Source organism: Ruoffia sp. FAM 24228, from assembly GCF_045528575.1.
Taxonomy (GTDB): domain Bacteria; phylum Bacillota; class Bacilli; order Lactobacillales; family Aerococcaceae; genus Ruoffia; species Ruoffia halotolerans.
Genome location: NZ_JBGQQZ010000006.1, coordinates 1 through 57,671, shown reverse-complemented (window position 1 = coordinate 57,671; position 57,671 = coordinate 1). Strand labels below are relative to the sequence as shown.

Annotated in this window: 51 protein-coding genes and 1 other annotated feature; of the genes, 9 read left to right on the top strand and 42 right to left on the bottom strand. The window is 34.6% G+C overall.

What is annotated here, in order from left to right; genetic code table 11:
* Nucleotides 1-354: 354 nt before the first annotated feature.
* The 3 genes from ACEN33_RS01985 to ACEN33_RS01975 all read right to left on the bottom strand — a co-directional run bounded on the left by ACEN33_RS01985 (nt 355) and on the right by ACEN33_RS01975 (nt 4,504).
* Nucleotides 355-1,806 (bottom strand): TrkH family potassium uptake protein, encoded by a 1,452-nt coding sequence (locus ACEN33_RS01985; protein WP_407094447.1) that lies wholly within the window; start codon nt 1,804-1,806, stop codon nt 355-357.
* Nucleotides 1,807-1,816: 10 nt separating this feature from the next.
* Nucleotides 1,817-3,169, bottom strand: a complete 1,353-nt coding sequence (trkA, locus tag ACEN33_RS01980; protein ID WP_407094446.1) for a Trk system potassium transporter TrkA — start codon at nt 3,167-3,169, stop codon at nt 1,817-1,819.
* A gap of 411 nt (nt 3,170-3,580) precedes the next feature.
* Nucleotides 3,581-4,504, bottom strand: coding sequence for a LysR family transcriptional regulator (locus ACEN33_RS01975; RefSeq protein WP_407094445.1), 924 nt, complete (start codon nt 4,502-4,504; stop codon nt 3,581-3,583).
* Between the two features lie 205 nt (nt 4,505-4,709).
* Between ACEN33_RS01975 and ACEN33_RS01970 the strand changes: the two genes are divergently transcribed.
* The 4 genes from ACEN33_RS01970 (at nt 4,710) to ACEN33_RS01955 (ending at nt 7,823) form a co-directional block, all read left to right on the top strand.
* The gene (locus ACEN33_RS01970; RefSeq protein WP_407094444.1) at nt 4,710-5,378 is read left to right on the top strand and encodes a 4-carboxy-4-hydroxy-2-oxoadipate aldolase/oxaloacetate decarboxylase; all 669 of its coding nucleotides are present in this window, start codon (nt 4,710-4,712) and stop codon (nt 5,376-5,378) included.
* A 35-nt stretch (nt 5,379-5,413) separates the two neighbouring features.
* Nucleotides 5,414-6,589 (top strand): sodium/glutamate symporter, encoded by a 1,176-nt coding sequence (gene gltS, locus ACEN33_RS01965; protein WP_407094443.1) that lies wholly within the window; start codon nt 5,414-5,416, stop codon nt 6,587-6,589.
* A 392-nt stretch (nt 6,590-6,981) separates the two neighbouring features.
* Entirely contained in the window at nt 6,982-7,161 is a 180-nt protein-coding gene (locus ACEN33_RS01960; RefSeq protein ID WP_407090201.1) for a hypothetical protein, read from the top strand.
* Nucleotides 7,162-7,196: 35 nt separating this feature from the next.
* Nucleotides 7,197-7,823 (top strand): cytochrome b5 domain-containing protein, encoded by a 627-nt coding sequence (locus ACEN33_RS01955; protein WP_407090202.1) that lies wholly within the window; start codon nt 7,197-7,199, stop codon nt 7,821-7,823.
* A 52-nt stretch (nt 7,824-7,875) separates the two neighbouring features.
* On the opposite strand, the gene ACEN33_RS01950 is transcribed toward ACEN33_RS01955, so the two are convergent.
* The 6 genes from ACEN33_RS01950 to ACEN33_RS01925 all read right to left on the bottom strand — a co-directional run bounded on the left by ACEN33_RS01950 (nt 7,876) and on the right by ACEN33_RS01925 (nt 12,288).
* Nucleotides 7,876-8,496, bottom strand: coding sequence for a carbonic anhydrase (locus ACEN33_RS01950; protein ID WP_407090203.1), 621 nt, complete (start codon nt 8,494-8,496; stop codon nt 7,876-7,878).
* A 75-nt stretch (nt 8,497-8,571) separates the two neighbouring features.
* Nucleotides 8,572-9,063 (bottom strand): shikimate kinase, encoded by a 492-nt coding sequence (locus ACEN33_RS01945; protein WP_407090204.1) that lies wholly within the window; start codon nt 9,061-9,063, stop codon nt 8,572-8,574.
* A gap of 10 nt (nt 9,064-9,073) precedes the next feature.
* A complete protein-coding gene (aroA, locus tag ACEN33_RS01940; protein ID WP_407094442.1) occupies nt 9,074-10,381 on the bottom strand; it encodes a 3-phosphoshikimate 1-carboxyvinyltransferase in 1,308 nt (435 codons plus the stop codon).
* The gene (gene aroC, locus ACEN33_RS01935; protein ID WP_407090206.1) at nt 10,374-11,582 is read right to left on the bottom strand and encodes a chorismate synthase; all 1,209 of its coding nucleotides are present in this window, start codon (nt 11,580-11,582) and stop codon (nt 10,374-10,376) included. Before aroC ends, aroA begins: the two co-directional genes overlap by 8 nt.
* Nucleotides 11,583-11,606: 24 nt before the next feature.
* Nucleotides 11,607-11,762 (bottom strand): hypothetical protein, encoded by a 156-nt coding sequence (locus tag ACEN33_RS01930; protein WP_407090207.1) that lies wholly within the window; start codon nt 11,760-11,762, stop codon nt 11,607-11,609.
* On the bottom strand, nt 11,722-12,288 hold the full coding sequence (locus ACEN33_RS01925; protein ID WP_407094450.1) for a shikimate dehydrogenase family protein: 567 nt from the start codon (nt 12,286-12,288) through the stop codon (nt 11,722-11,724). Before ACEN33_RS01925 ends, ACEN33_RS01930 begins: the two co-directional genes overlap by 41 nt.
* A 918-nt stretch (nt 12,289-13,206) precedes the next feature.
* On the opposite strand from ACEN33_RS01925, the gene ACEN33_RS01920 reads away from it, so the two are divergent.
* Entirely contained in the window at nt 13,207-14,163 is a 957-nt protein-coding gene (locus ACEN33_RS01920; RefSeq protein ID WP_407090209.1) for a glutathione S-transferase family protein, read from the top strand.
* Between the two features lie 56 nt (nt 14,164-14,219).
* On the opposite strand, the gene ACEN33_RS01915 is transcribed toward ACEN33_RS01920, so the two are convergent.
* The 4 genes from ACEN33_RS01915 to ACEN33_RS01900 all read right to left on the bottom strand — a co-directional run bounded on the left by ACEN33_RS01915 (nt 14,220) and on the right by ACEN33_RS01900 (nt 17,890).
* Complete coding sequence (locus tag ACEN33_RS01915) at nt 14,220-15,215, bottom strand: ornithine cyclodeaminase family protein (RefSeq protein WP_407094441.1); 996 nt, start codon at nt 15,213-15,215, stop codon at nt 14,220-14,222.
* Nucleotides 15,216-15,617: 402 nt separating this feature from the next.
* Nucleotides 15,618-16,613: an NADPH:quinone reductase gene (locus tag ACEN33_RS01910; protein WP_407090212.1), complete on the bottom strand. Its 996-nt coding sequence runs from the start codon at nt 16,611-16,613 to the stop codon at nt 15,618-15,620.
* Between the two features lie 64 nt (nt 16,614-16,677).
* Entirely contained in the window at nt 16,678-17,145 is a 468-nt protein-coding gene (locus ACEN33_RS01905) for a hypothetical protein (protein WP_138403447.1), read from the bottom strand.
* Between the two features lie 70 nt (nt 17,146-17,215).
* Nucleotides 17,216-17,890 carry a uracil-DNA glycosylase gene (locus tag ACEN33_RS01900; RefSeq protein WP_407090213.1) on the bottom strand — a complete coding sequence of 225 codons (675 nt, stop codon included), beginning with the start codon at nt 17,888-17,890 and terminating at the stop codon, nt 17,216-17,218.
* A gap of 88 nt (nt 17,891-17,978) precedes the next feature.
* Between ACEN33_RS01900 and ACEN33_RS01895 the strand changes: the two genes are divergently transcribed.
* The gene (locus tag ACEN33_RS01895) at nt 17,979-18,488 is read left to right on the top strand and encodes a GNAT family N-acetyltransferase (RefSeq protein WP_407090214.1); all 510 of its coding nucleotides are present in this window, start codon (nt 17,979-17,981) and stop codon (nt 18,486-18,488) included.
* A 10-nt stretch (nt 18,489-18,498) separates the two neighbouring features.
* Here ACEN33_RS01895 and ACEN33_RS01890 read toward each other — a convergent pair whose 3' ends face one another.
* The 9 genes from ACEN33_RS01890 to ACEN33_RS01850 form a co-directional block, all read right to left on the bottom strand.
* Complete coding sequence (locus tag ACEN33_RS01890) at nt 18,499-19,095, bottom strand: hypothetical protein (protein WP_407090215.1); 597 nt, start codon at nt 19,093-19,095, stop codon at nt 18,499-18,501.
* Nucleotides 19,096-19,159: 64 nt separating this feature from the next.
* Complete coding sequence (locus ACEN33_RS01885; protein WP_407090216.1) at nt 19,160-21,880, bottom strand: LysM peptidoglycan-binding domain-containing protein; 2,721 nt, start codon at nt 21,878-21,880, stop codon at nt 19,160-19,162.
* A 92-nt stretch (nt 21,881-21,972) separates the two neighbouring features.
* Nucleotides 21,973-22,620, bottom strand: a complete 648-nt coding sequence (locus ACEN33_RS01880) for an amino acid ABC transporter permease (protein ID WP_407090217.1) — start codon at nt 22,618-22,620, stop codon at nt 21,973-21,975.
* Nucleotides 22,621-22,729: 109 nt separating this feature from the next.
* Nucleotides 22,730-22,936 (bottom strand) — a binding site (T-box leader).
* A 92-nt stretch (nt 22,937-23,028) separates the two neighbouring features.
* Nucleotides 23,029-23,388, bottom strand: a complete 360-nt coding sequence (locus tag ACEN33_RS01875; RefSeq protein WP_407090218.1) for a thioredoxin domain-containing protein — start codon at nt 23,386-23,388, stop codon at nt 23,029-23,031.
* Between the two features lie 65 nt (nt 23,389-23,453).
* Nucleotides 23,454-25,070 (bottom strand): LPXTG cell wall anchor domain-containing protein, encoded by a 1,617-nt coding sequence (locus ACEN33_RS01870; protein ID WP_407090219.1) that lies wholly within the window; start codon nt 25,068-25,070, stop codon nt 23,454-23,456.
* 154 nt (nt 25,071-25,224) lie between these two features.
* Nucleotides 25,225-26,400, bottom strand: a complete 1,176-nt coding sequence (locus ACEN33_RS01865; RefSeq protein ID WP_231606931.1) for a CapA family protein — start codon at nt 26,398-26,400, stop codon at nt 25,225-25,227.
* A 13-nt stretch (nt 26,401-26,413) separates the two neighbouring features.
* Complete coding sequence (locus ACEN33_RS01860; protein WP_407090223.1) at nt 26,414-29,902, bottom strand: pyruvate carboxylase; 3,489 nt, start codon at nt 29,900-29,902, stop codon at nt 26,414-26,416.
* Between the two features lie 35 nt (nt 29,903-29,937).
* Nucleotides 29,938-30,561 (bottom strand): thermonuclease family protein, encoded by a 624-nt coding sequence (locus ACEN33_RS01855; protein ID WP_407093650.1) that lies wholly within the window; start codon nt 30,559-30,561, stop codon nt 29,938-29,940.
* A gap of 159 nt (nt 30,562-30,720) precedes the next feature.
* Nucleotides 30,721-31,182 (bottom strand): PTS sugar transporter subunit IIB, encoded by a 462-nt coding sequence (locus ACEN33_RS01850; protein ID WP_407090221.1) that lies wholly within the window; start codon nt 31,180-31,182, stop codon nt 30,721-30,723.
* 216 nt (nt 31,183-31,398) lie between these two features.
* Here ACEN33_RS01850 and ACEN33_RS01845 point away from each other — a divergent pair, with 216 nt between their 5' ends.
* Nucleotides 31,399-32,562, top strand: coding sequence for an AraC family transcriptional regulator (locus tag ACEN33_RS01845; RefSeq protein WP_407093649.1), 1,164 nt, complete (start codon nt 31,399-31,401; stop codon nt 32,560-32,562).
* Between the two features lie 77 nt (nt 32,563-32,639).
* Here ACEN33_RS01845 and nrdH read toward each other — a convergent pair whose 3' ends face one another.
* The 5 genes from nrdH to ACEN33_RS01820 form a co-directional block, all read right to left on the bottom strand.
* Nucleotides 32,640-32,867 carry a glutaredoxin-like protein NrdH gene (nrdH, locus tag ACEN33_RS01840; RefSeq protein ID WP_407090153.1) on the bottom strand — a complete coding sequence of 76 codons (228 nt, stop codon included), beginning with the start codon at nt 32,865-32,867 and terminating at the stop codon, nt 32,640-32,642.
* 134 nt (nt 32,868-33,001) lie between these two features.
* Entirely contained in the window at nt 33,002-33,859 is an 858-nt protein-coding gene (locus tag ACEN33_RS01835) for an LD-carboxypeptidase (RefSeq protein WP_407090155.1), read from the bottom strand.
* Nucleotides 33,860-33,888: 29 nt separating this feature from the next.
* On the bottom strand, nt 33,889-34,680 hold the full coding sequence (locus tag ACEN33_RS01830) for an ABC transporter ATP-binding protein (RefSeq protein WP_407090157.1): 792 nt from the start codon (nt 34,678-34,680) through the stop codon (nt 33,889-33,891).
* 16 nt (nt 34,681-34,696) lie between these two features.
* A complete protein-coding gene (locus ACEN33_RS01825; protein ID WP_407090159.1) occupies nt 34,697-35,587 on the bottom strand; it encodes an ABC transporter permease in 891 nt (296 codons plus the stop codon).
* A gap of 8 nt (nt 35,588-35,595) precedes the next feature.
* On the bottom strand, nt 35,596-36,597 hold the full coding sequence (locus ACEN33_RS01820) for an ABC transporter substrate binding protein (RefSeq protein WP_407090161.1): 1,002 nt from the start codon (nt 36,595-36,597) through the stop codon (nt 35,596-35,598).
* A gap of 437 nt (nt 36,598-37,034) precedes the next feature.
* Here ACEN33_RS01820 and ACEN33_RS01815 point away from each other — a divergent pair, with 437 nt between their 5' ends.
* A complete protein-coding gene (locus ACEN33_RS01815) occupies nt 37,035-38,741 on the top strand; it encodes an NFACT family protein (protein ID WP_407090163.1) in 1,707 nt (568 codons plus the stop codon).
* 101 nt (nt 38,742-38,842) lie between these two features.
* Here the strand turns inward: ACEN33_RS01815 and ACEN33_RS01810 are convergent, their stop codons facing one another.
* The 3 genes from ACEN33_RS01810 to parE form a co-directional block, all read right to left on the bottom strand.
* A complete protein-coding gene (locus ACEN33_RS01810) occupies nt 38,843-39,772 on the bottom strand; it encodes a manganese-dependent inorganic pyrophosphatase (RefSeq protein WP_407090165.1) in 930 nt (309 codons plus the stop codon).
* Between the two features lie 75 nt (nt 39,773-39,847).
* Nucleotides 39,848-42,343: a DNA topoisomerase IV subunit A gene (parC, locus tag ACEN33_RS01805; RefSeq protein ID WP_407090167.1), complete on the bottom strand. Its 2,496-nt coding sequence runs from the start codon at nt 42,341-42,343 to the stop codon at nt 39,848-39,850.
* A complete protein-coding gene (parE, locus tag ACEN33_RS01800) occupies nt 42,333-44,432 on the bottom strand; it encodes a DNA topoisomerase IV subunit B (protein ID WP_407090168.1) in 2,100 nt (699 codons plus the stop codon). The genes parC and parE overlap by 11 nt, the downstream gene beginning before the upstream one ends.
* Nucleotides 44,433-44,697: 265 nt before the next feature.
* Between parE and plsY the strand changes: the two genes are divergently transcribed.
* On the top strand, nt 44,698-45,327 hold the full coding sequence (gene plsY, locus ACEN33_RS01795; RefSeq protein ID WP_407090169.1) for a glycerol-3-phosphate 1-O-acyltransferase PlsY: 630 nt from the start codon (nt 44,698-44,700) through the stop codon (nt 45,325-45,327).
* A 75-nt stretch (nt 45,328-45,402) separates the two neighbouring features.
* Here the strand turns inward: plsY and ACEN33_RS01790 are convergent, their stop codons facing one another.
* The 12 genes from ACEN33_RS01790 to ACEN33_RS01735 all read right to left on the bottom strand — a co-directional run bounded on the left by ACEN33_RS01790 (nt 45,403) and on the right by ACEN33_RS01735 (nt 57,407).
* Nucleotides 45,403-46,293, bottom strand: coding sequence for an aldose 1-epimerase family protein (locus tag ACEN33_RS01790; RefSeq protein WP_407090170.1), 891 nt, complete (start codon nt 46,291-46,293; stop codon nt 45,403-45,405).
* 21 nt (nt 46,294-46,314) lie between these two features.
* The gene (hslU, locus tag ACEN33_RS01785) at nt 46,315-47,736 is read right to left on the bottom strand and encodes an ATP-dependent protease ATPase subunit HslU (RefSeq protein ID WP_407090171.1); all 1,422 of its coding nucleotides are present in this window, start codon (nt 47,734-47,736) and stop codon (nt 46,315-46,317) included.
* Nucleotides 47,737-47,769: 33 nt separating this feature from the next.
* Complete coding sequence (gene hslV / locus ACEN33_RS01780; RefSeq protein ID WP_407090172.1) at nt 47,770-48,297, bottom strand: HslVU peptidase proteolytic subunit; 528 nt, start codon at nt 48,295-48,297, stop codon at nt 47,770-47,772.
* Between the two features lie 2 nt (nt 48,298-48,299).
* A complete protein-coding gene (xerC, locus tag ACEN33_RS01775; protein WP_407090173.1) occupies nt 48,300-49,220 on the bottom strand; it encodes a tyrosine recombinase XerC in 921 nt (306 codons plus the stop codon).
* A 274-nt stretch (nt 49,221-49,494) separates the two neighbouring features.
* Nucleotides 49,495-51,555: a type I DNA topoisomerase gene (gene topA, locus ACEN33_RS01770; RefSeq protein WP_407090174.1), complete on the bottom strand. Its 2,061-nt coding sequence runs from the start codon at nt 51,553-51,555 to the stop codon at nt 49,495-49,497.
* 187 nt (nt 51,556-51,742) lie between these two features.
* Nucleotides 51,743-52,648, bottom strand: a complete 906-nt coding sequence (gene dprA, locus ACEN33_RS01765; RefSeq protein ID WP_407090175.1) for a DNA-processing protein DprA — start codon at nt 52,646-52,648, stop codon at nt 51,743-51,745.
* Between the two features lie 68 nt (nt 52,649-52,716).
* Nucleotides 52,717-53,514, bottom strand: a complete 798-nt coding sequence (locus tag ACEN33_RS01760; RefSeq protein ID WP_407090176.1) for a ribonuclease HII — start codon at nt 53,512-53,514, stop codon at nt 52,717-52,719.
* A complete protein-coding gene (ylqF, locus tag ACEN33_RS01755) occupies nt 53,507-54,370 on the bottom strand; it encodes a ribosome biogenesis GTPase YlqF (protein ID WP_407090177.1) in 864 nt (287 codons plus the stop codon). Before ylqF ends, ACEN33_RS01760 begins: the two co-directional genes overlap by 8 nt.
* Nucleotides 54,371-54,383: 13 nt before the next feature.
* Nucleotides 54,384-54,977, bottom strand: a complete 594-nt coding sequence (gene lepB, locus ACEN33_RS01750) for a signal peptidase I (RefSeq protein ID WP_407090178.1) — start codon at nt 54,975-54,977, stop codon at nt 54,384-54,386.
* Nucleotides 54,974-56,431, bottom strand: a complete 1,458-nt coding sequence (locus ACEN33_RS01745; protein WP_407090179.1) for a S41 family peptidase — start codon at nt 56,429-56,431, stop codon at nt 54,974-54,976. Before ACEN33_RS01745 ends, lepB begins: the two co-directional genes overlap by 4 nt.
* Nucleotides 56,432-56,451: 20 nt before the next feature.
* Nucleotides 56,452-57,171, bottom strand: a complete 720-nt coding sequence (gene deoD, locus ACEN33_RS01740) for a purine-nucleoside phosphorylase (RefSeq protein WP_407090180.1) — start codon at nt 57,169-57,171, stop codon at nt 56,452-56,454.
* A 14-nt stretch (nt 57,172-57,185) separates the two neighbouring features.
* On the bottom strand, nt 57,186-57,407 hold the full coding sequence (locus ACEN33_RS01735; RefSeq protein ID WP_407090181.1) for a YozE family protein: 222 nt from the start codon (nt 57,405-57,407) through the stop codon (nt 57,186-57,188).
* Between the last annotated feature and the right edge of the window lie 264 nt (nt 57,408-57,671).

Sequence of the window (57,671 nt, the reverse complement as noted above, 5' to 3'; positions counted from 1 at the left end):
TAATGAGTAATAATCGAAATCTATTAATAATCCAATCGAGTGGTAGTATCTATACAAATAATGTTAGATACAAGCCATCGGAATTTAGTTATTATTATCAAAAAGAAATGTTTGAAAATATTACGGGGTTTAATGAAACAGATTGCACATGCACAAGGGATTACAATAAACCCCATTGATGAGTAGCAAATACTGAGCGATGCTGTTAATGATTTAGAAGAAGTATTTCCTAAGTTTTACAAATGATTTATAACACTTCCGTTTAAATATGAAAGTAACAAAAAACATAGTGAGACTCTTTCGAAATTAAGAGCACTCCCTATGTTTTTTATAATGCTAAAATTATATTGTTGATTAATAACGTTTTAGCCATGTATTCGGTGCAAACAAAATTATCATTGGAAATATTTCTAAACGTCCCATGATCATAATGAATGATAGGAATATTTTGATAAATGGACTAAAATGAGCAAAGTTTTGAGAGGGTCCCACAATGCCTAGACCAGGTCCAATGTTATTAAGGGTTGCTGCCACAGTACTAAAAGAGGATAGTAGGTTTGGTGTTTCTAAACTAATGACAAGCACCGCCACAATAAAAATAATAATATAGACCACCAAGTAGCTCAAGACTGTATTGGCTAATTTAGAGTCAATACGTCTACCTTCATAACCGATGGCAACGACACGATTAGGTCGTATTGTTTGTTTTATTTCTGCCCAACCTATTTTAACTAAAAGCAAAATACGTGAGACCTTCAAACCACCTGCTGTTGAGCCAGCCATTCCTCCAACAAACATCAAAAGAATGAGTATTAACTGAGAGAATAAAGGCCAATGATCAAAGAGGGCAGTTGAATAACCCGTAGTCGATATAATGGAAGCAACCGTAAAGAAACTATCACGAAATGCATTGCTAACACCATAAGATGTTGAGATTAAATTTATTGAGATTAAAAGCACAGCAATCGCGATAATTGCTAGAAACCAACGAAGTTCTTCACTTTTTAGAATTCGTTTCGCCTGATGAATATAGACTAGATAGAACAAATTGAAATTAATACTGAATATTATCATGCCGATACTTAATATCATCTCAACTGTAAAGCTATCATAAGGTGCGATACTCCCATTCAAGACACCGAAACCTCCAGTTCCTGCGGTCCCAAATGCAAGTAACAGCGCGTCGAAGAAGGGCACACCTGCAATATACAAACAAGCTAACGTGATCATCATAAAGGTGAAGTAAATAATATATAAAATCCGGGCCGTTGATGATAATTTAGAAACAAGTTTACCAAATGTAGGACCGGTCATTTCCGCCTTCATGATATGTACAGAGGAAGACTCAGCTTTCGGCAAAATAGCTAAAGCGAACACTAAAACTCCCATTCCTCCAACAAAGTGACTGAAGCTACGCCAAAACAACATTGAATGCGATAAAGCCTCCACATCAAGTAAAATACTGGCACCAGTTGTTGTAAAGCCACTCGCCATTTCAAAAAAGGCATCGATGAAGGAAGGAATCTGCTGACTAAGAACAAACGGAATCGCACTAAAAAAAGAAATTAAAATCCAAGATAGAGAAACTACCGTAAAGCCTTCTCGCGCATAAAAAGTACGTCGATGCAATTTTGTTCGAGATAGTGCAAAACCAATAACAAGAGTCACTAGAGAAGTACCAAGAAAACTTGCTATATTTACCCAGCTTTCTTGGTAGATTACACTGACGATCAAAGGTAATAACATCAGGCCAGCCAGAATCATTAAGATATTTCCGAGTGTATAGCGGATAAATTGTGTATTCATTATTGCCTCCTTACCTTAAGATATCATCAATGTCGTTAAACGCTTTATGTTTGGTCACGATTAGGACATGGTCATCAGCTAAAATAACATCCTCACCCGTAGGATAAATCAGTTGAGAACCCCGTATTATGTAGGCAATTAATAAATTGTCTTTTGTATTTAAATCTCTTAGCTTGATATTCACAACACGACTACTTTCTTTAACAAGAAATTGCAAGGTCTCAACTTGATTATCAGCAATTCGAATCAAAGCCTCTACATTAGATGCTGTTGCATTTCTTAATGAGCGAACGTAACGTAAAATCTTGTTTGTTATTAATCGTTTAGGTGTAACAATGGCTTGTAAGTCTGAATCACCTAATATTTTTAATAAGTCAGTTCGACTTACTTTTGTCATAACTTTTTTAATACCTAAAGATAGGGCGTACATTGAGTTGATAATGTTTTCCTCGTCGATACCCGTCAAACTTAAAACTGCGTCAAAGCTTTCAATACGTTCTTCTAATAACAATTCTTGCTCCATACCATCACCTTTAATTACTACTACTTGTGGGAAGCGGTGACTAAGATCTAAAGCTTTTTCTTCATTTAATTCGATGACTTTTATATCGATATCCATTTTACTTAACAGATGAAGCGTGTAATAGGTCACACGGCCACCGCCGATAATTAAAACCGACTTAGTTTTCTCTTCACGGTAACCAGCTTTGAAATAAAAGTTTGCTAAATCTTCTCGAGATCCCGTAACATAAACACGATCCCCAACTCTTAAGACTGATTGCCCACTGGGAATAATAGTTTGTTTATCATGGGTTAGGGCGCAAATTAATACTTCACCATATTCATTTCTAAACTGAGTTAAAGACTGATCGACCAGTGGACTGCCGGCTTTAATTTCTAGTTCAACTAAATTGACTCGACCTTTACCGAATTGTTCAATACTGAGTGAATGCGGAAATTCGATACTTTTGGTAATATAACGAGCTGCCACCATTTCTGGATTGATAACCAAGTCGATACCTAGGCTATCACGTACGAATTCAATATGATTCGTATACTTAGGATTTCTTACCCGGGCAATAGTATATTTGGCACCCAGTTGCTTAGCTATAATAGAACTTATAATATTTGTTTCATCTTCAGGAGTCACAGCTATAAACATATCGCACTGTTCAACGCCAGCTTCGACTAAGTTATCATAATCCGCTCCATCACCGACTAAGCCTGTAATATCATTTTTATTAATAATACGATTCAATCTTTCAGAATTAGCTTCGATGAGGACGACATTATTATTCTCCAATGCTAGTTCTTGGCAAAGAATTTCACCAACTTTACCTCCACCTATAATGACAATATCCATTTGACGATTCACCTTCGTTTTCATTTATTTTTAAAATTTAAATTAGTTGAATATTAGCACTTTGACCTGATCATTAATAAACATGCAATAAAAAACGTATAATTGCAAGGTTTATAAGGATAAATTCTAGAGCTAATAAGACAGTCATTTTAAACTATATAAAGCAATATTACAATAGTTTCATCAACTTATAAAGAAAATACAAGAGGCAATATCACAAATCATTATTCAGATAAAAGAAGGCGGTTACACGATTATGAAATCTTATCATGGATGTAAAAGTTGATATATTTGATGCATTAAAAATATAATATTAATTAATGATTTGTAACTAACATTATATTGGATTAAGACCATTTTTATAAGAAGAGACTTAGACTTTCAACAAATAATATAGTTATTTTTGTTATCTTAAATTTGCGTATCTTCGTACATCCAATCTTCAAATGCACATATTGATTCATCTTTTAATATATATTTCTCAACTAATTTCGTAAATTTATTAATTTTATTTATTTGGTTTGGTGTAGGGTATTGATTTGTTAATTCGTAACAAATTATCGGTGGAGGAGTTTCTTTAAGTGGATAAGACACAATTCTTTCATCAGAAATAAATTGATTAATTACTGACACAGGAGCAATAGCCCACCGAGATGAATTGGTTATATAATTTATTAACATAGACCCTGTATTTACTTTCACATGTGCATTATTTGCATTTGAAAGATGAAAATTATGCCAAATTTCATACTGATCATTCCACCTTAAATAGACTTCATCTTCGGCAGGTAAATCAATAATAGATATATTTTCATAATATGGACTATCTCTGTGGCAAACCAAATACATTAACTCTCTAAAAATTGGCTTTGATTTTATGTGGGGATATTTATATGTGCTGTATACATAACCGATATCAGCAGTTCGACTTTCTATAAATCCATGAATTTCTTTAGAGTGAAATGTATTTATACTTAGGTCATAATTATTCATATTTAAAACATCTTTATAAAATGGGAGAAAAGTATAATTATTAACGGCATCTACACTTACAATGTTGATCATTTCTTTTATAGTAGAATCTTTCAAATTTTCAGATTCTCTTCTCAGAGCGCGCATTTGTTCTGCAATAGACAAAAATTGTTCTCCAGCAGTAGTAAGTGTAATATGCGAAGTGCCTTTTTCTCGAATGATTAACTCTGTATCTAATTGATTTTCTAATTTCATCAATCTATTGCTAACACTGGATTGTGAAATATAAAGATGTTCTGATGCCTTCGAGATACTACCATACTTATAAATTGTTAAAAAAGTTTCTACATAATCCAGATTCATCGTTATCTCCTTGAATATCTATTTATTAGATATTATATAGAAGAAACATCTGTTTGACAAATATAAGGACCATTGATAATCTAGAACTACCAAAAGAATTAAAGCGCTTACAATGAATTGGGTGAAGTAGAAGTAAAGTCAAAAATGACATTACATTTGTAAATGATTATTAATCAAAAAAATATAGTTTTAAGAGGAGAATGGAATGGATATATACAAAAATCATACAGTTGATCAGGACTTGGTTGATGCTTTCAAAAAACAATCAACAGCAACTGTACACGAGGTAATGGGTAAAAAGGGAAATATGTTGTCTAATATAAAGCCTGTGGGAACTGGGATGAAGCTTTGTGGTCAAGCATTAACAGTGAAAGGTGGTCCCTCTGATAATTTAATGATAATTAAGGCAGTTAGTATGATTGAAAAGGGACATGTTCTGGTAATAAATAATGGAGAAAGTGATAATTCAGGACCTTTTGGTGAAGTATTAGCCGTTAATTCCATAACAAGAGGTGCAGCAGGAGTCGTTATTAATACTCCTATTCGTGATACAGAGGCGATTAGAGAACTAGGATTACCAGTGTTTAGTATTGGATCTAGTATAGTAGGTACTACAAAATCGGTTCTTGGATCAATAAATCAAACAATTAGTTGTGGGAATGTTGTTGTTAATCCCGGAGATATTATTTTAGGAGATGAAGATGGTGTAGTTGTTGTACCACTAGATATTGCAGAAGTGGTTTTAGAAAAAGCACTCGAAAGAGATGCAAATGAAATCGAAGTAATGGAACGAATAAAAAATGGAGAATCATTATTTGAAATTTATGAGTATCAAGAAACTTTAGACGGATTAGATGCAAGAGAAGAAATATAAAAAAATTAATATTGATATTAAAGGGAGAGTTGACAATGGAATTGAGTTTAGATTTATTACAAACTGTAGGATTAGCAATTGTCGTATATATAATTGGAGACTTAATAAAAAGTAAAATTAGAGTTCTACAAAAATACTTTATACCTGCTCCAGTTATTGGTGGGTTATTATTCAGTATAATTTTATTTTTTGGCTATCAAACTGGATTATTCTATATAGCAATGGATGTGACTTTACAAAACTTTTTTATGAATATATTTTTTACAACTGTGGGGTTTACAATTAGTGCAGCAATAATAAAGGAGAGTGGGAAACTCGGAGCAATCCTAGCATTAATAGCTGTATTCTTCTTAATTATACAAAATTTGATTGGTGTTGGAATTTCAGAGTTATTCGGGATACATAATTTACTTGGTGTTGCAATGGGATCAACTGCTATGTCAGGTGGTGTTGGTTCAGCAATGGCTTTTGGACCGACATTTGAATCGCTGGGAGCTGAAGGCGCTACAACAGTAGGAGCAGCAGCAGCAACTTTTGGATTGTTTATGGGGAGTATCATTGGAGGTCCAGTTGCAAAACGTTTAATTGATAAACACAATTTAAAAACTTCGATAAAAGAATCCACTACAAGTGGCTCACAAAGCACAAAGGAATTCGAATCGAATTTATTTAGATCAGTAATGCTAGTCATTTTAACAGCTGCTCTAGGATCATTGATTTCATATATGTTAAACCTCACAGGTTTAACATTCCCTTACTATGTCGGATGTTTGTTTGCAGGAGGTATAGTTCGAAATCTAGCTGATGCAGACATGATAAAAATTAATATTAACGAAATTGATAGCATAGGTAATATTTCATTAAATCTATTTTTATCAATGGCTTTAATGAATTTAAGTATTTGGACTTTACTAGATTTGGCGGGACCAATGATTGTTATTCTGGTTACACAGACAGTTGTTATTATGTTATATACCTATTTTGTAACATTTAGAGCAATGGGTAAAACTTACGATGCAGCAGTAATGGCTGCTGGACATTGTGGAGTAGGGCTCGGACAGACTCCAAATGCTATAGCAAATATGTCTTCTGTTATTGAAGAACATGGACCAGCTCCTACAGCATGGTTTGTGCTTCCAGTAATAACAGTAGTCTTTATCAACATTTTCAATCCAATCATTATTACGTTATTCATTAATTTGTTCTCTTAACTTGAAATATTTTTTGAAAATGATCAAAAAAAATGTGATGTAGATTGATAAAATGAAGTAAATTTAGTAGTACCATCCATCTAAAGACTTCCAATCACCAAAGCTACGTGGTTGGAAGTTTTTTATTTTTAAGTAAAAAAATCCAATAACTCATTTATTGAAATTTGAATAACTAAAATAGGGATGACGAGATAAAACATGGATATTGTGGAATATTACATTTTTAATTGAGTTTACATAATATATATTATCGAACTTATTTAACGAAGATTTCTATAGTACTAAATCTATTGGTTAATATCGTGGCATATGAATTGTATTATAACTCCAGTTATTTTATCATTACTATAATCACTTCGTTACTTTTATATTTTATAAAGGAGAAATTTGATATGAAGAGATCATTAAAAAAATTATTAACTGTTTCATTAGCCGCTAGCGTGTTATTTGGCGCAGACATACGTATGGTTATAGCTGAAAACACCTCTGAAGCCAGTTCAGAACAAGTTGAAAACTCTGAATCTGAAACAGATACACAAATGGATGGTTTACCATTAGTAAAGCTGATTTAAGTGAAGCCAATGGTCAAGATGGAAATCCAGCTTATGTGGCAGTATTTGGATATGTATATGACGTTACTGATATTGCTGAATGGGAAAATGGTAAACATAATGGTGCTCAAGGCGGTACCGATGCTTCGAGTTTTTTCATTGAATCACCTCATGCTATCGACACTTTAGAGGGATTAGATCAAGTTGGAGTTTATAATGACTGGGAAGTTTCTGATGATCTATTAGCTGAATTTAATAATGAAAATGAAGAATTACCTAATTTAGTTGCTGTCCGTGGTATTGTTTATGATGTTACTGATGAAGAAGCTTGGCCAAATGGTGAACATAACGGTATCAGCGCTGGAACTGACGCAACTGACAACTTTGAAAACGATTCACCGCATGAAGATGACCTGTTAAGTACTTTAAAAATTGTTGGAAAACATGTGGATTATGTCTTTTCTGAGGATGAATTAGCTAATTTTGATGGTAAAGATGGAAATCCAGCCTATATTGCTGTAAATGGTACGGTATACGATGTTACAAACTTTGGTGCATGGGCAGATGGTGAGCATCAAGATATGGTAACTGCTGGTACTGATGCAACCGATCTTTTTGAATCTGAATCCCCTCATGATTCAGAATTTTTAGATGCCTTACCACTAGCTGGTCGTTTTGAATAATATTAAGCCAAAGAAACCCCAGTCCGATTAAATTCAGACTGGGATTTTTTGTTTATAATTCTATAAAATCGTTTTCCTCATCATTGAATATTGATATCACTCCGTCACCAATACTATAATGCCAACCATTTAGCGTTAACTGATTTTTTTCAACCCGATCTCTGATATTCTCATAAGTCATTAGATTGCTTAATTGTTGAATTACATTTAACTTTTCAAGTCGATTAGCCTTAACTGTCATATCTTCATCTGGTAACTCTTTAGATACTTGTTGACGTAAGCTTTCTAATTGTGAGATCCAAATACTAGTATATGGCAACTCCTCAATATTTTCAGGAGGATTAATACTTGCTGCACACCCACCACAATTTGAATGACCACATATAATAATATTTTTTACATTTAAAACTTCGACCGCATATTCTATAGCAGATGTAGTGGAAGCATATTTCACGCTCTGCCCTGCTGGTGGGACAATATTAGCAATATTTCTAATATGAAAAATCTCACCTGGATATGCTTGCAACAAGCGTTCTGGACTCACTCTAGAGTCAGAACAGCCTACAAATAATGTATGGGGTGTCTGAATTTCACTGAGTGATTCATATAAATCCTTATTTTCTTTGTAATCTTGTTCTTTAAATTGTTTCAGTGCTTTATATAAGTTTTTCAATTAACAAAACATCCTATCTTATTAGAATAATATTAAGTTTACTCATCTTAAATTAGAGATGCAAATTTTATTTATTTATATCATAGCAATGATTCTATCAGAAACTTCTTGTGTGTTTAGTGTATCGGTATCAATCGTGTAAGTAGCACAAGTTTCATAATAAATTAAACGCTTCATATATAAAGCTTTTAGTTCCTCTGTTGTTCGCTTCTTAGCAATTGGTCTAAAATTCATTTTGTCATTATTTATCCGGTGGTGTAATGTTTCAAAATTTGCTTTTAAATAAATTACATTTGATGTCTCTTTTAGTATCGCCCTGTTTGCATAGTTTTCAATACAACCGCCTCCTGTAGATATGACTCCAGGAATTGAATAGTATTTTAATAAAAATTGATGCTCAAGTTGTCTGAATTGTGTTTCACCATACTTATCAAAATAGTCAGATAAAGGCATTTGTATCTTTTTGATAATTTCTTTATCTAAATCATAACATGGTATATTCAATGATTTGCTTAATGTTTGGGCAACAGTTGTCTTCCCTGCTCCCATAAAGCCAATTAGAATCATAGTTAACACCTCAATTTTTGTCTGTTTTTTCTGTTTGAGACATACGTTCAATTTCATCAAAGAATGTTGGATAGGTGATATTCACACAATCAGCATCCTCTAATTCAATAGTTTCATTTGCAGGAATTAGAAGTCCAGCTATTTGTAGCATCATACCAATTCTGTGATCACCATAACTGTTTACTTTTGCTCCTTTTAAAGGAGTTGGACCGTGAATAATTAAGCCATCATATGTTTCTTCAATGTTTGCATTCATTTTCCTTAATTCTTTCGCTACTGCTTGAATTCGATCTGTTTCTTTAACACGAAGTTCGTGAGCATCTTTTATTATTGTCGTCCCTTGAGCTTGTGTTGCTAAAAGTGCAATAACTGGGATTTCATCAATTAATCGCGGTATGATTGATCCAGAAATATTTGTAGAGAGTAATTGACTCGTTTCAATGCTGATGTCTGCACTGTAATGATTCGGCAGTATGTTTACAATTACTTTCCCACCCATAGCTTTAACAACATCTAAAATTCCTGAACGAGTATTGTTAATCCCTACATTTTTTATTTCGATGTTACTATTTGGTAATAGTAAACCAGCGGCAATAAAGTAAGCTGCCGATGATATATCACCAGGGACATCTATATCTTGCCCAATGAGTTGTTGCCCACCCTCTAACATGATTGTCTTACCTTTTATATTAAGAGATACACCAAATTGCTCAAGCATTTCTTCGGTATGATTTCGTGTTGTTTCCTTCTCTATAATAGTGGTCACACCTTCTGATAAGAGTCCTGCTAATAATATTGCTGATTTAACTTGAGCACTTGCGACGGGCATCTCATATTTGATGTCTTTTAATTTTTCAACGGGTTCAATAATCAAAGGAGGTAAAGTCGTATTTGCAAACCCTTGTATATTTGCACCCATACTTTTTAATGGATTGATAATTCTATCCATCGGTCTTTGACTTAGGGACTCATCACCAATAAGCGTGCTTTTAAAGTTTTGACCCGCTAATAGACCACTTAATAGTCTCATCGTAGTTCCAGAATTCCCTGCATATAATGGCTTACCCGACTCTTGTAATTGTTTAATTCCTTTTCCATGAATAATCACTGTGTCTCCATCATCATCAATTTCCACGCCAAGTTGTCGCATTATTTGAAGTGTATTTAAACAATCCTCTGATCTTAAAAAACCAGTAACTTTTGTCATACCTTCAGCAATGGAGCCCATGATTATTGCTCGGTGTGAGATGGATTTATCTCCAGGAACGGACAATTGAAACTGAATATTTTTTAATGAACCTTTTAATCTTTTAGCCATGATTGCCCACTCCGTTTTGCCACATTTCTGGATTTTTACTGTATTCTCTGTAAGAATTCACTGCTTCTTTAAGTTCTATGAAACTATCGTGAGGAAATTTTTCTAAGATTGCTTGTGTTAATTCAGTTGCAATTACCGCTTGAGCTACGACGCTTGCTGCTGGAACAGCAGTCGTATCACTTCTTTCAATATTCGCTTCGTAATTTTCCTTTGTATAGATATCCACACTTTGAAGGGGTTTATATAATGTAGGAATAGGTTTTTTCACACCACGTATTACGACAGGCATACCATTTGTTATTCCGCCTTCTAAGCCACCTAAATGATTACTCAATCTGTAGAAGCCTCTCTCTGGTGTATAAGCAATCTCATCCATCACTTCACTACCGAATCGTCTTGCTATTTCAAATCCATCTCCTATTTCTACACCTCTAAATGCATTAATACTCATCATAGCTTGTGCCAGTCTACCATCTAGCTTTTTATCAAATTGTGTAAAACTACCTAAACCAATTGGCAACCCTTCTGCAACCACTTCTACAACGCCACCTAAAGTATTACCATCTCGTTTTGTTTGATCTATCTTTTGAATAACGGCCTCTTCTTGACTTGAGTCAACCATCTTAACAGGGGATTTATCTGCAACTTTTCGAATATCAGTTAGAGATAATTTTGAAATATCAGCTTGACCTTGAATATCCCCTAATTCACAAACATAGGCAACAATATCTATGTCTAATTCGTTTAATAATTGCTTTGCAACAGATCCAATTGCAACCCGCATCGCAGTTTCTCTTGCTGACGAACGTTCGAGGACATTTCTTAAATCTTCATGATGGTATTTTATTCCTCCTACAAGATCGGCATGCCCTGGACGAGGACGTAGAACTGCACGTCTTTGTCGACTTTTCGGGTCATCATTCGATTCGATACTCATTACACTTTTCCAGTTTTTATTATCACGATTCGCTACGATTAGTGTTAAGGGTGACCCTAATGTCTTTCCATATCGTACTCCAGATGTAATTTCTACTGTATCGCTTTCTATCTTCATTCGATTTCCTCGACCGTAACCCTCTTGACGTTTCGCTAATTCATGATTAATTTTCTCAACATTGATGGGTAAACCTGCAGGTAGACCTTCAATAATTGTTGTTAAACTTGGTCCGTGTGATTCTCCAGCAGTAATAAATCTTAGCATGTACATTACCAACTTTCTTTTATTTTATGAATGACGTTTAATTATATTCTGTATGGCTTCGATATTCATTTGATAACCTGTCATCAAAGTGTAATTCAATGCTGCTTGATGAACGAGCATATCAATACCTGTAATTACCTTACAGCCTCGGCGTTGTGCTTGTTGGATAAATTGAGTCATTAAGGGGTTCATAAACAATATCGCAGACGACTGTGTTGGGATTTAACCAAGTTTCATTTTCTAATACTGTTTGCATTGTATTAGGAGACATTCCGACTGAAGTCGTTTGTACTAATATATCAGCATTTGTTACGGCTATTTTTACTTCACTTGAAACAGCCGAATCGATCAGATTAATAATGATGTTCGGAAAGTCTTCTTTTAAACTAGTAATGATATTTTTTATAGCTAATGGGCGGTAAATATTTCTGGCAATAATATTGATATGTTTAATGCCTTCTAATGCCGCCTGAGCCAAGATGATTCGTGTTGTATTTCCAGAACCAAAGATTGTAACAGTTTGATTCTTCAAAAGAACATCTTGTTGTTGAACGGCATTCCAAAACCCTTTGCCATCTGTATTAAAGCCTATCCATCTTCCATTATTGGGTATCAACATATTAATGGCTTGAACATATTGGGCTGCTTGATCTAATTCATCAACGCACTGTAGTGCTTGGTATTTTCCAGGCATCGTTACATTAATACCTATCGCATTCTAACTTTTTAAGGCTTGAATGCGATCAATTGTCTCATCTTCCGATGTTTCGAAGGCTAGGTAGACTAAATTTAATTTATCCAATTCAAAACTAGTATTATAAATTAAAGTGGTAACTATGACCTCAACACCAATCGCAACATCATCCAAATCAATTAGCTTTTCAGTTAATTTGTCACATAAATCTACTTTTGTTAGAACGATTACTGGTATCGCTCAGCTATACCAAACAATACTTCAGTATCTTTCAATTTGTCGGATATTAAAGGTCATTGTTAAGTGACATACAAATATATACGGCATCGACATTTGTAGCTACCAGTTGTTCATCATTCGATGTTCCTGTTGCTAATCAAATTATCGTAGTTTTAAGTCTAAATACATGATGCATAATTACATGCCTTTCATTATCGCTCAACTTATCAATCTTAACAAAATTGGCAACAGGTGGATAATCAGATATATAATCAATGTTATATCGAAACTTTCCAGATACTTCTGGTGTAAATTCATTGTCATCTGCCATGCCTTTATATATATTTTAGTTTGTGAAGAAATTCGGCCTACAAACAATTCAGGGTATTGATTTGCTTCTGTATTTATTTCTTTGCTAATCCCTAATTTTTTATGTATTCAATGTTTTCCTCCATTAATGTGCTTCAGTGACTACCAATACTTGTGGGAGGATCCGTACAGGATTTAGTCTGTATAGTCTCCGCGGAATAAACGATTGCCATTTTAATCATAATATATTCACTCCTTTCGGTATAAACTGTATTCATTTATATATATCGGAACGATGAAGAAATTACTAGTATTTCACGCATTTTTATAAGGTGAATTTTACGTAAAATATAAAAAGCATGTTATAATCAAAGTATCGATTGAATATGAAAGGACATGATTATGGGATTATTAGTAGATGGACAATGGCAAGATAATTGGTATGACACTGAAAAAACCGGTGGTCGCTTTGTTCGTAAAGATTCACAATTTCGCAATTGGATAACAGCAGATGGAAGTGCTGGACCTACAGGTGATGGTGGTTTTAAAGCAGAAAAAGGACGTTATCATTTATATGTATCACTAGCCTGCCCTTGGGCTCACCGTACACTGATTATGCGTGCGTTAAAAGGTTTGGAGGATTTTATATCACTATCCGTTGTGAATCCGAAAATGTTAGAGAACGGATGGACATTTGAAGACGGATCTGGAGTCATTAAAGATTCAGTTAATAACGCTGACTTTTTATACGAAGTTTACAAAGCTGCAGATGATAATTATAGCGGTCGCGTGACGGTACCTGTATTGTGGGACAAACAAACGGGTAAGATTGTTAATAATGAATCTTCAGAAATATTACGTATGCTTAACTCAGCTTTTGATGACATTGGTGCTAAACCAGGTGACTACTCACCTGAAGCATTAATGGACGAAATCGATGCTATGAATGATAGAGTTTACGATAACGTAAATAATGGTGTGTATAAGTCTGGATTTGCAACTAAACAAGAAGTTTATGAAGAAGAAGTTACGAATGTGTTCAAAGTACTAGATGAACTAGAAGAACATCTAGAAAACCGTAAATATCTAGTCGGTGATCAGTTAACAGAAGCTGATATTCGTTTATTCACTACCCTAGTTCGATTTGATGCGGTTTATTATAGCCACTTCAAATGTAATTTCAAACGTATCGTGGATTATCCAAATCTATGGCGTTTTACACGTGAAATTTACAATCTTGAAGGAGTATCTGATACTGTAAATATGCAACATATTAAAGATCATTACTATATTAGTCATAAGACAATTAATCCAACAGGAATAGTTCCTAAAGGACCAGAACTAGATTTTAGCCTCTAATACACTCAAAGCCAGCCTTTTAAGGGCTGGCTTTGAGTGTATTATTTAATGTTATTTTAGATGAAGTCAAATTCCGTTCCGATATTTTGTTCAACGGCGCGACGGTGTACAACCTCCGCTACGGCAACATCTAGTGCTCCTGTACCGATAGGTATACAAATAATTTTTTCGTTAGAATAATCTTCTAGTGTCACTTTATTAGCAGCTAACTCGCCTAAGGTACAATAAATATCATCTTCAGTCACTTTACCATCTTTTGTTAGAGATTTTAACACTCCACGGTGTAAAGCTTGGTCAACACGGTCAACGATAATTTTGTCCGCTGAAAGAATAACATCTTCACTTACCTCTTCAAAAGATCCCATAGGGAAAACGATTGTTCCCGGTTTAACCATTTCTTTTGTTATAAATGGTTCTTGTGCCGGTGTGAATGTAAATAATGCTTCATTATCTGTTGCTTCTTCAGGATGGTCCGGGTCTGCAATAATAATTTCGCCTTTAACAAAAGGTTCCATATCTGCTTTAAATTGTTCTGCAGTAGAACGTCGATGATTCCAAACAACTAATCGCTCAATATCAAATAAATCAGCAATACAAATGGTGGCTGTTCTAGCTTGTAAACCTGCACCAAACATTCCTACTGTAATAGAATCCTTTATACCAAGATATTTCAATGCTACTGCTGCCTGTGAACCAGTACGCATATTTGAAATATAAGAACCTTCCATTACAGAAGTAAATGTACCAAGTTCAGGATCAATTAACGTAATAAGTGCTGTAATATATGGTAAATTCATTTCTTTTCGTTTACCTGCAAAACCACCAACCCATTTTTGTCCACCAACTTTTAACCAGTCCACATAAGCTGGCATAGCATTCATAAACCCTTCATTTTGTGGCCAATTTCCTGTTTCACCTAAATCTAAGGTAACCTTCGTTGGATTCACAATCTCACCTAAGCCAAATCCTTCGAACGTCTTATCAACTACTTCATTAATTTCAGAAACCGTGATAAAACTCCTCACTTGCTCTTCGTTTAATAATCTTGTCATATGTGCCTCCTATACATTTAATTTCATTTGTGTTAATTGAGTGGTCAAATACAAAAAAATCAGAACACTCCTTATTTTCATTTTACACTAAAAATGAAATTTTCGCTGAGAATTTTTAAAAAGTAACTCATCTGATGATATTTCTACACATCCTGATAGTCATCTGATAACAAATATGAACTAATTGATAACGTTTATAATAAAAGAAGAAGTACAAGCTCCAATTTCAGCTAAGAAACTTGATAGAGTTAAAGAAGACGCAGCTCCAAATATTCTTACAGAAACACCAGAATCTACAGAACCAGTTGCTCGCTGCAAAGACAAAGACGAATAATTAAATTTTAAACTAAAAGACTCTGCTAAGTTTTTAACATAGCAGAGTCTTATTTCTTTTAAATAATATTACGGTTTTAAGATTGATTTACCGTTTCCAGATCGTGTTAATAGATCCTCATGTACTTTTTGAACTTCCCTTAAAGGGACACTTTCTCCAATAATAGGATTAATTACACCATGTTCTAACATGGCGATAATTCCAGCAGACGCTTCTGTGTAATCCTCTTCAGTTAAGTTTGGTAGCGAAGCACCTAGAACATTAATATTTCGGCTTAAAATGAGTCTAGGAGAGATTTCAATGGTGTCCCTAGCTCCTACGACTACAATTCTTCCTTTTGTTTTGATGGCTTGTAAATCTAGTTCTAAGTTTTTATTAGCTAAGAATTCAATAATAACATCTGGGCCCACTCCATTTGTATACTCACTTAACTGATCTAAATTGTTGTCATTCAAATGATTCATCGCGTAGTCAGCCCCATTATCTAAGATGGCTTGTAAACCTTCTTCGGTGCTTGAAGTTCCAATGACGGTTGCTCCAATGGATTTAGCCATCTGAACAGCAAGCGTTCCTACACCACCAGTTGCCCCATGGATAAAGACTGTTTCACCAGCTTTTAGATTCGCTCTTTGGAATAATATATGATAGGCAGTAAACCCAGGTATGCCTAGGGCAGCACCTTGTTCAAAACTGGCATTATCAGGTAAAGGCAACACGATATCTGAATCCACAACTACCTTTTCAGCATAAGTTCCAGATTGGTTCACTTTACGGAATGTTCCAACAAACACTCTATCTCCAACTTGAAAATTAGATACATCATCGCCTATCTCTTCGATGACTCCCGCCCCATCAAAACCAGGTGTAAATGGTAGTTCTGGAATAAATAGATTATAATTCCCAGTTAAGACATAAGATTCGTTAGGATTGACACCAACGGCTTCCATTATTATTTTTACTTGATTACGATCAATTTCTGGTTCAGTTACTTCTTTATATAGTAAATTATGATAGTCTCCGAATTCTTCAACCACTACAGCACTCATCTGTTTATTCTTGTTCATTTATACCCCTCTTTATCTTTAAATCTTAATAAAAAATACTTCTAAAAAGAAGTATTTTAGTAATTTATGCTAATTTACGTAAATCTTTTAACTCATTAATCTTAACGGATGGTGCACCATTCTCACTATATAAAAATTCACGTGGTGTAATACTGTTAGACATTGCAACGATTAATCGATCACGGTATGGCTCTGGTAGTTCATCAAAAAGTAATTGTTTGTCTGTAAGGTTTAATTGCTTTCTAAGGGACTCAATCTCACCTTTTGATTTTAATTTATAAGAGCGAGTGGGAAGTTTTTCAGTGATAGTTCTTTCTTCGACTCTGTAGAAATAATTATCATCTCCATAGTTTATTTCCAATGCACCAGTATTCGTTCTTGTTTTAGTTACGTTTGAATATTTGTCTTTTTGAATTTCCCACCAGGTCTCAATACCTTTGACTGCTTCTTCTTCGGTTTGGTAACTACCATGTTCTTTGCGGATATTTTGTCTGCGATTAACCCAATAATTAGTAAATACTGTCTGATTCATAGAGTACCTCCTAGATTGTCTTGATAGCGTTATCATATGATACATATGGTATAAGGTCAAATAAATAGCCTTAAATATTATCTAATTTCCAGTAAATTGGCGTTTGTCCATCAGCCTCTAAGAGAGCATTAACTTTGGAGAATGGTTTGGATCCAAAGAAAGAATGTCTTGCCGAAAATGGACTCGGGTGTGACGACTCTATAATGAAATGTTTGTTAGTATTGATTAAATCTTTCTTTTGTTGCGCATGTCTTCCCCAAAGCAGAAAAACAACCGCATGATCTAAATCATTTAATGCTTCAATAGCATGATTAGTAACCTTTTCCCAGCCTTTATTTTTATGGGAATTGGGTGTGTGTGCTCTCACTGTCAAAACTGTATTTAACATTAAGACACCCTGTTTTGCCCATTTTTTTAAATAACCATGATTTACTGGAGGATATTTTAAATCATTTTCCAATTCTTTATAGATATTTCTTAATGAAGGCGGAATTTTAACTGTTTCTTTAACTGAAAAACTTAATCCATGTGCTTGATTTGGACCGTGATAAGGGTCCTGGCCGATGATGACGACTTTAACATCTTTGTACGGTGTCCACTCAAAGGCAGTCCAAATCTCTTCTATTGGCGGATAAACGATATGTTCTTCATACTCATCGATTAAAAATCGTTTTAAAGATTGATAAGATTCTGTGTTAGTAGCTTCTTCGATAATAGGTTGCCAATCATTTTGTATTTTTATCATTTTCTCCTCCTTAATATTATTCTATACCTTACATTAATTTACTCAATTTGTTAAACTTAAAGCATTATATAAATATAGAGGTGTACCATTGTCAAAAATAACATTTAGAAATGCAACATTAGAAGATGTAAGTCAAATTTTACAAATCTACCAACCATATATCGAGAATACAACTGTAACAATGGCCATCCAAGTGCCTACCATTGAAAATTATAAAAAAGTTATGCAAAAGATTATTGAGCAATTGGCTTTTGTAGTAGCTGAAATAGATCATGAGATAATTGGGTATGCTTTTGCTAATCACTTTCAAGAAAAGCGTCAAGCTTATAAATACACTTGTATTATCAATTTATACATCAATCCCTCCTACTATGGCACTGGTTTAGGCCAGCAATTATATGAGAACTTAGAACAGAAATTAAAACAAATTGGAATTGTTCAACTTTATTCGAATTTAACTGCAAGTAATATTGCTGGTTACCGTTTCTTACAAAAAAATGATTATACAGTAGTGGGTCAAATGCCTAAATTCGGCTATAAATTTGATGAATGGCATGACATCGTATGGATGGCAAAAACAATTCAGTCTAATACTTAAGAAAGCTCTTCTACAAACTAAATATATGTAAAAAATCTCGGGAATCATAGGTTCCGGGGATTTTTATTTTGTCTATAAGTTCAAAAGGTGTCTCTTCTTTCAAATATTTAATTACAGCCCGTTCTGGATAGTACAAGATGAGTTTTACTGGACGACGAACCAAGTTCACAGAGTACATGATATTATTTATTACATTTTTAAAAATTTTAAACGCAAACGGATTGAAAAAATAGAAAATTGAATCACTCGATTCAACAAGATAATCGTCAGCATAAGTATGTTTAATATAAATATCATTATTAGGTACTTTGAAGCGCTTTTGAAATTGTTTTTTGTTATTCTCTAATTCATCAAACGTCATTGGATGAAGTTCTATTCCTTTAACCGTAATACCAAATCGATAATGAACATAGAACAAAGCTCTCCCTGTTCCACAGCCCATATCAACGAAAACATCATCTTTTGATACAGTTAGATTATCAAATAATAGACTCAATACGTCATAATCCGTCGATTCTAAGCGATGGTAATCATAGATTGCTGCCTGCCAGTCACGTTCATTTGTCGTTTTTATATTTAATAAATTGTCCCATTCTTGGTTATTCATTTAATCACCTGAATTAAAAAACGGGCAAGAAGCCCGTTTAAATTTTTTATTTAAAATGTGTTAATTAGCGAGTTAAACCGAAGTATGCATTGATTCCGTTAACAAGCCCATTAATTAATTTCTTCTGATATGAAGGGTTAATTAATTTTCTAAATTCTGCATCATGATCTTGGAAACCTAACTCTACTAATGTAGCCGGAACGTCTGTCTTACGTGTAACGTGTAAGTTTTGCGCACGAGTTCCCATATCATTCGCTCCAGTAATCGCAACTAAGCTATTTTGGATAGCGTTTGCTAAACGTTTCCCTTCTGGAATAATGTCTGTTCCAATATGGTGATCAACTGTCTCATAGCCTTTTTCATCGATAGATTGATCGTGATATAAAGTTACGATACCATGAGCCGTATTTGGAATCGGCATTGCATTATGATGCACACTAATGTATGCATCAGGCATAATGCTATTTGGTTCTAAATGACGTTCATGTAAAGGAATTGTTTCATCGTATGTTCTTGATTCATAAACAATATATCCTTGATTACGTAAAATTGTTGATAGTTGAGAAGTGATGTTTAAGTTTAATTCTTTCTCTTCTCGATTATTCGCAGCTGAACCTGTTTCAGTTCCACCGTGACCTGCATCTAAGTATACAACATTCTTACCTTGTGGCACTTCTACAGAAGCAGATTTAGGAACATATCCTACGATACTTCCATTTGAATTTAATAATTCAATATATTTCGTTCCGCCTTTAACAAATTCACGTTTAACTGTAAATCTTTGACCAAAATAATCAACAACATCGCTAGTACGACCTGCATAAGATAAAGTGTTTCTTAATGCTTGTGTTGTACCATTTAACTTCACATCGTAGTTTACTGATACAGGAGTTACTCCAGATAGATCAGGAATTGGTTGGTTGCTAGATCCTGAGTTGTTATTATTGTTTCCACCATTATTTGAACCTGTTGGTTTTGAAACAATTAATACGTCTCCTGAATATAAGTAATTGCTCGTTAAGTTGTTCCAATCTTTTAGATTTTGAACAGTGATACCATGTGCTGATGCGATTTTGTATAAGTAATCGCCTGATTTAACCATATAAGTTTTTGCTGGTGTTGATGGTTTGTTGTTATTGTCATTATTACCATTGTTTCCTGAATTATTTCCAGAATTAGATGGTTTAGAAACAACTAAACGGTCGCCTGGGTGAATTAAGTTAGATGAAAGGTTATTCCATTCTCTTAATTGCGCTTCAGTAATGCCGTATTGATTAGCAATTTTACTTACCCACTCACCAGATTTAACCACATGAACTTTAGAAGGTTTATTTGTATTGTTATTTTCTTCTTTTTCTTCTTCTTTATCATCTGGTTTTGGAGCTGGAGTTGTTGAATTTGGTTTAGAAACAACTAACACATCACCTGAATAAATATAATTACTTGTTAATTTATTCCAGTCTTTTAAGTTTTGAACTGAAATTCCATAACGACTAGCGATTGAATATAAGTAATCGCCTGATTTAACCGTATGTGTTTTAGCAGTTGTCGTCTCTGGTTTATTACTTTCGCTGACACTTTCATTACCAGTGTTTGAATTTCCTGAATTATTAGGATTTGAAACAACTAAACGATCGCCTGGGTGGATTAAGTTAGATGATAAGTTATTCGATGATTTTAATTGTTGGTCAGTGATTCCATACTGAGCTGCAATCTTACTTACCCATTCTCCTGCTTTTACAACGTGAACTTTTTTAGTTCCAGAATTTTCATTACTGTTATTGTTATTATCGTCTGGTTTAGGTGCAGGTGTCGATGTGTTTGAACCTGGTTTTGCAACATTTAAAACATCACCAGAGTAAATATAGTTATTAGATAACTTATTCCAGTCTTTTAAGTTCTGAACAGTTACACCGAAACGACTAGCGATTGAGTATAAGTAATCGCCTGATTTAACCGTATATGTTTTTGCTGATTCTGTGTTTCCTGAATTATTAGTGTTCTCAGAGTCATTATTTGAATTCCCTGAGTTACTGTTTCCGTTATTCTTAGCAGACGCAGAAACGACTAAACGATCTCCTGGATGGATTAAGTTTGATGATAATTTATTCCAAGATTTAATTTGAGCTGCTGTCACACCATATTTTTGAGCAATTAAATTAACTGACTCTCCCGCTTTAACGATGTGAACATTTGTCGTTGAAGTGTTTCCAGTTGAATTGTTATTATCATTTTCAATTGGTGTCGGTTTTGGTGCAGGTGTTCCTGCTTTAGAAACATTCAGGACGTCACCAGAATAAATATAATTGCTAGTTAAGCCGTTCCAATCTTTAATGTTTTGTACTGATACACCATGTTTAATAGCGATTGCGTATAATGAATCACCAGATTTTACAGTATAAGTTGATCCTGTAGCCGTTGCTGTATTTGTGTTATTAGACACAACTGGTGGTGTATTTGTTTCAACTTCAGTGTTATTAGAATTTTGTGTCTCATTTGGAGGAGTAGAAATTTCTTCATTTTGTGCACTTTGACCCACTAATAAACTTTGACCTGGAAGTATAATATCGTTATTTAAACCATTAATTTCTTTAAGTTGCCCCAATGAAAGGCCATGACGGCTGGCAATTGAATATAAAGTATCGCCAGATTGAACAACATATGTTGATGAAATTTCTTGTGCTGCTACGATTGATTGTGATCCACCAATGGCAACAAGCGCTGCTAATGAAAGTGAAACAGTAATCCATTCCCCTTTACGTTTGCGCATTAATTTTCTCTCCAAAATGAACACTCCTCAGATTGTAGTAATGTATATTTCAATTGTAACATGTTTTGATTACCAAAACGACTAGATTTATTACAAATATTAATAGATTAATTATCCGCTTTAGCAAAGCGATTCTCAAGTAAATTCATAAGTTGTGAAATTGTGAATGTCATAATGAAATATAACAGTGCCGCAAATAATAACGGTGCAAAAGTTGTATACGTTGCCCCTCTAACAGTATCCGAAGCAAACATTAAGTCTTTGATTCCTAAAACAGACACAATTGACGTTTCTTTAATTAATACAGCAAACTCATTACCAATCGCTGGTAAGATGTTTTTAATCGCTTGTGGTAAAAGTACTTTTCTAAAAGCTACCCACTTAGGTAAACCAAGTGCTCTGGCTGCTTCTGTTTGACCTGTATCGATTGATTGAATACCACTACGCATGATTTCTCCCATATAAGCAGTAGAGTTAATGGTTACAGCTAATACTGCAGAGATGAAATCATCCAAATAAATATTGAACATTGGAAGTCCGAAATAAACTAAATAAACTTGAACAAGTAATGGCGTCCCACGAATAATCTCTACATAAACACGCGCAATCGTGCTAAGTATTTTGTTTGATGAAATACGCATTAAAGCTAAGGTAGCTCCGAAAGGTAATGATAAAACGACTGTAACGAATGCTAATTGTATTGTGTACCATGCTCCATTTAAAAATAGCGGGTAATATTCTTGAATAATATCCATAAGTATCTCTCCTCTTAAATTTTATAATAATGATCAAACTAATAATTAAACTGTCTGTGTGTATACAAATATACAAAAAAAGTCTCTATTTTTAATGCATAACATTAAAAATAGAGACGAAATATCCGTGGTACCACTCTGTTTAATTGACATAATCAATTCACTTACTTATAACGCGTATGCGATATTAGCTACTATAAGTTCACTAATATGTCTATTAAGTGCGGTTCAGTAAAGTGAATCTTTGTAGCCTTTCACCGTTTGCTACATCGCTTTTAGTTCACACAAACTTACTCTCTTAAATCTTCGACGACTATTTAATTTAGAATAATATTAAAAGAATGAGAATTGTTTGTCAACCTAAATTCTTATTAATACTAAGAATATTATTAGATTAATCCGATTTTATTAGGCATTAACGAACGATGCAATTTCTTCTTCGGTCATAGAACTATCACAACGGACTTTTACATCGTTTCCATCAGCAAATAGGATACCTGGAACTGTCGGTACACCGTATTTTTCACGGAAGTCTTTTAATTCATCAGTATAATCAGGATGTTCTGAATTTACAAAATTCACCTTAACTTTTTGCTCTGTACTTACTTTATGAAGTTTAGGTGCAAATTTGCGGCAATATGGACATGTGGGACGTCCGATAAATACCACAGTACCTTCTTCATTAGAAAGTAATTCATCTGCTTCAGTCGGAGAAAGCTCCGTAAAGTCTTGTACGATTTCTAAAAATACATTTTCTTCTGCTGTCATATTAATAACCTCTCTTTCATAAGTAAATAGTACCTTAAATCTGGCCTTTAAACCAATTTTATTGCTCAATCTAATTCAATATCTTGAAGTGTTTCTCTTTTTTTACGCTTTATACGAAGGGTCGTAAATAATAAAATTAAGCCAATAACTAAGATGATTATTGCGATAATTGTCATCGGTTTTCTTTCACCAGTCGAAGGTAATTCGATATTACCTTTATTTGTTTTTTCACCTTTGTTCTCTTTATTTTTATTATTCATCGAATTTGATGCACTTGGTTTAGGAAGATCTTTTATATTTGTATTACTTCGAACGTTTGAAAGCTGGTCTTTTAAAGATTCTAGATGATCATTCGGTACTACCAAGTTATCAGGGACTTCGTCTAAGGTTTCATCTAATGTTAATTCGTCATTACTTTCTGAATCTATTTCTGAAGTTGACTCTCCACTTAAGGCTTCTTCTAACGCATGTGATGAAATATCTTTTTGAACATATTCATCATAATAGCCAGACGAACTCATCGAGTTTGTAACCCACTGTTGTGAGCTATCGTCAAAAAATACTAGTTTCACTTGATATCTTTGGTGGATACTACGTACTAAATTTACGGCTTCTTCATTCGTATGCATATTCGAGTTTAGATAATTGACAAGTTCGCTTTTTATTAACTCAAAAGCCTCTGTGTTAATGCTATAAATATAATTCCATTGATTCTCTTTTAAGTTGATGACTTTTTGATAATTCTGTATAAATTCATCTTTGTTATTATTTTTTATAAATGCTCTTTGTGCATATTGAGCTAATGTTTCTATATCAATTAAACTTAACTCTTTAGCATAACTATATGTTTCATAGGCTAGATTATCTAAAACGATATTTGGTTTATCCGCTAAAGCATTTTCTAAAGCTTGTTGATCTAATTGCTCACTATATAGTCGATAAATATCTTCAAAAGCAACTTTACGATAAGCTTTAGCAACTATCTTTTCTAAATATGTATCAATTTGAACGAGATAATCATTTAAAGACGTTTGGCTATTCAGTAATATCTGGTCAGTTGATAAATATTCAGATGAATACGGATATAATTGACACTCATTGTAGGCGGCTTTTGATTGACTCGTGTTTTCTTTACTAGCGTGTAATTCATTTAGTGTAAAATTCAAATTGGAATAGTTTTGTTCTACGACATTACGATCGGCAATTAATTGGTTTAATGCAACTTGAATTTCTTGGATATAGGCTTGCCATTCCAAGACTGATTCATGACTTGCAACAAGATTTAATTGTTCTTCTTCACTTAAATATATAAACTCAGGGTCCAATTCAGATTGAAGTGCATATACCTCTTCGATAACGATGAGTAGTTGTGAATTTGCCCAATCTAGGGAGTCTACTTCCCCGCTTTCTAACAAAGCAATATAATTATTAAGCTCGTTATATTGTGCTTGAACTAACTGTAATTCCGCTTCAACTTCTTCAATTGTTCCATTTATTGATTCGGCTTCGAGACTTTCATCCGTTGGATTTTGTAATATGTTTAAACAATCTTCTAGTGAAATCGATTCATAATTAATATCCTGAGTAACAATATAAGGATCCGGCGCTTCCTGTGCGAATATTGAACCAAAAGAATTAAGTAATAAATTTAATAACGTCATTGATATGATTATTTTTTTCATAAATAACACCTCCATATATAAATACGTAAAAAAGTATCATTTCCATTATTTTATTTATTGACTTAATTAACAACTTTTCAAATTGCTATTTTAGACAACAAAAAAACAGTTAGTGAAATCGATTTGCTTTCACTAACTGTTTAAACTATCTCTATTAGTCTAAGTATTCAACTACTTCTACTTTATTAGTATAATATCGCATTCTTTGTTCTAATTCAGCATACAACTCACTGGCTTGAGCTAAGCCATATTCATCAGCATCTGCTAAAGGAACTACAGAGTATACCGGAGTCTCTGGCATACCGAAATTAAAGGTCGGCATGAATCGCATTGAATCTAAGACAACTTCACCATTACCAAGTTTATTAAATGTATATTCGGTAATACCTCCGACTTTTGTGTCAATTTCATACTGTCCAGTTAAAAAGTTCCCGTGTGAGAACATTCCTGCTTGGCTCTCATTATAATTAATAAATGGTTGTAAGACATGCGGGTGTCCGCCTAGAATAAAGTTTGCTCCAGCATCACGCGCTGTTTGCATAACTTCTAATTGCCACGTATTAGGTAAGTAATCATACTCATTTCCCATATGGAACATGACAACTGACACATCCACTTCCGTATTCAGTTGCTCAACTTCAAGTGGAATTAAATCCAAATCAATGAGTGATAATAAATATTCTTGATCTTCTGGGAGATAGTTTCCATTCGCATCATTAGCATAAGACAGAAAACCAACGGACATATCTCCTACTTCGATGATGCGAGACGTATTGTAATCTTCCCATGACTCATAACTACCTACATACATCATATCACGCTCTTGTAAGGCGTTAATTGAAGCATATGCCCCGTCTGCACCTAAATCAAGTGAATGGTTCGTTGCATTATTAACAATATCAACCCCAGCGTTTTGAAGTGCATCAATAATCTCTTCAGGTGAATTAAAAGCTGGGTATGTTGAAGGTCCAAAGACACTTCCCGCTGTGATCATCTCTAGATTCGCAGTTGTAATATCCGCATTCTCTAAATACGGTCTAACCCCATCAAACATATGATCAAAACTATAACCATCCCCAGTATCCGCATCATAATAAACCGTATCATGAACTAATACATCTCCAATAGAGCGAATTGTTACAGAATCAACCACTTCATAATCACTACTAGATCCATTCTCTTCAGAAGTGTCAACCACTTCTTCACTGCCAACTTCTTCGGACTCAGCAACCGATTCCCCCTCTTGGCTAGCCGATTGGCAGCCTAAAAGGAGAAATGTTATACCGAGAAATAAACTTATTAATTTTATGTTATTTAATCTTTTTTTCAACATTCACGCATCCTTATTCGAATTCTATCAGTAAATCTCCTGCTGTAATTTGATCTTGTTCTTTCACATAGATGCTTTTTATTACCCCAGCTTTAGGTGCTTGAATCGCATTTTCCATTTTCATTGCTTCAGTAATAATTAATACATCATTTTGTCTTACATGATCGCCTTCTTTAACATTTACCTTAAATACAGAACCAGGCATTTGTGCTCCGACATGATTCAGATTTGAACGATCTGCCTTTGGACGAGCTACTGATGATAAATCAACATTATTATCAATAATTTCTACTTGTTCAGGCATTCCATTTAGATTGAAATAAACAATACGTGTGCCATTTTCTTTAAGCGGTCCAATACTTGTTAATTCTACTAAGAGTGTTTTACCAGGTTCGATATCAACGACAATACGTTCATTTAACTTCATACCGTATAAGAAGGTTGGTGTATCAATTATATCAACTTGACCAAAATCTTCAATAAAGTTTAAATATTCTCTAAATACTTTAGGATACATTCCTAGACTCAACATTGAGTTCATATCCACATCTTTATAAAGCTTTTCATTCAATTCTTCTTCGGCTTCTTTGAAGTCGAAAGGTGCTAAGTGATTCCCTGGTCGATCGGAAATCGCTGTTTCATTTTTTAGAACTACTTTTTGTAATTCTTTATTCATACCACCCGCAGGTTGGCCAATCTCTCCTTTAAAGAAAGAAATAACAGATTGTGGGAAGTCTAACGCCTCGCCTTGCGCAATAACAGATGATTCGTCTAAATCATTTTGAACCATGAATAAAGCCATATCTCCTACAACTTTAGATGATGGTGTCACTTTTACAATATCTCCGAATAAGAAGTTCACACGGTGATACATATCTAAGACAGCGTCATAACGATCGCCTAGCCCTAAGGATTGTGCTTGCATACGTAAATTACTATATTGACCACCTGGCATTTCATAATCATAGACTTTTGTCCAAGCAGTTGTTAAATCACTTTCAAACGGCGTGTAATACTTACGTGTTTCTTTCCAATAATTTTGCATGATATCATTCGCTTCAACGTCCACGTTAATATTACGGTCAAGGCCTAGACGTGTATAGTACAAGGCATTCGCATCTGCCTGTGAATTTTGACCCGATAGAGCTGCATTAGCAGTATCCACAATATCCACCCCAGCATCAATCGCTCTTGAGTAAATAGCTACACCAGTACTTGTCGTATCATGTGTGTGTAAATGAATCGGTAGTGATACCTCTTGTTTCAATGCAGAGATAAGTTGGTAAGCTGCCTCAGGCTTTAAGACACCAGACATATCTTTAATCGCAATTGTATGAACACCAAGTGCTTCCAATTCTTTTGCCATATTTACGTAATAATTTAATGTATATAGGCTTGATCGTTGTGGGTTCAAAATATCCCCTGTATAACAGATTGTTCCTTCGACGATTTTTCCAGTCCCTAACGCTGTTTCAATTGGGAATTTTAACGCTTCTAACCAGTTTAGTGAATCAAAAATCCTAAAGACATCGATGCCCTCTTGAGCACTTGTTTTAATAAACTGTTTCACTAAATTATCTGGATAGTTCTTATAACCTACCGCATTTGAAGCACGCAATAACATTTGGAAAGGAATATCCGGAATTAATTGACGTAAGTCACGCAATCTTTGCCATGGACTTTCTTTCAAGAAGTTATAAGCGACATCAAACGTTGCTCCTCCCCACATCTCTAATGAGAAGTAGTCACGCATTGTTTCATTCATAAATGGCGCAATTTCACGCATATCTGTCGTTCTTAAGCGTGTCGTTAAAACAGATTGATGTGCATCACGAAGTGTTGTATCTGTTAGTAAAGTATTCTTAGTTCCAAGGATAGCTTTAGATACAGCTTCAGGTCCTTGTTGATCTAAAATCTGTTTAAATGACAAAGCTTTCTCGTCGTGTGGCTTTGTCCAAACATCCCCTGGTGTACTGAATGATTCACGGTGAATATTTGTACGGTGACCTTTAATTTTTGGCACTTGTCTCAATTCAAAGTGAGGTTTTTCAGTTTTTTCAATCCCTGGGAAGCCATTGACAGTGACATTCGCAATATACTTCAATAGTTTATTCCCGCGGTTTCTTGGAGGTATAAAATCGAATAATTCCTTATGCGTATCAATGAATGACACATCATATTCACCAGAGACAAATTGTGGGTGTTTAATAATGTTTTCAATGAAACGAATATTTGTTTTGAGACCCACGATACTCATCTCTTCTAAAGAGCGTCTTAAGTTAGCAATGGCGCCATCTTTGTGAATTGAATACGTTGAGATTTTAACAAGTAATGAATCATAGTAAGGGCTAATATTCGCCCCACTATAAGCGTCACCAGCATCTAAACGAACACCAATCCCACCAGGAGAACGGTAACCGATAATCTTACCAGAATCAGGTGCAAAATTATTTAAAGGATCTTCTGTCGTGACACGTGCTTGAATAGCGTAACCATTTAAACGAATGTCTTCTTGGCTTAGGAAACCAATTGCTTGATCAAATAATGATTCACCATCCGCAATTAAAATTTGTGTACGAACAATATCTAAACCAGTAACTAATTCTGTAATTGTGTGCTCAACTTGAACACGTGGATTTACTTCGATGAAATAAAATTCATTTCCTGAAACTAGGAATTCTACAGTACCGGCATTAAGATATTCGATATGATTCATTAATTGTAGTGAAGCATCTGTTAATTTTTCACGCATTTCAGGACTTAAATTAAAAGAAGGCGCCACTTCAACAACTTTTTGATGACGACGTTGAATCGAGCAATCTCTTTCATATAAATGTACGACGTTGCCATGTGTATCTCCTAAAATCTGTACTTCAATATGTTTTGGTTCATTAATGTATCTTTCAGCATACATACGGTCATCACCAAAAGAGTTTTTTGCTTCGGATTTTGCACGGTCATACGCACTCTCAATCTCGTCTTCAGACGAAACAATACGCATTCCTTTACCGCCACCACCGCTAACAGCTTTTAACATAATCGGATAACCATGTGCTTTGGCAAAAGCTTTCACGTCTTCTAATGAATTGTCATCTGTCACTGTACCTGGAATGATTGGCAATCCTGCAACGATGGCTGTTTCACGCGCACGCGTTTTATTTCCAAACATTTCTAAATGACGTAGTTCTGGACCAATAAAGATTATCCCTTCTTCCTGGCAACGTTTCGCAAACTCATAGTTCTCACTTAAGAAACCATAACCTGGATGAATGGCATCAATGTTTTTCTCTTTAGCTAAAGCAATAATACCTTCAATATCTAAATAAGCCCCCGTCGGACTTAATGTTTCGCCTACCAAATACGATTGGTCGGCTTTTTGTCTATGGAGCGATCCGATATCTTCTTTGGAATAAATCGCTACAGTTTCAATGCCTAATTCCTTACACGCACGGATAATTCGAATGGCGATTTCACCGCGGTTGACTATTAATATCTTGTTAATTTTATTCATTGACTCAACTCCAATTTATTTACTATTTAATTCCAAATATTTAATGATTCATTTTGAGCATGATCCTCAGCTTCTCTTAAAAGTTTCTCATATGAATTATTAGGCGGATTGACATATCTCACTCGAGCTAATCCTTCTTCTAATAATACTTCATTCACTAACACATCATCACTATACACATAGGCTAATATACGATTGTAATTATCTGTAGGTGGACCAACATCTAGTTCGATATATACTTGATCCGCTTCCTCAAGTAAAGTTTCATTCATTTCTTTAGCTTCCTGAGCAAATGGTGCGGGATCGTCACTGTCATAATTCATTTCTGGTGTATCGATGATTAAGTATCTAACGGGAATTTCATATCCATTCAAAGCAATTCGCATGGTATCTCCATCATTTACAGAAACAAGTTCCACTGGAATCTTTTTTAATGTCGGTAATACTTCAAAATTATCTCCATTAAATTCACTTGAAATTACTTCGGCGTCCTGATTATCAATGACCGTATTGGATGAATCAAAATTTAATAAATCAGGTGCAAAGAATATAACCAAAATAATAATGATGGTTGATAAGCCAATGCCCATTTTATTATTCCGATTCCCTAACTGCTTTAATAATCGACGTAAGAGTGATTTATTATTCAAGCAAGCCCTCCGTTCTATTAAGTTAAATATACACAAGCTATTATATCATAATTACTAGACTAGTTTACGCTCTTATTAGTAAATTTTAATCTTAAAGTGTTTAAAGTTTGATATAGCAAAAAAACCAACAAAATAATTGTTAGGGCACATAAAAATGAACTATAACAGAACGCTTTCTTCATCCGGCGTTTGGCGCACCTCTACCTTTGTTCCTTGTTCTGAAATTGATGACAACCAATTAATTTGTTGACTATTCAATGAGACTCCAGGTGCGATTGTTTTTCCTCCACCTGAAGGAGGTACACTCACTAACGTGACTAATGGGATAGAAAAGCCAAGATTCATAATAATTTTCAAATCTGCTATTGTTTCAAAGATTAATATTGGATGTTTTTCTGGATTCAATTTATTTAACATTTTTATAGCTTTACTCATACTATAGTAACGACATGTAATCCCATCCGGTACTGCCATATCTAAAAGACCTTGTTGCATTTTATTTTCTGAAAGTTTGTCATTCACGACAATAATAAGATTACTCTCGACTTCGCTACACCAAAGTTCGGCAACTTGCCCATGGAGAAAATGATCGTCAATTAGAGCCATTCTTACACTAGACATCGCATCCCTTTCCTTTCTAAATTTACATTCAGCCGATATGTTACGCCATTTAAGAAATAAGTTCAACACTTTTACTTTAACACACAAAAAAACTGTGATTCAATTTGATTAAATCAACAAAAAGAAATCACTAATTTAGATAATTATTAGTAAAGAATTAATATTTAAGGTATAATGTTATCTGAACTAACAAGTAGAATGGGTAGAGGTGAAAAAATGCACTTGAAAACAACGTCGAATAATCATTCTGAGTTTTATACAATTATGGATGAGTCTTCCATTTTAAAATCTAAAAAGATAAATAGACGGATGCAAATTCAAAAGAGTGATTCTGAGCTATTTTTCTGTTTTAATCAATCAGTGAGGTTAACTTCTGATATAGGACTTGCATTAATTGTGTTAACTACAACACCTGAAGATGAGACAAGTTACCAAGAATTTATTTTAACTAATAGTATTGATTTAGTCCCAGGTGTCTATTTTAACACTCTCGCTATCACAGAAGAATGTAGTATTTTTATGGAACCTCTTGGGAAAGATTCTCCTAAGACAGTTCCTACAGCAAAAAAAATTGCGATTCGAAAATACGAACCAAAACTAACACTTGAAAAACTACATACTTTGTTCTATCAAATTAAGATGGCGCCTTTCGAAAGTCTATCAATTCCAGGTGATTATTACGAACTTATTATTGTTGATCAAGGTGAGTTAATTCATCATGTTGATGATGAGGAATATGTTGCTAAAAAGAATGATTGCTTTATCTATCAACCAGGACAAGTAAGAAAACAAAGTATTACAAAAGATGGAATAACGTCTTATTTATCTATTATATTTGATGCAAAGGGTTTAACTCCTACAGCAACAAATCAAATCATACACTTAGGTTCTCAAAACACAGCTTTAATTGAACGAATCATTGAATTATCGAACATTACAACCAATGATAGATATACAGATGATGAAGTGTTATTAAACTTAAAATTAATTCTACTTAAAATTGTTCAAGGTGAAGCGAATCATACCGAAAAGCCAACCACATCGATGCGTGAAAATTATGAAAATGAATTATTCCAAGCTATGGTCGATTTCCTTGATGCACATGTTGAAGACCAAAATCAAGTGAGTGATTTAGTAGAACATTTCTCATTATCAAGATCAACCATACAATCGTTATTTAATAAATACGCAAATACAACACCAAAAAATTATATAAATACTATTCGATTAAACCGAAGCAAACAAATGATTCAAGAAACGCAAATGACCTTATCGCAAATAGCGGATTATCTTGGCTATGGTTCGATTCAGTACTTCTCTCGAGCATTTAGCAAGGAATTTGGTTTAAGCCCTTCTAGCTATGCTAAATCAATTGTTTGAACAAGTTGAACTTACACTAATCAAAAAAATCCACTCCTTAAGTTATTGACTAACTTTAAAGAGTGGAATTTTTTTGATTAAGCTAATTTTGCTAATAAATCTGGACGGAAACCGTTAAAAGGATCTTCCCCATCGATTTCAACTACAGGAAGGGATTGAAAGCCTAATGATTTAATATAATTAAGTGCTTCCTCATCAGCAAACACATCGAGTGTAGAATATTCGACACCTTTATCATCTAAATATTTTTTCGTAAAGTTACATTGCATACAATTTGGTTTTGAATAAACAGTAATTTTTGACATGGATATGACCTTCTTTCTTTGAACTAATAAACTCATCATACTTTATTTCCAAACAAAAAACAATTACATATTGATCGCTTCGTTAAATACGACACAATATATAGTTATTTTTCACAATAATGATGACACTGAAACTAATTCATTATAAATGGATATACGGCTTCATGGTGTCCGACATAATCCGTAAAATATAATTTAAAATTATATTTATTCTGATAAGTTTGGACTAATTTGTATAATTCGTCTTCTTGGCCTTTTTCTTTTATTTCACTGAACTGGCCAATAACTACAAACTTCATTCTATCCAAAATATTCAATAAATCAAGTTGTGAAAAGTAGCTGCGCATTTTATTAATATCACCAGACTGACCTTCAAGTAGTAATCCTTCAGCATTATCAAGGTTAAAATAAAGTGTCCCGGCTAATTTTAAATAGCATCGGATATTTCCACCTATAATAATTGCACTTTCATCTAATTTGTTTGGTGTTGTACTTCCTCTATCGATCCGTTCATTATTAAATAACACACGTTTAAAACTATCTTTTGCAATGCCTGATTTGTCTTTGACAATATTAGTTGCTAAAAAGTTTACAGCTTTAACGTTTGTTTTTAATAATAATGCATTAATAATCACTGTATTATCACTATAACCTAAATAAAATTTATCAGAGATAGACTCAATTGCTCGCCAATCATCTTCAGTAAATTGGTTTAATACTTCTAACGCTAAGTCTCCTCCTGATAAGTCGAAAATAGCTTTGATATTAGGCTCTATCAAGGCATTGTATAATTCTTTTTTTCGGTAAGTAGCGTCATGTGTTTCATTATTAATCGGATCTATGTATATAGTAGGGCTTATATTAACTTTGAGATTAAATTCATTAACCAAACAATCATATAAAGATGTTATCTTTAATCTTACTTGTTCATCTAAGTCTAGTCCGTTTGAACAGCCAAGCAAGATGACTTCATCATCAGAATTCAGGTGCATATTATCATCACTTTCTATATCAAGTTCTTTTAAGAAGCATTTGCTTCAATCTCTACTAATTTTTCCATAAGTTCGTGCAAATGTCCAATTTCTAAACTAGCAATTTCTTCTTTGCTATATACATTCGCAATTTTTCCTTGATGGAGGACAACAATTCGGTCACCATATTTAATTGCGTCTTGCATATGGTGGGTAATCATTAAAGTAGTTAAATTGTTTTCTGTTACCATTTTGTGTGTCATTTCCATGACTTGTTTAGCAGTACGTGGATCTAACGCTGATGTATGCTCATCTAATAATAATAGTTGTGGCTTTTGAATCGTTGCCATCACTAATGAGATGATTTGTCTTTGTCCACCAGATAAATATTCTATGGGTAAGTCTAAGCGCTTCTCTAAATCTAAATTAAATTGAGAAATATACTCTGCCATTTCAGCTTTATTTTCAGCATTTAATGATAAAGACAAACCGCGTTTTTTACCACGTTTACTTGCTAACATTAGATTCTCCAATACAGACATTCGAGGAGCCGTCCCCATACTTGGATTTTGAAACACTCTTGCTACAATACTGGCACGCTTAATTTGAGGGATTTGTGTAATATCCGTATTATTTAATAAGATACTTCCTTCATCGGGTTCGATATGCCCTGTAAGTGCATTAAATAACGTCGACTTTCCTGCTCCGTTTGTTCCTATAATAGCAATAATTTCACCTTGTTTTACAGAGAGAGTAATATCTTCTAACCCTTTGACAATATCTCCAGTTCTTCGTTGAAAAACTTTGGATACATGGTTTAATTCTAAATAATTTTCCGTCATGATTACACTCTCCTTCCTATAATTTCCCTAGTTTAGCTTTATTTAAGCCCATTTTCTTAGAGATAGCTGGTAATGCTAGGAATATAGCTAATACTAAGGCTGAGATTAATCTAAAGTCGTTTGGATTAAAGCCTAATTGAAGTACAAATACAATAATTAAGCGATAAATCACTGATCCGACAACAATTGAAATAAAACGTCCAGATAATTTCATTTGTTTTCTAAAGATAACTTCTCCGATAACAATTGAAGACATTGCAACAACTACCGTTCCTGTACCCATCTGAACATCTGAGAATCCATTATCTTGGGCAACTAATGCGCCACTTAGTGCAATAAATCCATTGGCAAACATTAATGCTAATCGTTTCATTGTATTAGTTTTAATTCCAAAGGAAGCTGCCATGATTTCATTATCACCCGTTGCAATAATCGCTTGTCCTAAATCGGTCTTAAATAAATAAGTCATAAAAAGGATAACAAGTAAAACAACAATTAAGCCAACAATAGCTCTTTGATATTGGACACTTTCAACAACTTCACTTAAGTAACTATATATCGTATCAAAACCACGTAAGCTTAAATTTGGACTCCCCATTACCCGTAAGTTTATCGAATAAAATCCGGTCAGTGAGATGATACTTGCAAGTAAGGCAGGGATATCAAAATACGTTGTTAATAACCCAGTCACTAAACCAGCTAACATTCCTGTGATAATTGATGCAAATGTGGCGATAATTGGGTTGACACCCATTGTAATTAATGTAACCGCCGAAGCAGCACCCAAAGTGAATGATGCCTCGCTAGTTAAATCGGCAAATCGTAGGATTCTGAAACTAATATAAAGTCCCAATCCCATAATTCCCCATAATATACCTTGATAAACTGCACTAAAATAAATACTCATACTAACAACTACTCCTCACCTAAACGCTCCTTAATATCCATCACTTCAGAAGCGAGCTCTTCTGGCACTTCAATACCTAAACGATCTGCTGTTTCAAAGTTAATCACAGGTTGTAATTCTTCTAAAAATTGAACCGGTGTTTCTCCTGGGTTTGCACCATCAATAATCTCTTTAGCAACATCGGCTGCTAATAATCCAATATCTTTTTGGTTAATTGCGACAGCTGATAATGCCCCTTGTCCTACCATCACGTCAACCGTTGTAAAAACTGGAATTCCTGCTGCATCTGTAGCATCTAATAATGTTTCAAAGGCACTTGCAATAGTATTATCTGATCCAACATAAATCGCATCAACTTCGCTAGCTAAAGTTTGAGCTACTAATTGCATGTCCATAGTTGAAGCTATTCCTTCAATTTGAACTTCTAAGCCCATTTCTTCAGCAACTGCTGCTGCTTGTTCAGTCTCTGCCAATGAATTATCTTCACTTGTTGTATAAATCATTCCAACTTTTTGTACATCCGGTTTTAATTGTAATAATAATTCAAATTGATCTTCATAAGGTACAGCATCACTAGCGCCTGTAATGTTTTCACCTGGGTTCTCTAAATCATCAACAATTCCTGCTGAAACAGGATCAGTGACTCCTGTCATAATTATAGGTATATCTGATGTGACATTTTGAAATGCTTGCGCTACCGGTGTCGTAATGGCGAAAATCATATCAGGTTCTTCAGCAACAACACTTTGAGCAATCGTTGAGAGGATGTTTAAATCTCCTTCAGCGTTTTGGTAATTAATTGTTAAATTTTCTCCTTCAGTGTACCCGTGTTCCGCTAAACCATCATAAACCCCTTGTCGGATATCATCGAGTGAACTATGTGTAACTAATTGAACAACCGCTACATCTAGTGAATCTTCTTGAGCGAAAACCTCTTTTGTTGTCGTACTTGATACAATTACTAATGCCAGTGCAACCATTGTTAAGATAAATTTTTGTAATTTTTTCATTTTTATTCTCCTTTTTTAAATAAAAAACAGCCGACACATACAATCTATGTGTCAGCTTAATAAAGCATAAAAAAGACCACATAGATTGTAAGACTACAAACTCTATGTGGTAAACTGGATTAAGAGCCACATAGATACAGTTTCAGTTAAATTCAAACTGGGCTGTATCCATGGAACGGATTCCAAGTCTACAACCTATCTACGCCAGCTTTGCCAGATTAAATTAATTTTGTTGTTAACTTGGTTCGTCATATTCATTGGCCCCTTTCTTATTTGTTAATACAATGATACAACCTCGTTAAATATATGTCAACCATTTCTATTCTTTTTTTAATCTTTCTTTAATAATCGGCTACGTTCTGATAATTAGTAATTTCAGCCTATTTAATGTACAATAATAGTCTAGTAAAATCATGTTATTAAAGGAGGTTTGGTTGATGTCATTTGATGGCTTTTATTCACACAAAATAACAGAAGAGCTAACTTCCAAACTAAAAAATGGACGCATACACAAAATTTATCAACCGTTTGAACAAGAATTACAATTTGTTATACGAGCAAATCGTACCAATTATCGGATGGACGCTTCAATTCATCCAACCTACTACCGCTTGCACTTAACAGAGGAGAAATCGAATAATCCACAGCAAGCGCCAATGTTTTGCATGCTATTAAGAAAACATCTGGAAAATGCAACAGTATTGGATATTCGTCAATATGAAAATGACCGAATCATCACATTTGAATTAAGTGGCCGGGATGAATTAGGTGATTTACAAAGTTATTTACTTATCTTTGAATTAATGGGTCGCCACAGTAATATTGTATTAGTTAATCCCGTTACGGATAAAATTATTGATTGTATTAAACATATTCCACCAAGTATGAATAGTTTTAGAAGTTTACAACCAGGTGCAAAATATATCCTACCACCAAGAAATGAAAATCAAGAAAATATCTTGACACTGAGTGATACGCAATTAAACGAATTTGCCACCGAAAACCAAGAATTACTTGCAACAGGTAAAGCATCTAAAGTAATTCAAGGAATGTCAGGTCTTGCGAGTAAACAAATTACTGCATGGATAAATGATGACCAACTAACAGCTTATCAAGCCTTAGAAAAATACTTACATGAGTTAAAAACAGGTCAACCCGTCATATTTAGAACTGATAACCAAATGAAATTTTACGCGATGGATCTGCCCTATCTTGAAGGCGAACGAGATTATTATGAATCATTAAGTAAATCACTAGATGTTTTCTACAATCAAAAAGTTCGTTTTGATCGAGTTAAGCAATTATCTGGCGATTTAATTCAAAGAATCAAACAAATCATTGAGAAAAATTATCATAAATTAGAAAACTTAGAAAAAGACAGACAAGTCGCCCAAGATGCGGATACTTATCGTCTAAAAGGTGAATTAATCAATGCCTTTTCGTATCAAATCGAAAAAGGTCAAGCTTCTACGGTTGTACCTAATTATTACGATAACAATGAACCTTATACCATTGAATTAAATCCAAGAAAAACACCATCTGAGAATAGTCAAGCTTATTTCAAACGCTATACCAAATATCGTGACTCGTTACGCTTTATTGAAAAACAAGAAAAATTAGCCCTGCAAGAAATAGAATATTTAGATTCAGTTCTTGTGCAGCTTGAACAAGCAGAAATTGAAGACATTGAAGATATTAAAGCCGAGTTAATTCGAGAGGGTTATGGTGGAAAACGTAATAAATCTGATAAAAAACGAGCTAAATCAAAATCTAAACCGCGTCGCTTCCAATCAAGCGATGGTGTAATGATTTATGTTGGCCGTAATAATCAACAAAATGATGAATTAAGTATGCGTAAAGCAAGTAAAAACCATTGGTGGTTACATACTAAAGATATTCCTGGTGCCCATGTGATTGTTGAATCAGACAAACCAAGTGATCAAACGATGACAGAGGCAGCTGAGATAGCCGCTTACTATTCTAAATCTCAAAATTCTGCCAATGTCCCTGTTGATACTGTTCAAGTGAAGCACTTACGTAAACCCAATGGTGCTAAACCTGGCTATGTGATTTATGAAGGTCAAAATACTCTGTTTGTCACACCCGTTGAGAAAAAAATTAGCGAATTAAAAATAAACGATTAATCAAAAAACAACCCGCTGTCTAGTTTTCGAACTCGTTAGCGGGTTGTTTTTTAGTTTTCATAAAAAAAACTGGTAAAGAAATCTTCACCAGTTTCATTTGCTTAGTCTGAAAATGCTTCAGTTAATTGAGGTACAATTTGTTTTTTACGTGATACAACACCAGGTAAAGTAATTACCTCTTCAACCACTGGTTGTTTGAATGCTTTTTCTACAGGAATAATATTCTCGCCCAGAACAAAGGCAATTGAATCGCTCTCTAAAATATCTGTAATCAATAGGACAAATAAATCAAAGTTACTTGCAGCAATTTCTTCACGCATTGCATTTAATATTTCATCTTTACGTCCTAACATCTCGTCAAACCCAATCGCATTGATTTGGCCAATACGGACGGATTGTTCGTTCATATCAAATGTTTTTGAATCAGATTGAACTAACTCAAGTGCAGATTTAGCACTTAATTTTGTTCCTACTTTTAATAAGTCAAGACCATACTTATCAATGTTTACATCTGCAATTTTTGCTAATTCATTCGCAATTTTCTCATCTTGTGATGTACTTGTTGGTGATTTGAATAATAACGTATCAGAGATAATCGCTGATAACATTAAGCCTGCGATTGCTTTTGGAACATCAATGTTATTTTCTTTGAATAGTTTATAAATAACACTTGCTGTACTTCCAATTGGTTCTGCACGGTAGAATAATGGATTAGATGTTTCAAAATTAGCAATTCTATGGTGATCAATAACGAAATCAACTTCAACCTCATCTAAATCATTCACTGATTGTGTAGCTTCGTTATGGTCAACTAAAGCGACGCGTTCTACTTCATTTGAAACAGATGACACAACACGTGGTCTCTCAACGTTAAAATAATCTAATGCAAATTGAGTTTCTTCATTTGGTGTACCAAGAGCCACAGCTTCTGACTCATGACCGATTTTTTCTAAATAAAAACTAAATGCAATCGCTGATGCTATCGCATCAGTGTCTGGATTTTTATGTCCAAAAACTAAATATTTTGACATGAATATATTCCTCCTTACGGTTAATTCTAATATAGTTTATCATTATATTACTAAAAAATGAATGACCTTTTCTAACTATTCATCATTTTTAGATTCTTGATTAATTAGTTTTAGTTGAGCGAGATGTATATCAAGTATATTCCCTAGTTTTTCAATTTCCTTAACAGCAGAACCGTTTGATAATCGTTCTGATATTGGATAATCATTCGGTTGAATCTCACTTTCAAAGCCAGTATCACCATATACGACTAATGGTGCATCGGCATCTGTAATTGCTAACGCATTGATTAGACGATGTGGTTGAGACTTCAATTCTTTTAATAATAGAATACCACGGCTACCACGAGAAGCTGATCCAACAATACCTGGTTTAAATCGTTTAATATTCCCTCTTTGAGTTAATCCAACAATTTGTGTATTCGTATCATCTTCGATAATTAAGGCAGCAGCAACATAATCTTCTTCTTTAAGGTTTATACCAATAACCCCTTGTGCTCGTAAACTATAACTAGACACTTCGCTAATCGGATATCTTAAGCTATAACTACGATGTGTTAAGAATACGACTTGGTAGTTAGTCTTATCTTTGATAGGTATTGCTGAGATAAGCTCGTCGTCTTTTTTCAATTTCATAGCAACAGCTGATTTTGTTTTGTAACTTCTAAATGTTACAAATTCATCGAGCCTAGTTTGTTTAATCATTCCTAAACGTGTGGCAAGAAGTATCTTATCGTCAGCAATACTTGAATCTGGTTCACCAATACCTTGAACGGCTTTAAAGGCAGCAACGAGTTGCTCACCCTCTTTAAGACGGTATTTTTGTGAGATGTGCATTCCCATATCATTCCAACGGATATCAGGTAATTCATTGACTGGTATGTAAATATAATTTCCTTTGTTAGTAATCATGACGATCGCATCATAAGTACTTAACTTCTCAACATAAATTGCATAATCAAATTCGCGACGCCCCAAATTCAATGTATCAGACGAATTAAATGAACGGTGGCTTGTGCGTTTAACATAACCTTCATTCGTTACGGATACAACGACATCTTCTTGTGGAATTAAAAGTGTTGATTCAATCTTAATTTCTTCAACTTCAGCTTCAATTTCAGTCCGACGTGGTGTTGCAAATTTCTTTTTCACATCGCTTAATTCATGAATTAATACTTTATTTAAAATATCATCATTTGCTAAGATATTTTCATACATACCAATACGTTCATTCAATTCTAAACGCTCATTTTGTAAAGCGGTAATATCAGTATTGGTTAAACGATATAATTGCAATGAAACAATCGCTTCTGCTTGTTCATTTGAGAAATCAAATTCTTTTACTAAATTTGCTTTCGCATCGGATTTGTTTTCACTTTGGCGGATGCTTGCAATCACTTCATCTAAGATTGACATTACTCGAATTAACCCGTCTACAATGTGTAAACGTGTCTTATCTTGAGCTAATTGGAATCTCGTACGTCTAGTAATTACTTCACGTTGATGATCGATATAAGATTCAAGAATTAGTTTTAAATTCGCTAATACAGGACGTCTGTTATGAATGGCAATCATATTAAAGTGATAATTTACTTGTAATTCGGAATTTTTTAGTAAATAGTTCAATACAGCATCGGCATCGACATCGCGTTTTAATTCAACTACAAGGCGGACTCCATCACGGTCCGATTCATCGCGGACTTCTGAAATCCCCTCTAATTTTCTTTGTAAACGAATGTCATCTAAACGTTGGATGAGTTTAGACTTATTTACATCATAAGGGAGTTCGGTCGCAACAATTTGTGACTTACCACCCTTAAGTGTTTCAATATCAATTTTAGAGCGAACAACGACTTTTCCGTTCCCGTTCTCATAGGCGTTACTTAAATCTTTCGCTCCTTGAATAATCCCGCCGGTTGGAAAATCTGGACCCTTGATGAATTTTAATAAATCAGAGAGTTCATATTTCTTATGTTTCAATATATAAATAACAGCGTCAATGACTTCACCTAAATTATGAGGCGGAATCTCGGTCGCATAACCGGCTGAAATCCCTGTCGCGCCATTGACAATTAAGTTAGGGTATCTTGCTGGCAAGACTATCGGTTCTTCAATCGTGTCATCAAAGTTAAGCGCATAATCAATTGTTTCGTAGTTTATATCTTCTAATAGTACTGACGCTATAGGTGATAGACGAGCCTCCGTATAACGCATCGCTGCAGCTGGATCCCCGTCCATACTCCCGTTATTACCGTGCATATCAATTAATGGCTCTCGCAACTTCCAGTCTTGACTTAATCGGACCATCGCTTCATAAACTGATGAGTCCCCATGAGGGTGGTAGTTACCTATAACATTCCCAACGGTCTTAGCCGACTTACGATAAGCATTTTCAGACGTATTACGGTCTTGTTGCATCGCATATAGTATACGACGTTGTACTGGTTTCAATCCGTCTCTTATATCAGGCAAGGCACGGTCTTGTATAATGTATTTAGAATAGCGACCAAATCGGTCACCGATGACGTCTGCGAACGTCAGTTCTTCAATGTGTTCATTTGGATTAACGACCATTTATATCATCCTCACTAAATAAATTTATCTGAGATTCACCATTGTCATGATTTAAATCAATCTCGGGTTCAGAATGATTTTCTAACTTTTCTTTGACATCGATACTTGCTTCCTCGTCTTTTTGACTCGTACTGATATCAGATTCTTTAAGCAGTGTATCCTCTTCATCCAAGGTAAAGCGGACATTGCTTTCAATCCATTTACGTCTTGGTTCTACTTTGCTTCCCATTAAAGTTGTTAATCGTCTCTCAGACATGGCAGCATCATCAATGGTTACACGGATTAATAAACGTGATTCAGGATTCATCGTTGTATCCCATAATTGATCAGCATTCATCTCACCTAAACCTTTATAACGTTGTAAGATATAGCCTTTTCCAACTTGTTTAATTTTTTCTTCTAATTCTTCATCTGTCCAAGCATATTCAATCACTTCTTTCTTACCCTTTCCTTTACTTACTTTGTAAAGTGGTGGCATCGCTAAGTATACTTTCCCGGCTTCTAATAAAGGTTTCATGTAACGATAGAAGAACGTAAGTAGTAATACTTGAATATGAGCCCCATCGGTATCCGCATCGGTCATAATGATGACTTTATCATAGTTAGATTCAATGATATTGAAATCCTTCCCAACCCCAGCACCAATGGTATAAATCATCGTATTAATCTCTTCGTTTTTTAGAATATCAGCCATCGAGGCTTTTTCAGTATTAATGACTTTACCTCGTAATGGTAAGATTGCTTGATAGCGACGGTCACGTCCCAATTTAGCTGACCCACCAGCTGAATCTCCCTCGACTAAATAAAGTTCATTTTTCGAAGCATCTTTTGATTGTGCTTTGGTTAATTTTCCAGAAATTAGTTTTTCTTGTTGAGATTTCTTAGCACCGGTACGTGCTGCATCTCTGGCTTTTCTGGCTAATTCACGTGTTTCACGCGCTTTAATCGCCTTACGTAAAATCATTTGACTGAAGTTACCATTTTCATTTAAGTAAGCAGATAAAAATTCATTCACAGCATTATCAGCTAACTGACGCGCTTTCGGTGTACCCAGTTTATCTTTAGTTTGCCCCTCGAATTGTAAGTATTGTTCAGGTACACGAATAGATATGACGGCTGCTAACCCTTCACGCACATCTGATCCTTCAAGGTTTTTGTCTTTTTCTTTTAGTAAGCCTGATTTACGTGCATATTCATTAAACGCTTTTGTAATTCCCGTCTTCATACCCGTTTCATGCGTTCCCCCACCATAAGTGCGGACATTATTAGCAAAAGAAAGAATTGTTTCAGAATAGCCATCATTGTATTGCATAGCAAAATCAATCTCGAATTCATCCACAGCAGTTGAAAAACTCGCAATCTCACCCATTGTATCTTTTTCTTCATTTAGGTAATTGATGAAATCATGTAAACCATTTTCAAATAAAAATGTTTCGCTTTCTTCATGAATTTTATCCTCGATGGTAATTTCTAAGCCTTTTAATAAGTAAGCAGATTCACGGAATCGCTCGCTAATCGTGCTATAATTGATTTTTGAGCTACCAAAAATACTATCATCCGGCATAAAATGCACCGTCGTCCCTGTCATGGATTTCGAAGGTGCCTTTGTTTTCTTCAGTTTCGTCGCTGGTTTACCACCATCTTCAAAGCGCATTGTATATTTGTAACCATCACGATAAACGGTTACTTCTAACCAACTTGATAAAGCATTAACAACGCTCGCTCCAACACCATGCAACCCTCCGGCAGATTTATAGCCACCTTGACCGAATTTACCTCCGGCATGTAGCACTGTAAAGATGACTTGAATTGTTGGAATACCACTGTCATGTAAACCAATAGGCATCCCTCGACCATTATCTTCGATTAGGACACTGCCATCCTCCATTAACGTTATATTTATCTTATCAGCAAATCCACTTAACGCTTCGTCTACTGAATTATCTACTATCTCATATATTAAATGATGCAAGCCTTTTTGATCTGTCGATCCAATATACATACCCGGACGCTTACGTACTGCGTCTAGTCCTTCGAGTATTTGAATGGCATCATCATTATAATTTGTAAGGTTTGGTTTCTGTGCCAATATTACACCTCTTTTTTCTATTAATAATCAACTACTTTATCATATCAAAAATTTTTCTGTTTTTCTGTATTAAATTTTAAAATGTTTATTTGTCACGATTTAATTGCATTTGACCTTTTGAATTTTATATAAAGAACTTGGATATTGCAAACTCTTTTCATTTCTATTGCCGTTAAATGATTACTCACATTGTTTTACTATCTTAAATTATCTATATTAATTAAAATTTATATGGTAAAATAAAGCCAGTTATTAGGAGGTTGCTATGGAAACAATAATGAATAATATCTGGCCTATCATATGGGTCATCTTAGCATACTGTATTGGATCATTTCCAACAGGCGTACTCTATTCTAGAACACGCCATGATATAGATGTCCGCTCTTTAGGGAGTGGAGGCAGTGGCGCAACCAATGTTGGACGAAATTTTGGTTTTCGTGCAGCAGTAATGGTAACGATTGTTGATGTACTGAAAGGCTTAATTCCGGTACTCATTGCAAAAAATTTATTCCCTGAGTCTCCGTTAATTATAATGGCGACTGCTTTAGCTTGTGTTATTGGGCATTCCTATCCTTTATGGGCAGGCTTTCGCGGTGGAAAAATTGTCGCAACTTCAATCGGCGTATTAGTCGCATTTAATATTTATCTCGGATTAGCTTTAGTTTTAATCTTAGGTCTTCTGATATTCTTAACAAGTACAGTCAGTCTGTCGTCGATGACAAGCTATTCTATCATAGCACTATATATTGCGATTACAAATCCGGATCCTGTTTACAAAGTAGGTTTCGTACTTATTGCACTGTTACTTCTGTATCGTCATCGTACAAATATCCAGAGACTTTTAAAAGGGAACGAAAGTCGTATTAATTGGGGATTGAATAAACCAAAAAAATAAATCAAAAAACCGCCTGAGCGATAAGTGCTACTTTAAAAATAGCACTTATCAGTTAATCGGCGGTTTTTTTATCGGTTAATTTTTTCTAAATGACATAGTGTAATCATGAGTCATCAATTGCGATGCACGTAATTCATGAATTGCATATTTTTCAGCTAAATGGCCTGTTGTATTATCAGGATCTGCAATACCAGACCAGGGTTCAATACATACAAATGGCGCACGTCTAGGATGTGGTGACCAAATCCCAACGAAGTCCATCCGATTTGGTTTCATTCTAATCGCTACATCATTGGTCTTATCTTCTAACACTATCTCAGTTTGTTGACTAATTTGATAAATTAAGGCGTCATTTTTGAATGTTGTATGTTTTAATAGAACTTCATTAACTTCAACATATTTCGCTTTATTTGGTATCGTTAAACCATCTTTACTAAGCGGTATTTGCAAGTATTGGCCTGCAGGTTCGAATCTGAAAGAGACATCATCAAATTCTTCCTTAGAACCTGAAGTAGATTGACTTACATTAAAAGCAGGATGACCACCGATACTGTAATACAAAGTCTTATCTGTAGACGGATTTAGTATCTCATAGCTTACTGTAATACTGGAGTAATGCAAGATGTAATTAATTTGTAAGCTGAATTCAAAAGGAAATTTTTCATGCGTTTCCTCCGTATTCTTTAAATATAAACTTGCTGAATTGCTCGTAATATTTTGAACGCGAAATGGCAGGTCCCTAGCAAAACCATGTTGAGACATATGATATTCTTTATCATCAAATTGATAAGAATCATCTTTTAACTTTCCGACAATCGGAAATAACACCGGTGCATGTCTTGCCCAATACTTTTCATCGGCTTGCCATAAAAATTCATAATCCGTTTTCTTGTCAACGATGGAAACGAGTTCGGCACCCTCTTCTTTAATTTTAACGATTAAATAGTCATTTTCTAAAGTAACCATTTAGGTTCCTCCCAGCTTCTATTATAAGATATAGTGACTTAAATCACTATTTTCAACGATTTTCTCTAATCGTTGTTCAACGTATTGTTCTGTTATTTCAATTTCGCCCATCTGCATTTCAGCCGATTCGAATAATAATTCTTCTAGGACTGTTTCTAGAATTGTATGGAGGCGTCTTGCTCCAATATTATCAGTTGTATCATTTAAACGAACCGCATATTCTGCTAGTTTTTCGATCGCAGCTTCAGTAAAATGAATTTCTACACCTTCTGTTGCTAACATTGCTTCGTATTGCTTAATTAAAGCGTTTTTAGGTTCTGTTAAGATGCTTACAAAGTCACTTCCAGTTAAATCATTCAGATTCACACGAATTGGGAATCGTCCTTGTAACTCAGGGATTAAATCCGATGGTTTTGATTCATGAAAAGCACCTGATCCAATAAATAATATATGATCTGTTTGGATAATACCGTATTTAGTTTGAACTTGACTTCCTTCAACGATTGGTAAGATATCTCGTTGAACACCCTGACGGCTGACTTCACCACTGTTTTGGTTTGTTGATGCAATTTTATCAATTTCATCAATAAAGATAATTCCATTACTTTGTGCAAGTTCTAAAGCTTTTTGATTAATGTCATCTTGATTAATTAATTTATCTGCTTCTTCTTCTGTCAGTAATTTAATTGCTTCTGCAACAGTTATTGTACGTTCAATTTTCTTTTTAGGTTTTAGCGCATTTAAGCTTTCTTGCATATCCATCATTTGTTCCATAGCTGGGTTCATACTATTTAATTGAAGTTTTTTCTCTTCCATTTTTATCGTCACTTCGTGATTATCTAATTTACCTTCACGAATTTGTTGACGAATGGCACGACGCGTTGCTGCCACTTCTTCAGTGACAATTTCCTCTTCTTCTTCCTCGACGTCATTGGCCGCGGGATTCATTTGCTTAAACATTTCCGCGAAGTTTCCAAATGGATTTGCTTGGTTTTGTTGTGAAGTTGATTCAGCTTTGGCAGGTTTTTCCCCAGGTTTCAATGCTTTAGCAATGCGTTCAATCGCTTTCGCTTCTGCTGTTTCTTTAACTTCTTCTTGTTTCTGTTTCTTAAGTAGACGAATACTATTCTCAACTAAATCACGTACCATTGATTCAACGTCTCGACCCACATAACCTACTTCTGTAAATTTCGTTGCTTCAATTTTAATGAATGGCGCTTGAGCAATGTCAGCTAAACGTCTTGCAATCTCAGTTTTACCTACCCCAGTAGGGCCAATCATAAGTAAATTCTTGGGCTTTACTTCTCTTTGTAATTCATCATCGAGTTTTAGTCGGCGAATTCGATTTCGTAATGCAATGGCAACAGAGCGTTTTGCGTCACTTTGACCAACAATATATTGATCTAAAGCTTCCACAATTTTTCTTGGTGTTAAATTATCCATAATATCCTCCTAGTAAATTTTTACTTGTATAAATTAGTCATTAAACGATTCGACAATAATATTATCGTTTGTAAATACATCAATCTCACTTGCAATTTGTAAAGAGTTTTTTGCAATCTCTTCAGCAGATAAGTCTCCATATCTTAACATGGCTCTGGCTGCAGATAAGGCAAAGTTACCACCTGATCCAATCGTTAAGACGCCATCATCTGGTTCAATGACTTCACCCGTCCCACTTACTAATAAGATGTTATTGCGGTCCATAACGATTAATAATGCTTCTAATTTTTGAAGCGAACGGTCTGTACGCCATTGTTTAGCAACCTCTACAGCTGCACGAGCTAATTGTCCTTGATGCGCTTGAAGTTTTGCTTCAAACATTTCTGATAAGGTAATCGCATCAGCGACTCCACCAGCAAAGCCAACGATAACATCATTATTATAGATGCGGCGTAATTTCTTCGCGCCACCTTTCATAATAACACTTTCACCCATAGTTACTTGACCGTCTCCGGCCATTGCTACTTTATTATCTTTTTTGACTGCACATATTGTTGTCATTATTATTCCTCCTTATGTTGTCGTTTTGCTCTTGGAAACACATTTAAATAAGTGCTTCTTAAACGATCTTTTGTTATATGAGTATAAACTTGTGTTGAACTTAAGTCTTCGTGTCCTAATAATTCTTGCACACTTCGCATATCCGCCCCATTATTCAATAAATGCGTCGCAAATGTATGCCGAAGTTTATGAGGATGTATTGAAAGATTTAGCCCTGCTTCTTTAACGATAGAATTAAGTATCTTTCTAACTTGCGTTGGACTTAGTTGTAATCCCGTTTTTGATAGAAACACATAGTTCCTGTCTTCTGGCTTACTTTTGGCAGCAAGTTCAGGTCTTAATTCTTGAATATATTTTGTTAGGCTTTTTAATGCAAGATCACCTACAGGTATAATACGTTCTTTATTCCCTTTACCAATCACTCGAACTAGTGACATATCATAATCAACTTGCTGGAGTGTCAAATTAGTTAACTCACTAACTCGCATTCCCGTTGCATAGAGTAACTCTACCAATGCACTATGTAACAATTGTATGGATGACTCTGATACTTCAATCGCGGTAAATAGTTCTCGCATCTCGTCTTCATAAAAAAAGTCCGGTAATCGTTGTTTCTTAACATTATATTGAATTAATTCCATTGGATTACTATCTATCCAATCCATTCTTAAAGCGTATTTAAAAAATACTCGTAAACTTGATAACTTTCTAGAAATGGTCGTTCGAGCCAACTCTCTCTCGTTTAAAAAAGCTAAAAATAGTCTAAAATCTTGGTAAACTAACTTTGTAATGTCTGTTTCTCCGGAACTTTCTAAAAATTTATGAAATTCATTCAAGTCTTTTGAATAGGCCAGGACAGTTTGTTTAGAGTAACGTCGTTCATTCTCGATATGATTTAGAAATTGACTAATATAATCTTCCATTCTATCCCTCATTTCCACTATAAGCTTTTCATGCATCTACCGCAATTTTTTATTTTTAAATTTTTCCTATAAAAGTGATTCATACTATTTTACAGTGCCTTATAATATTCTATCAATTAATATGCATTTTGTAATCATTCCAAGGTCTGATTAATATGAAAACCGCATCATTTTTATAGTACTTTCTAAGTTTAACACGTTTTCATAAACTAAATATGAAATGTATAAATAAAAATGCGATAACTATTCGATTGAGTAGTTATCGCAAATTTGATTAATTCACTAATTCTTCAGCATAATCACAGTTACTACATTTTACTTGGCTACCTTTTCTTGTTACTTTTTCAGTTAAGAAGTGATCACACTTTGGACATGAGCGTGCAATTGGTTTATCCCATGAAACAAAGTCACATTCAGGATAGCGAGTACATCCATAGAAAATTCTATTTTTCTTAGATTTACGTTCAACTACTTCGCCTTCTTTACAAGTTGGACAAGTAACGCCGATTTTTTTTACAATGGCTTTCGTATTTCGACAGTCTGGGAAAGCACTACATGCATAGAATTTACCATAACGGCCAATTTTAATAACCATTGGGTGGCCGCAGACATCACAATCAAAGCCAGCAGGTTCATCTTTAATTTCGATTTCTTCCATATTAACTTCGGCTTGTTTTATTTCTTTTTCAAAGCCAGTATAGAATTCATCTAATAATTTAACCCAGTTTTGCTTACCATCTTCAACTTCATCTAAGCCTTTTTCCATACCGGCTGTAAAGTCAGTATCAACAATATCTGGGAAGAATTCTACCATCACACTATTAACAATTTCACCTAGTTCTGTCGGTTCAAATCGTTTAGCGACCATTTTCACATAGTATCTTTTTCTTAATGTTTCAAGCGTTGGTGCATAAGTTGACGGACGTCCAATACCTAATTCTTCAAGAACCTTCACTAAACTTGCTTCATTGTATCGCGCAGGTGGTTGTGTAAAGTGTTGCTCTGGATTAATTTCTGCAAGTTTAACTAAATCGTCTACAGATAAGTCTGGTAAGTAATTATCTTTCTTAGACTTAGTTTCATATACTCTTAAAAAACCTTCGAATTTGATTCGAGAGCCATTCGCACGGAAATTCACGTCGTTTTGAGTGATGTCAGCTCGAATGGTATCATACACAGCATCTGTCATTTGGCTCGCTACAAAACGTGACCAAATTAATGAATATAATCTAAATTGATCGCGGGATAGATATTCCTTTATGTCATCAGGTGCTAAAGTTACATCTGAAGGACGGATCGCCTCATGGGCATCTTGTGTGTTTGCAGAATTTGTCACCGCTGTACCTTGTCCAAGATACTCTTGACCAAATTTCTCTTTAATATAATTACTTGAACTTGCTTTAGCGGTTTGAGAAATACGTGTTGAGTCTGTACGCATATAAGTAATTAAACCAATCGTATTCTTCCCAATCGCAATCCCTTCATATAATTGCTGTGCAATCATCATCGTTTTCCCAGCTCGGAAATTAATTCGGTTTGATGCATCTTGTTGAAGTGTACTTGTCGTATATGGTTTTGGTGATTTTCGACGACGTTCTTTTTCTACGATATCAACAATTTTAAAGTCTTTATCTTGATCGAGTTTATCTAAGATCCCTTTGACTTGCTCTTCAGAAGTTAACTCAACCTTTTTACCATTCTCACCATAGAATTGTGCTTCAAAACTCGAGCGACCTTTTTTGAATTTAGTAGGAATTGACCAGTATTCTTCCGGTTTAAACGCACGGATTTCGTGTTCACGATCGATAATTAATTTTAAAGCCGTTGATTGAACACGTCCGGCACTTAATCCACCTTTAATTTTCTTCCATAATAGAGGAGAAATTGAATAACCAACAATACGATCTAAGATACGTCGTGCTTGTTGTGAATCAACTAAATCCTGATTGATGTCTCTCGGATTTTTAAATGCATCTTTTACAGCATCTTTAGTAACTTCGTTAAATACAACGCGGTTTTTGTCTCCTTCTTTTAAGCCTAGAATATAGCTTAAATGCCAAGCAATTGCTTCCCCTTCGCGGTCCGGATCGGCTGCGAGATAGACTTTTTCAGCTTTTTTGGCTAATTTTTTTAATTCTTTAACGGTATCACCGCGGCCACGTATAGTTATATATTGAGGATCAAAATTATTTTCAAAATCAATCCCCATCTTACTTTTTGGTAAATCTCTTAAGTGACCTTTACTCGCTACAACTTTATAGTTTCTTCCTAAATATTTATCTATTGTTTTAGCTTTGGTTGGTGATTCGACGATGACTAAGTATTTATATGCCACCCTCAATCAACTCCTTTAAATTATTTTTATTTTTGGATATGTTTAATTTATAAAATCGTAAACATATTAGTCCATTCTGATATTGATGTCAAATATTAAATTTCAACTTTATATTTTTCTATCCATTATATAGACAATAAATTAAAGTTTAAATGAATTTTTTCTTATATATATACGTGTCATTAAATTAATAGCCTTGCATTTGAAAGATTTCCTTTAATTCATCAATCATCGATGGAATATCCAATACGGGTGTCGCTCCGATTTGGATTAAGTCATTACAACCTCTTGATTGATCATCTGTGATACGTCCAGGTACAGCAAAGACTTCGCGGTTATACTGCAAAGCATAATTAGCAGTAATTAAGCTACCGCTTCTTTGTGCTGCTTCAATGACAATGGTTGCTTTGGATATGCCGGCAACTAACCGATTCCTCAATACAAAATGATGTTTCATTGGCTTTATATTTGGCATATATTCACTTAGAATGAGGTCCTGTTGTTCCATTCTTTTTTGAATGTATTTATTCGCTCTTGGGTAATAATAGTCTAAGCCACAAGGAATGATCGCGATACTTCTGCCATTGGGATGTTCAAGGTTATACTCATGAACTGAAGCATCTACACCTAAGGCTAATCCTGATACGCTCACCCATGTTTCTTTTGACAAGGCATTTATAATCTCACGAGTGACTGTCTTTCCGTAAGTAGTCATTTGTCGTGTTCCAATGACAGATACTTTCGGTTCCCTTATAAGCCCTATGTCTCCTCTGTAAAAGACAAGTATAGGTGGCTGTGCCGTATGATACCATAACATCGGATAATGATATTCACCGATCATAATGGAATACTGTGCTAATTGAGTTAAAGTCGTTAAATCGGCTAAACGAATATGATTAAAATTTGCTTCCACTGTTAGTTTTACTTGTTTTGTTTGTCTAACCTCAATCAATATTTTTTGACACTCTAGGGGTTCAAGTTCTTCTCTTAATAATCGATAATCCATAATAACTTCTAAGTAGGTCGCCAAAACTTTGTGCGATACATTTTTTGCTTTTAGAAAAATAAGTTGTTCTTTAATTTTTAATTTCATATTACACCTCCATATATATATACAAAAAAAAGAGACAAATCCATTAAAAAAAGACGAAATAATTTAAATTATTTCGTCTTTCTTCTATTATATATTGATGTCGTATGACTTACGGGTGAAAATGACTGTCTATGAATCGGAGTATAGCCAAATTGTTGTAAGGCATCTAAGTGATTTTTTGTCCCATAACCCATATTTTTATCAAATTCGAATTCCGGATATAACTGATGATAACTTAACATTAGTTCATCACGATGTACTTTTGCTATGATACTTGCTGCTGCAATAGAAATCGATCGTTCGTCACCTTTAATTATTTTAGTTTGTGGAATATCAGTGTTCAAATTAAGTGCATCAATCAACAAGTGTTGTGGCTTAATTAGCAGCTCACTTACACTTTTTAACATCGCTATCTTAGTAGCTTCCAATATATTGACTTTATCAATAACAGAGTTATCTATTTCAATAATACTGTAAGCAACAGCCTCTTCTTTAATTAATTTTGCGTATTCAACACGTTTAGCGTGTGATAATGATTTTGAATCATTGATTCCAACAAGTTTGTCCATATCTCGAGGTAATATAACACTGGCCGCAACAACCGGTCCAGCAAGTGGACCTCGACCAACTTCATCAATTCCCGCAATATACGTTAGATTTTGCTTGTCATAAAGATCAAGTTCGAATTCTAATCTTGTCTGATGCTCAAGTAATTGTTTTGCTAAGTTTTGTTTTTTAATTTCGAATTGCTTTAATAATTTCTGAACACCTTTGCGTTCGTCGAGTTTTAACTCAGTCAATTGAGCATCAGTCAATTCTTCATTAGATAACAATTCCTTGATGTCTTTAATGGTCATTTTACTCATTTGTTACTTGCTCTACTTTATCTAATGTCACTGAACCTAAGTTATTTTTTCGATAATCAAAAATAATTCGTTGACTTGCAGCTTCGTAGTCATCTCTCAAGTTCATTTTTTCTGTTATTTTAATTAATAAGTCAACCGGTGTATTATTTAATACATCGTCTTGAGTCACATTATATCGGTTTACTAAAAGATCTACGTGATTCTCTTGGTAATATGCAAGTAAAAATAAAGCAAGATCATCCATATATAATAATGTATCTTTGATAGCACCTGTAATACCTAATTTAGTTCCCACATTCGGATCTTCGAATTTAGGCCATAGAATACCAGGTGTATCTAATAATTCAAAGTCTTTATTAATTTTTAACCAACGTTGGGCTTTTGTGACCCCTGGCTTGTTCCCTGTTTGCGCTTGGTTTTTCCCAACAAAACGATTAATCAAAGTAGACTTACCAACATTGGGAATTCCAAGAATCATCAAACGAATAGCCCTTGGTTTAACGCCGCGTTCTTTTTGCTTCTCAAAGTAATCCGCCATAATTGCCTGGATTCTTTGTTGAAGTTTTCGTAAACCCTTATTGTGTTGCGAGTCAATCGCGACAGCAGGTATATCTTGTGATTCATAATAGTCTAACCATAGATTCGTTACTTCACTATCAGCTAAATCACTTTTATTCAATGCAATAATTCTTGGTTTGTTTCCAACAATCTCATTAATCATCGGATTACGACTTGATTCTGGAATTCTAGCGTCAACTAATTCAATAACAACATCAACTAGATGCATTTTTTCTGTAGCTTCACGCCTTGCTTTCGCCATATGTCCGGGAAACCACTGTATAATATTTGATGACATAAAATATCCACCTCTATTCTAAAATGTTTACTGTTCCATCCTCTGTTAAATTATACTCTTCTATCTTACCAAATCGCTCGAAAGGAAAGTAGACAAAATTAGTTACACCTTGAATATCTTCGGCTTGAATGAGTCCAAACTGACGGCTATCACCCGAATAGGGTCGATTGTCCCCCATTACAAAGTAATAATCTTCTGGAACTTCCGTCAAACCTAAAGTATCCCATAAACTGAAATCTTCAGTAAATTTCCCCTCAGTTTCTGATTTGAGGGGTTCTAAATACGGTTCTTCAACCGGTTGATTATTCAAATATAATGTATCATTTGAAAAGTATATCTCATCTCCAGGTTCTCCAATAATCCGTTTCACATATGAATCCCCCGAACCTCTAGGGTCTGGAAATACTACAACATCGTAGCGTTCTATGTCTTTATTTCTCAACATAACCATTTGATCTTGATTATGTAATTGTGGTTCCATTGAACTACCTTCAACTTGAAACGGCTGTAAAACATAATGGCGCAGTGCTAAAAATATTAGCACTGCAACCAATACGGCAAATATGATACTCACTAATTCATTAATTAGATATTTGAGCAAGCTCATGCTGCTTCACCTTTAGAAACTAACTCAACTAACACATCCACGGCAGCATCATATTGAGCGTCATTTTCTTGAATATATTCTCTAGCCTTTGTATTTAAAGTCGTGGCAGTTTCTCCCGTCACTTCGCCAGTGACTTCTAAATCATTATCTTCTTGAAATTGCTCGACAGCTGTTTGTATTGATTCATCAAAGTATGTTCCGACATTCACTTCATAGCCAAACGCATCTAACATATTTGTAAGCGATTCAACTTGATCAGAGCCATCGCCTAAAACAAGTACTTCTTCAGAGTTCAGTATAATTGACGTTTCTATTAGATGACCTTCTACTTGAACCGTAGGTTCAACCCCTACTTCATGAATCCACTCACCGCTTGGTGTTAACCAACGCGCAAAAGTTAGTTTTAACTCTCCGAAATCAGTCGGATTTAAGATAGTTTGTACCGAACCTTTACCAAAACTAGTTGTACCTACAATAGGTGCGTCAGTATTTTCTTTAATTGCAGCAGTTAAAATTTCACTGGCACTCGCACTACCTTCATTAATTAACAAGACATATGGTTCAGTAATTTGGAAGTCTCCGTATTCTGAATCATTCGCAACATACGTGGAAGTTGTTGTCCCACTTTCTTCCATTTGCATAATAATTTCATCGTCTTCTAAGAACATATTGCTGATAGCTAATCCTTGATCTAATAATCCACCAGGATTATATCTTAAATCGAATACAAAGGAGGTTGCACCTTGTTCTCGTAAATCTTCAACAGCTGATACTAATTCATCATAGGTCGTACCATTGAACTGAGTAATTTGAACATTTCCGATGGTAGCATCTTCTTCATCCAACTCACCTGTAACTGTTGTGATTGGAATTTCGGCGCGTTCTAATTCAACATTAAATTCCGAAGAACCACGTTGAATTAACAAATTCACTGTGGTTCCTTCGTGACCACGAATTAAATCAACTACTTCATTCGTATCCATCCCTGTTAACTCAGTACCATCCGCTTCAAGAATTATATCATTTGGTTGAATTCCGGCTTCACTGGCTGGTGTCCCATCAATAGGCGTTACAATGACAATTTTGTCATCGCTCGCCATAATTTGAATTCCGACACCTTGGAAAGAACCTTCAACAGTTTCATTCATATCCGCCGATTCTTGGGCATTTAAATACTCTGAATAAGGATCTTCGATAGAATCTACCATCCCTTTCAGTGCACCTTCCATTAATTGATCTTTACTCACATCTTCAATATAGAATTGTTGAATGGCATAGTAATTATCCATAAAATTTTGAATATCTTCGTCACTCAATTCCTCTACGTTCGCTTCTTCGTCACCAAACAACCATTCAAAACCTTGAACTTCTGTCAATGAAGATGAACCGAAAAATACAAAGGCGAAAATAACGACGATCGAGGCAATAGACCCATATTTAAAGCTTTTTTTCATATTCTCACCTCAGTTTTTTTCTATTTATCTAGTTTCACTGCAGTTTCTAAAGCGATTTTCATCATTTGTGTAAATGTATTTTGACGTTCTTCAGCTGTTGTTTCCTCACCAGTGATTAGATGATCACTTATTGTACACATAGCCAAAGCTTTACGGTTATGTTTTGCTGCAACAGCATAAAGTCCTGCTGCTTCCATTTCAACCGCTAAAACACCGTAATCTGCTAATTTTTTCTTGTCCACCTCTTCATTATAGAAACGATCACTTGATAAGATATTTCCAACATGGATATCATCTTCACTTAATGATTCGGCCGCTAAATGATAAGCAATATCTAAAACATCGAAATTAGCGATGGCGGAATAATGTACTTGTCCGTTAAAGATATTTTGTAGGATGCTTGAATCTGTCGTTGCTCCCTGACCAAATACAATATCACGAACTTTAACTTCGTTTTTCATACCACCAGCAGAACCAATACGGATAATAGTTTCAACCTCATATTCAGTATATAACTCTTCGGCATATAACATCGCAGAAGGGATACCCATACCAGATCCTTGAACTGATATTTTTACTCCATTATATTCTCCTGTATAACCAAACATATTACGAACGGTATTGTATTGTGTTACATTCTCTAAGAATGTCTCCGCAATAAATTTTGCTCTTAATGGATCTCCTGGAAATAGAACTGTTTTTGCAATGTCACCTTTTTTTGCTCCAATATGTACACTCATTTTATTATTCCTCCTTAAAAATTATCAAATTGATATGATTGCCAAGTATCATCAAAAATGACTAATAATTTACTATACTCTGGCGATGATTCCAAGTATGTTGATACTTCGTCAAAGCTTTCACTCTTCTTTGGGAAACTTTGATCGGAATGTATGCGATTTGCAAGACGACTAACTGGATCATTAGCATCATGATTCACATATCTAAGAATATATTCGTAAAACGAAGGTCGCATTAAATTACCTACTTTCAATTTATCCTTAATAAGTCATGAATTTATTATAACATCGTATTTAAATAATGAGAGTGTAAAATATTTTGTGTAAATAGAAAAAAGGAAGTCCCTTCTGTAGAATAGAGTTACCACACTAAATTCACAGAAAAGAGGACTTCCCTATGAACAATCTTACTACAGATATCTTACAGACTCTAGCTACAAAAGGTGATTTGAACGAATTATTCCGTTCGCACTTGGAATTAGCCGTAAATACGCTCCTGA

Excerpts from the sequence above, each read along its gene's own strand:
- ACEN33_RS01985 (WP_407094447.1), bottom strand. The coding sequence starts at position 1,806 with ATGAATACACAATTTATCCGCTATACACTCGGAAATATCTTAATGATT.
- trkA (WP_407094446.1), bottom strand. The coding sequence starts at position 3,169 with ATGGATATTGTCATTATAGGTGGAGGTAAAGTTGGTGAAATTCTTTGC.
- ACEN33_RS01975 (WP_407094445.1), bottom strand. The coding sequence starts at position 4,504 with ATGAATCTGGATTATGTAGAAACTTTTTTAACAATTTATAAGTATGGT.
- ACEN33_RS01970 (WP_407094444.1), top strand. The coding sequence starts at position 4,710 with ATGGATATATACAAAAATCATACAGTTGATCAGGACTTGGTTGATGCT.
- gltS (WP_407094443.1), top strand. The coding sequence starts at position 5,414 with ATGGAATTGAGTTTAGATTTATTACAAACTGTAGGATTAGCAATTGTC.
- ACEN33_RS01960 (WP_407090201.1), top strand. The coding sequence starts at position 6,982 with ATGAAGAGATCATTAAAAAAATTATTAACTGTTTCATTAGCCGCTAGC.
- ACEN33_RS01945 (WP_407090204.1), bottom strand. The coding sequence starts at position 9,063 with ATGATTCTAATTGGCTTTATGGGAGCAGGGAAGACAACTGTTGCCCAA.
- aroA (WP_407094442.1), bottom strand. The coding sequence starts at position 10,381 with ATGGCTAAAAGATTAAAAGGTTCATTAAAAAATATTCAGTTTCAATTG.
- aroC (WP_407090206.1), bottom strand. The coding sequence starts at position 11,582 with ATGCTAAGATTTATTACTGCTGGAGAATCACACGGACCAAGTTTAACA.
- ACEN33_RS01930 (WP_407090207.1), bottom strand. The coding sequence starts at position 11,762 with ATGACTCAATTTATCCAACAAGCACAACGCCGAGGCTGTAAGGTAATT.
- ACEN33_RS01920 (WP_407090209.1), top strand. The coding sequence starts at position 13,207 with ATGGGATTATTAGTAGATGGACAATGGCAAGATAATTGGTATGACACT.
- ACEN33_RS01915 (WP_407094441.1), bottom strand. The coding sequence starts at position 15,215 with ATGACAAGATTATTAAACGAAGAGCAAGTGAGGAGTTTTATCACGGTT.
- ACEN33_RS01910 (WP_407090212.1), bottom strand. The coding sequence starts at position 16,613 with ATGAACAAGAATAAACAGATGAGTGCTGTAGTGGTTGAAGAATTCGGA.
- ACEN33_RS01905 (WP_138403447.1), bottom strand. The coding sequence starts at position 17,145 with ATGAATCAGACAGTATTTACTAATTATTGGGTTAATCGCAGACAAAAT.
- ACEN33_RS01900 (WP_407090213.1), bottom strand. The coding sequence starts at position 17,890 with ATGATAAAAATACAAAATGATTGGCAACCTATTATCGAAGAAGCTACT.
- ACEN33_RS01890 (WP_407090215.1), bottom strand. The coding sequence starts at position 19,095 with ATGAATAACCAAGAATGGGACAATTTATTAAATATAAAAACGACAAAT.
- ACEN33_RS01880 (WP_407090217.1), bottom strand. The coding sequence starts at position 22,620 with ATGGATATTATTCAAGAATATTACCCGCTATTTTTAAATGGAGCATGG.
- ACEN33_RS01875 (WP_407090218.1), bottom strand. The coding sequence starts at position 23,388 with ATGACAGCAGAAGAAAATGTATTTTTAGAAATCGTACAAGACTTTACG.
- ACEN33_RS01870 (WP_407090219.1), bottom strand. The coding sequence starts at position 25,070 with ATGAAAAAAATAATCATATCAATGACGTTATTAAATTTATTACTTAAT.
- ACEN33_RS01850 (WP_407090221.1), bottom strand. The coding sequence starts at position 31,182 with ATGTCTAGTGTAAGAATGGCTCTAATTGACGATCATTTTCTCCATGGG.
- ACEN33_RS01845 (WP_407093649.1), top strand. The coding sequence starts at position 31,399 with ATGCACTTGAAAACAACGTCGAATAATCATTCTGAGTTTTATACAATT.
- nrdH (WP_407090153.1), bottom strand. The coding sequence starts at position 32,867 with ATGTCAAAAATTACTGTTTATTCAAAACCAAATTGTATGCAATGTAAC.
- ACEN33_RS01835 (WP_407090155.1), bottom strand. The coding sequence starts at position 33,859 with ATGCACCTGAATTCTGATGATGAAGTCATCTTGCTTGGCTGTTCAAAC.
- ACEN33_RS01830 (WP_407090157.1), bottom strand. The coding sequence starts at position 34,680 with ATGACGGAAAATTATTTAGAATTAAACCATGTATCCAAAGTTTTTCAA.
- ACEN33_RS01825 (WP_407090159.1), bottom strand. The coding sequence starts at position 35,587 with ATGAGTATTTATTTTAGTGCAGTTTATCAAGGTATATTATGGGGAATT.
- ACEN33_RS01820 (WP_407090161.1), bottom strand. The coding sequence starts at position 36,597 with ATGAAAAAATTACAAAAATTTATCTTAACAATGGTTGCACTGGCATTA.
- ACEN33_RS01815 (WP_407090163.1), top strand. The coding sequence starts at position 37,035 with ATGTCATTTGATGGCTTTTATTCACACAAAATAACAGAAGAGCTAACT.
- ACEN33_RS01810 (WP_407090165.1), bottom strand. The coding sequence starts at position 39,772 with ATGTCAAAATATTTAGTTTTTGGACATAAAAATCCAGACACTGATGCG.
- parC (WP_407090167.1), bottom strand. The coding sequence starts at position 42,343 with ATGGTCGTTAATCCAAATGAACACATTGAAGAACTGACGTTCGCAGAC.
- plsY (WP_407090169.1), top strand. The coding sequence starts at position 44,698 with ATGGAAACAATAATGAATAATATCTGGCCTATCATATGGGTCATCTTA.
- ACEN33_RS01790 (WP_407090170.1), bottom strand. The coding sequence starts at position 46,293 with ATGGTTACTTTAGAAAATGACTATTTAATCGTTAAAATTAAAGAAGAG.
- hslU (WP_407090171.1), bottom strand. The coding sequence starts at position 47,736 with ATGGATAATTTAACACCAAGAAAAATTGTGGAAGCTTTAGATCAATAT.
- hslV (WP_407090172.1), bottom strand. The coding sequence starts at position 48,297 with ATGACAACAATATGTGCAGTCAAAAAAGATAATAAAGTAGCAATGGCC.
- xerC (WP_407090173.1), bottom strand. The coding sequence starts at position 49,220 with ATGGAAGATTATATTAGTCAATTTCTAAATCATATCGAGAATGAACGA.
- dprA (WP_407090175.1), bottom strand. The coding sequence starts at position 52,648 with ATGAAATTAAAAATTAAAGAACAACTTATTTTTCTAAAAGCAAAAAAT.
- ACEN33_RS01760 (WP_407090176.1), bottom strand. The coding sequence starts at position 53,514 with ATGAGTAAAATGACCATTAAAGACATCAAGGAATTGTTATCTAATGAA.
- ylqF (WP_407090177.1), bottom strand. The coding sequence starts at position 54,370 with ATGTCATCAAATATTATACAGTGGTTTCCCGGACATATGGCGAAAGCA.
- lepB (WP_407090178.1), bottom strand. The coding sequence starts at position 54,977 with ATGAGCTTGCTCAAATATCTAATTAATGAATTAGTGAGTATCATATTT.
- ACEN33_RS01745 (WP_407090179.1), bottom strand. The coding sequence starts at position 56,431 with ATGAAAAAAAGCTTTAAATATGGGTCTATTGCCTCGATCGTCGTTATT.
- deoD (WP_407090180.1), bottom strand. The coding sequence starts at position 57,171 with ATGAGTGTACATATTGGAGCAAAAAAAGGTGACATTGCAAAAACAGTT.
- ACEN33_RS01735 (WP_407090181.1), bottom strand. The coding sequence starts at position 57,407 with ATGCGACCTTCGTTTTACGAATATATTCTTAGATATGTGAATCATGAT.